The 55,884-nt window shown below is 41.5% G+C and carries 61 protein-coding genes and 15 tRNA genes (1 of these 76 only partly in view); 65 read left to right on the forward strand and 11 right to left on the reverse strand.

Features of this window, described 5'->3' with window-relative positions:
- The first annotated feature begins 13 nt into the window (after positions 1-13).
- The 8 genes from ACXAHI_RS19885 to rocF all read left to right on the forward strand — a co-directional run bounded on the left by ACXAHI_RS19885 (position 14) and on the right by rocF (position 1,783).
- Positions 14-89 (forward strand) — tRNA-Val (locus ACXAHI_RS19885).
- 79 nt (positions 90-168) lie between these two features.
- A tRNA-Thr gene (locus ACXAHI_RS19890) sits at positions 169-244 on the forward strand.
- A gap of 9 nt (positions 245-253) precedes the next feature.
- A tRNA-Tyr gene (locus ACXAHI_RS19895) sits at positions 254-338 on the forward strand.
- A gap of 4 nt (positions 339-342) precedes the next feature.
- Positions 343-418: transfer RNA gene (locus tag ACXAHI_RS19900), tRNA-Lys, on the forward strand.
- Between the two features lie 6 nt (positions 419-424).
- Positions 425-499, forward strand: a tRNA-Gly gene (locus ACXAHI_RS19905).
- Between the two features lie 9 nt (positions 500-508).
- Positions 509-582 (forward strand) — tRNA-Gly (locus tag ACXAHI_RS19910).
- Between the two features lie 4 nt (positions 583-586).
- Positions 587-662, forward strand: a tRNA-Ala gene (locus ACXAHI_RS19915).
- 218 nt (positions 663-880) lie between these two features.
- Positions 881-1,783: an arginase gene (gene rocF / locus ACXAHI_RS19920; RefSeq protein ID WP_474850762.1), complete on the forward strand. Its 903-nt coding sequence runs from the start codon at positions 881-883 to the stop codon at positions 1,781-1,783.
- Positions 1,784-1,807: 24 nt separating this feature from the next.
- On the opposite strand, the gene ACXAHI_RS19925 is transcribed toward rocF, so the two are convergent.
- Positions 1,808-1,996, reverse strand: a complete 189-nt coding sequence (locus ACXAHI_RS19925; RefSeq protein WP_270182876.1) for an aspartyl-phosphate phosphatase Spo0E family protein — start codon at positions 1,994-1,996, stop codon at positions 1,808-1,810.
- A 211-nt stretch (positions 1,997-2,207) separates the two neighbouring features.
- Between ACXAHI_RS19925 and sigW the strand changes: the two genes are divergently transcribed.
- The 6 genes from sigW (at position 2,208) to glmS (ending at position 9,161) form a co-directional block, all read left to right on the forward strand.
- The gene (gene sigW, locus ACXAHI_RS19930; RefSeq protein ID WP_270182875.1) at positions 2,208-2,768 is read left to right on the forward strand and encodes an RNA polymerase sigma factor SigW; all 561 of its coding nucleotides are present in this window, start codon (positions 2,208-2,210) and stop codon (positions 2,766-2,768) included.
- A gap of 19 nt (positions 2,769-2,787) precedes the next feature.
- Positions 2,788-3,411 carry a zf-HC2 domain-containing protein gene (locus tag ACXAHI_RS19935; RefSeq protein ID WP_474850764.1) on the forward strand — a complete coding sequence of 208 codons (624 nt, stop codon included), beginning with the start codon at positions 2,788-2,790 and terminating at the stop codon, positions 3,409-3,411.
- Between the two features lie 182 nt (positions 3,412-3,593).
- Complete coding sequence (gene cdaA / locus ACXAHI_RS19940; protein ID WP_270182880.1) at positions 3,594-4,412, forward strand: diadenylate cyclase CdaA; 819 nt, start codon at positions 3,594-3,596, stop codon at positions 4,410-4,412.
- Positions 4,412-5,371: a CdaR family protein gene (locus ACXAHI_RS19945; protein ID WP_474850766.1), complete on the forward strand. Its 960-nt coding sequence runs from the start codon at positions 4,412-4,414 to the stop codon at positions 5,369-5,371. Before cdaA ends, ACXAHI_RS19945 begins: the two co-directional genes overlap by 1 nt.
- Before the next feature lie 178 nt (positions 5,372-5,549).
- Positions 5,550-6,893, forward strand: coding sequence for a phosphoglucosamine mutase (glmM, locus tag ACXAHI_RS19950; protein ID WP_270182872.1), 1,344 nt, complete (start codon positions 5,550-5,552; stop codon positions 6,891-6,893).
- A 462-nt stretch (positions 6,894-7,355) separates the two neighbouring features.
- Positions 7,356-9,161, forward strand: coding sequence for a glutamine--fructose-6-phosphate transaminase (isomerizing) (glmS, locus tag ACXAHI_RS19955; protein ID WP_474850768.1), 1,806 nt, complete (start codon positions 7,356-7,358; stop codon positions 9,159-9,161).
- A 254-nt stretch (positions 9,162-9,415) separates the two neighbouring features.
- Here the strand turns inward: glmS and ACXAHI_RS19960 are convergent, their stop codons facing one another.
- Complete coding sequence (locus ACXAHI_RS19960; protein WP_474850770.1) at positions 9,416-10,495, reverse strand: metal ABC transporter solute-binding protein, Zn/Mn family; 1,080 nt, start codon at positions 10,493-10,495, stop codon at positions 9,416-9,418.
- 314 nt (positions 10,496-10,809) lie between these two features.
- On the opposite strand from ACXAHI_RS19960, the gene ACXAHI_RS19965 reads away from it, so the two are divergent.
- From ACXAHI_RS19965 to ACXAHI_RS19990, 6 genes are all read left to right on the forward strand, one after another.
- Positions 10,810-11,946, forward strand: a complete 1,137-nt coding sequence (locus ACXAHI_RS19965; protein ID WP_474850772.1) for an NAD(P)-binding domain-containing protein — start codon at positions 10,810-10,812, stop codon at positions 11,944-11,946.
- Positions 11,947-11,986: 40 nt separating this feature from the next.
- A complete protein-coding gene (locus ACXAHI_RS19970) occupies positions 11,987-13,159 on the forward strand; it encodes a GTP-binding protein (RefSeq protein ID WP_474850774.1) in 1,173 nt (390 codons plus the stop codon).
- 15 nt (positions 13,160-13,174) lie between these two features.
- Positions 13,175-13,444, forward strand: a complete 270-nt coding sequence (rpsN, locus tag ACXAHI_RS19975; RefSeq protein ID WP_474850776.1) for a 30S ribosomal protein S14 — start codon at positions 13,175-13,177, stop codon at positions 13,442-13,444.
- Positions 13,445-13,557: 113 nt separating this feature from the next.
- Positions 13,558-13,800: a hypothetical protein gene (locus ACXAHI_RS19980; RefSeq protein ID WP_474850778.1), complete on the forward strand. Its 243-nt coding sequence runs from the start codon at positions 13,558-13,560 to the stop codon at positions 13,798-13,800.
- Between the two features lie 270 nt (positions 13,801-14,070).
- Positions 14,071-14,697 (forward strand): LysE family translocator, encoded by a 627-nt coding sequence (locus tag ACXAHI_RS19985; RefSeq protein WP_474850780.1) that lies wholly within the window; start codon positions 14,071-14,073, stop codon positions 14,695-14,697.
- A gap of 56 nt (positions 14,698-14,753) precedes the next feature.
- Complete coding sequence (locus ACXAHI_RS19990; RefSeq protein ID WP_474850782.1) at positions 14,754-15,509, forward strand: YqcI/YcgG family protein; 756 nt, start codon at positions 14,754-14,756, stop codon at positions 15,507-15,509.
- Here the strand turns inward: ACXAHI_RS19990 and ACXAHI_RS19995 are convergent.
- Complete coding sequence (locus ACXAHI_RS19995) at positions 15,506-16,816, reverse strand: amino acid permease (protein ID WP_474850784.1); 1,311 nt, start codon at positions 16,814-16,816, stop codon at positions 15,506-15,508. The genes ACXAHI_RS19990 and ACXAHI_RS19995 overlap by 4 nt on opposite strands.
- Before the next feature lie 138 nt (positions 16,817-16,954).
- Between ACXAHI_RS19995 and ACXAHI_RS20000 the strand changes: the two genes are divergently transcribed.
- The 4 genes from ACXAHI_RS20000 to ACXAHI_RS20015 all read left to right on the forward strand — a co-directional run bounded on the left by ACXAHI_RS20000 (position 16,955) and on the right by ACXAHI_RS20015 (position 21,421).
- Positions 16,955-17,896 (forward strand): arginine deiminase family protein, encoded by a 942-nt coding sequence (locus ACXAHI_RS20000; protein WP_474850786.1) that lies wholly within the window; start codon positions 16,955-16,957, stop codon positions 17,894-17,896.
- Positions 17,897-17,989: 93 nt separating this feature from the next.
- Positions 17,990-18,706 carry a ZIP family metal transporter gene (locus tag ACXAHI_RS20005; protein ID WP_474850788.1) on the forward strand — a complete coding sequence of 239 codons (717 nt, stop codon included), beginning with the start codon at positions 17,990-17,992 and terminating at the stop codon, positions 18,704-18,706.
- Between the two features lie 104 nt (positions 18,707-18,810).
- Positions 18,811-20,913: a heavy metal translocating P-type ATPase gene (locus tag ACXAHI_RS20010; protein WP_474850790.1), complete on the forward strand. Its 2,103-nt coding sequence runs from the start codon at positions 18,811-18,813 to the stop codon at positions 20,911-20,913.
- A gap of 160 nt (positions 20,914-21,073) precedes the next feature.
- Complete coding sequence (locus tag ACXAHI_RS20015) at positions 21,074-21,421, forward strand: DUF1516 family protein (protein WP_270182859.1); 348 nt, start codon at positions 21,074-21,076, stop codon at positions 21,419-21,421.
- A gap of 282 nt (positions 21,422-21,703) precedes the next feature.
- Here the strand turns inward: ACXAHI_RS20015 and ACXAHI_RS20020 are convergent, their stop codons facing one another.
- Positions 21,704-22,216, reverse strand: coding sequence for an acyl-CoA thioesterase (locus tag ACXAHI_RS20020; RefSeq protein ID WP_474850792.1), 513 nt, complete (start codon positions 22,214-22,216; stop codon positions 21,704-21,706).
- A gap of 146 nt (positions 22,217-22,362) precedes the next feature.
- On the opposite strand from ACXAHI_RS20020, the gene ACXAHI_RS20025 reads away from it, so the two are divergent.
- Together ACXAHI_RS20025 and ACXAHI_RS20030 are read left to right on the forward strand one after the other, a co-directional pair.
- Complete coding sequence (locus tag ACXAHI_RS20025) at positions 22,363-23,133, forward strand: divergent polysaccharide deacetylase family protein (RefSeq protein ID WP_474850794.1); 771 nt, start codon at positions 22,363-22,365, stop codon at positions 23,131-23,133.
- 83 nt (positions 23,134-23,216) lie between these two features.
- Positions 23,217-23,603 carry a DoxX family protein gene (locus ACXAHI_RS20030; protein ID WP_474850797.1) on the forward strand — a complete coding sequence of 129 codons (387 nt, stop codon included), beginning with the start codon at positions 23,217-23,219 and terminating at the stop codon, positions 23,601-23,603.
- Positions 23,604-23,681: 78 nt separating this feature from the next.
- On the opposite strand, the gene ACXAHI_RS20035 is transcribed toward ACXAHI_RS20030, so the two are convergent.
- The gene (locus tag ACXAHI_RS20035) at positions 23,682-24,584 is read right to left on the reverse strand and encodes an aldo/keto reductase (protein WP_474850799.1); all 903 of its coding nucleotides are present in this window, start codon (positions 24,582-24,584) and stop codon (positions 23,682-23,684) included.
- Positions 24,585-25,241: 657 nt separating this feature from the next.
- On the opposite strand from ACXAHI_RS20035, the gene ACXAHI_RS20040 reads away from it, so the two are divergent.
- From ACXAHI_RS20040 to ACXAHI_RS20065, 6 genes are all read left to right on the forward strand, one after another.
- On the forward strand, positions 25,242-25,676 hold the full coding sequence (locus tag ACXAHI_RS20040) for a disulfide oxidoreductase (RefSeq protein WP_474833167.1): 435 nt from the start codon (positions 25,242-25,244) through the stop codon (positions 25,674-25,676).
- Positions 25,676-26,140 carry a thioredoxin family protein gene (locus ACXAHI_RS20045; RefSeq protein ID WP_474850801.1) on the forward strand — a complete coding sequence of 155 codons (465 nt, stop codon included), beginning with the start codon at positions 25,676-25,678 and terminating at the stop codon, positions 26,138-26,140. Before ACXAHI_RS20040 ends, ACXAHI_RS20045 begins: the two co-directional genes overlap by 1 nt.
- Before the next feature lie 118 nt (positions 26,141-26,258).
- Positions 26,259-26,747, forward strand: a complete 489-nt coding sequence (gene mscL, locus ACXAHI_RS20050; protein WP_474850803.1) for a large conductance mechanosensitive channel protein MscL — start codon at positions 26,259-26,261, stop codon at positions 26,745-26,747.
- A gap of 84 nt (positions 26,748-26,831) precedes the next feature.
- Positions 26,832-27,554 (forward strand): alpha/beta hydrolase, encoded by a 723-nt coding sequence (locus tag ACXAHI_RS20055; protein ID WP_474850805.1) that lies wholly within the window; start codon positions 26,832-26,834, stop codon positions 27,552-27,554.
- 29 nt (positions 27,555-27,583) lie between these two features.
- Positions 27,584-28,219, forward strand: a complete 636-nt coding sequence (locus tag ACXAHI_RS20060) for a nucleotidyltransferase domain-containing protein (RefSeq protein WP_474850807.1) — start codon at positions 27,584-27,586, stop codon at positions 28,217-28,219.
- Between the two features lie 67 nt (positions 28,220-28,286).
- Positions 28,287-28,616 carry a tRNA-binding protein gene (locus tag ACXAHI_RS20065; protein ID WP_474850809.1) on the forward strand — a complete coding sequence of 110 codons (330 nt, stop codon included), beginning with the start codon at positions 28,287-28,289 and terminating at the stop codon, positions 28,614-28,616.
- Positions 28,617-28,648: 32 nt separating this feature from the next.
- On the opposite strand, the gene ACXAHI_RS20070 is transcribed toward ACXAHI_RS20065, so the two are convergent.
- Together ACXAHI_RS20070 and ACXAHI_RS20075 are read right to left on the reverse strand one after the other, a co-directional pair.
- Positions 28,649-30,598 (reverse strand): 2,4-dienoyl-CoA reductase FMN-binding domain-containing protein, encoded by a 1,950-nt coding sequence (locus tag ACXAHI_RS20070; protein WP_474850811.1) that lies wholly within the window; start codon positions 30,596-30,598, stop codon positions 28,649-28,651.
- Between the two features lie 111 nt (positions 30,599-30,709).
- Positions 30,710-31,564 (reverse strand): DegV family protein, encoded by an 855-nt coding sequence (locus tag ACXAHI_RS20075; RefSeq protein WP_474850813.1) that lies wholly within the window; start codon positions 31,562-31,564, stop codon positions 30,710-30,712.
- A gap of 145 nt (positions 31,565-31,709) precedes the next feature.
- Here ACXAHI_RS20075 and uvsE point away from each other — a divergent pair, with 145 nt between their 5' ends.
- Complete coding sequence (gene uvsE / locus ACXAHI_RS20080; RefSeq protein WP_474850815.1) at positions 31,710-32,675, forward strand: UV DNA damage repair endonuclease UvsE; 966 nt, start codon at positions 31,710-31,712, stop codon at positions 32,673-32,675.
- 201 nt (positions 32,676-32,876) lie between these two features.
- On the opposite strand, the gene ACXAHI_RS20085 is transcribed toward uvsE, so the two are convergent.
- The gene (locus tag ACXAHI_RS20085; RefSeq protein WP_474850817.1) at positions 32,877-33,473 is read right to left on the reverse strand and encodes a TetR/AcrR family transcriptional regulator; all 597 of its coding nucleotides are present in this window, start codon (positions 33,471-33,473) and stop codon (positions 32,877-32,879) included.
- Between the two features lie 127 nt (positions 33,474-33,600).
- Here ACXAHI_RS20085 and ACXAHI_RS20090 point away from each other — a divergent pair, with 127 nt between their 5' ends.
- Positions 33,601-34,596, forward strand: coding sequence for an NADPH:quinone oxidoreductase family protein (locus tag ACXAHI_RS20090; protein ID WP_474850819.1), 996 nt, complete (start codon positions 33,601-33,603; stop codon positions 34,594-34,596).
- A 56-nt stretch (positions 34,597-34,652) separates the two neighbouring features.
- On the opposite strand, the gene ACXAHI_RS20095 is transcribed toward ACXAHI_RS20090, so the two are convergent.
- Entirely contained in the window at positions 34,653-35,297 is a 645-nt protein-coding gene (locus ACXAHI_RS20095; protein ID WP_474850821.1) for an O-methyltransferase, read from the reverse strand.
- A gap of 168 nt (positions 35,298-35,465) precedes the next feature.
- On the opposite strand from ACXAHI_RS20095, the gene ACXAHI_RS20100 reads away from it, so the two are divergent.
- From ACXAHI_RS20100 to ACXAHI_RS20130, 7 genes are all read left to right on the forward strand, one after another.
- Positions 35,466-36,524 carry a hypothetical protein gene (locus tag ACXAHI_RS20100; RefSeq protein WP_474850824.1) on the forward strand — a complete coding sequence of 353 codons (1,059 nt, stop codon included), beginning with the start codon at positions 35,466-35,468 and terminating at the stop codon, positions 36,522-36,524.
- Positions 36,525-36,672: 148 nt separating this feature from the next.
- Complete coding sequence (locus ACXAHI_RS20105) at positions 36,673-37,155, forward strand: PH domain-containing protein (RefSeq protein ID WP_474850826.1); 483 nt, start codon at positions 36,673-36,675, stop codon at positions 37,153-37,155.
- Entirely contained in the window at positions 37,145-38,596 is a 1,452-nt protein-coding gene (locus ACXAHI_RS20110; protein WP_474850828.1) for a PH domain-containing protein, read from the forward strand. Before ACXAHI_RS20105 ends, ACXAHI_RS20110 begins: the two co-directional genes overlap by 11 nt.
- Positions 38,597-38,614: 18 nt before the next feature.
- A complete protein-coding gene (locus tag ACXAHI_RS20115; protein WP_474850830.1) occupies positions 38,615-38,920 on the forward strand; it encodes an antibiotic biosynthesis monooxygenase family protein in 306 nt (101 codons plus the stop codon).
- Positions 38,917-39,285, forward strand: coding sequence for a hypothetical protein (locus ACXAHI_RS20120; protein ID WP_474850832.1), 369 nt, complete (start codon positions 38,917-38,919; stop codon positions 39,283-39,285). The genes ACXAHI_RS20115 and ACXAHI_RS20120 overlap by 4 nt, the downstream gene beginning before the upstream one ends.
- A gap of 13 nt (positions 39,286-39,298) precedes the next feature.
- The gene (locus tag ACXAHI_RS20125; protein ID WP_474850834.1) at positions 39,299-39,952 is read left to right on the forward strand and encodes a cobalamin B12-binding domain-containing protein; all 654 of its coding nucleotides are present in this window, start codon (positions 39,299-39,301) and stop codon (positions 39,950-39,952) included.
- Positions 39,945-40,694: an STAS domain-containing protein gene (locus ACXAHI_RS20130; RefSeq protein ID WP_474850836.1), complete on the forward strand. Its 750-nt coding sequence runs from the start codon at positions 39,945-39,947 to the stop codon at positions 40,692-40,694. The genes ACXAHI_RS20125 and ACXAHI_RS20130 overlap by 8 nt, the downstream gene beginning before the upstream one ends.
- A 45-nt stretch (positions 40,695-40,739) precedes the next feature.
- On the opposite strand, the gene ACXAHI_RS20135 is transcribed toward ACXAHI_RS20130, so the two are convergent.
- The gene (locus tag ACXAHI_RS20135) at positions 40,740-41,501 is read right to left on the reverse strand and encodes a rhomboid family intramembrane serine protease (RefSeq protein WP_474850838.1); all 762 of its coding nucleotides are present in this window, start codon (positions 41,499-41,501) and stop codon (positions 40,740-40,742) included.
- A gap of 152 nt (positions 41,502-41,653) precedes the next feature.
- Here ACXAHI_RS20135 and acpS point away from each other — a divergent pair, with 152 nt between their 5' ends.
- The 15 genes from acpS to ACXAHI_RS20210 all read left to right on the forward strand — a co-directional run bounded on the left by acpS (position 41,654) and on the right by ACXAHI_RS20210 (position 54,309).
- Positions 41,654-42,010 (forward strand): holo-ACP synthase, encoded by a 357-nt coding sequence (gene acpS, locus ACXAHI_RS20140; RefSeq protein ID WP_474850839.1) that lies wholly within the window; start codon positions 41,654-41,656, stop codon positions 42,008-42,010.
- 57 nt (positions 42,011-42,067) lie between these two features.
- Entirely contained in the window at positions 42,068-43,594 is a 1,527-nt protein-coding gene (locus ACXAHI_RS20145) for an NAD(P)H-hydrate dehydratase (RefSeq protein ID WP_474850840.1), read from the forward strand.
- A gap of 60 nt (positions 43,595-43,654) precedes the next feature.
- The gene (locus tag ACXAHI_RS20150) at positions 43,655-44,659 is read left to right on the forward strand and encodes a LolA family protein (RefSeq protein ID WP_270182833.1); all 1,005 of its coding nucleotides are present in this window, start codon (positions 43,655-43,657) and stop codon (positions 44,657-44,659) included.
- Positions 44,660-44,973: 314 nt separating this feature from the next.
- Positions 44,974-46,140: an alanine racemase gene (gene alr, locus ACXAHI_RS20155; protein ID WP_474850841.1), complete on the forward strand. Its 1,167-nt coding sequence runs from the start codon at positions 44,974-44,976 to the stop codon at positions 46,138-46,140.
- Between the two features lie 129 nt (positions 46,141-46,269).
- Positions 46,270-46,554, forward strand: a complete 285-nt coding sequence (locus tag ACXAHI_RS20160) for a CopG family ribbon-helix-helix protein (protein WP_474850842.1) — start codon at positions 46,270-46,272, stop codon at positions 46,552-46,554.
- A gap of 4 nt (positions 46,555-46,558) precedes the next feature.
- Positions 46,559-46,909, forward strand: a complete 351-nt coding sequence (gene ndoA / locus ACXAHI_RS20165; protein ID WP_048312992.1) for a type II toxin-antitoxin system endoribonuclease NdoA — start codon at positions 46,559-46,561, stop codon at positions 46,907-46,909.
- A 237-nt stretch (positions 46,910-47,146) separates the two neighbouring features.
- Complete coding sequence (locus ACXAHI_RS20170) at positions 47,147-47,971, forward strand: STAS domain-containing protein (RefSeq protein ID WP_474850844.1); 825 nt, start codon at positions 47,147-47,149, stop codon at positions 47,969-47,971.
- A gap of 11 nt (positions 47,972-47,982) precedes the next feature.
- Entirely contained in the window at positions 47,983-48,339 is a 357-nt protein-coding gene (locus tag ACXAHI_RS20175; protein ID WP_224885320.1) for an STAS domain-containing protein, read from the forward strand.
- 3 nt (positions 48,340-48,342) lie between these two features.
- Positions 48,343-48,744: an anti-sigma regulatory factor gene (locus ACXAHI_RS20180; RefSeq protein ID WP_474850846.1), complete on the forward strand. Its 402-nt coding sequence runs from the start codon at positions 48,343-48,345 to the stop codon at positions 48,742-48,744.
- Positions 48,745-48,759: 15 nt separating this feature from the next.
- On the forward strand, positions 48,760-49,770 hold the full coding sequence (locus ACXAHI_RS20185; RefSeq protein ID WP_270182828.1) for a PP2C family protein-serine/threonine phosphatase: 1,011 nt from the start codon (positions 48,760-48,762) through the stop codon (positions 49,768-49,770).
- Positions 49,771-49,852: 82 nt separating this feature from the next.
- A complete protein-coding gene (locus tag ACXAHI_RS20190; protein ID WP_270182827.1) occupies positions 49,853-50,182 on the forward strand; it encodes an STAS domain-containing protein in 330 nt (109 codons plus the stop codon).
- A 23-nt stretch (positions 50,183-50,205) separates the two neighbouring features.
- Entirely contained in the window at positions 50,206-50,661 is a 456-nt protein-coding gene (gene rsbW, locus ACXAHI_RS20195) for an anti-sigma B factor RsbW (protein ID WP_442865232.1), read from the forward strand.
- Positions 50,630-51,424 carry an RNA polymerase sigma factor SigB gene (sigB, locus tag ACXAHI_RS20200; protein WP_270182826.1) on the forward strand — a complete coding sequence of 265 codons (795 nt, stop codon included), beginning with the start codon at positions 50,630-50,632 and terminating at the stop codon, positions 51,422-51,424. The genes rsbW and sigB overlap by 32 nt, the downstream gene beginning before the upstream one ends.
- A gap of 2 nt (positions 51,425-51,426) precedes the next feature.
- Positions 51,427-52,029 carry a SpoIIE family protein phosphatase gene (locus ACXAHI_RS20205; RefSeq protein ID WP_474850849.1) on the forward strand — a complete coding sequence of 201 codons (603 nt, stop codon included), beginning with the start codon at positions 51,427-51,429 and terminating at the stop codon, positions 52,027-52,029.
- Between the two features lie 111 nt (positions 52,030-52,140).
- On the forward strand, positions 52,141-54,309 hold the full coding sequence (locus ACXAHI_RS20210; protein ID WP_474850851.1) for a Tex family protein: 2,169 nt from the start codon (positions 52,141-52,143) through the stop codon (positions 54,307-54,309).
- 9 nt (positions 54,310-54,318) lie between these two features.
- On the opposite strand, the gene cmpA is transcribed toward ACXAHI_RS20210, so the two are convergent.
- Complete coding sequence (cmpA, locus tag ACXAHI_RS20215; RefSeq protein ID WP_270182823.1) at positions 54,319-54,432, reverse strand: cortex morphogenetic protein CmpA; 114 nt, start codon at positions 54,430-54,432, stop codon at positions 54,319-54,321.
- Between the two features lie 101 nt (positions 54,433-54,533).
- Between cmpA and ACXAHI_RS20220 the strand changes: the two genes are divergently transcribed.
- The 9 genes from ACXAHI_RS20220 to ACXAHI_RS20260 all read left to right on the forward strand — a co-directional run.
- Positions 54,534-54,992, forward strand: coding sequence for a SprT family protein (locus ACXAHI_RS20220; protein WP_474850853.1), 459 nt, complete (start codon positions 54,534-54,536; stop codon positions 54,990-54,992).
- A gap of 185 nt (positions 54,993-55,177) precedes the next feature.
- A tRNA-Asn gene (locus tag ACXAHI_RS20225) sits at positions 55,178-55,252 on the forward strand.
- Between the two features lie 3 nt (positions 55,253-55,255).
- Positions 55,256-55,346, forward strand: a tRNA-Ser gene (locus tag ACXAHI_RS20230).
- Positions 55,347-55,353: 7 nt separating this feature from the next.
- Positions 55,354-55,428: transfer RNA gene (locus tag ACXAHI_RS20235), tRNA-Glu, on the forward strand.
- A gap of 43 nt (positions 55,429-55,471) precedes the next feature.
- Positions 55,472-55,547: transfer RNA gene (locus ACXAHI_RS20240), tRNA-Asp, on the forward strand.
- Positions 55,548-55,566: 19 nt separating this feature from the next.
- Positions 55,567-55,641: transfer RNA gene (locus tag ACXAHI_RS20245), tRNA-Gln, on the forward strand.
- A gap of 5 nt (positions 55,642-55,646) precedes the next feature.
- A tRNA-Lys gene (locus tag ACXAHI_RS20250) sits at positions 55,647-55,722 on the forward strand.
- A 7-nt stretch (positions 55,723-55,729) separates the two neighbouring features.
- Positions 55,730-55,814, forward strand: a tRNA-Leu gene (locus tag ACXAHI_RS20255).
- Between the two features lie 24 nt (positions 55,815-55,838).
- Positions 55,839-55,884, forward strand: a tRNA-Leu gene (locus tag ACXAHI_RS20260) (it continues 40 nt past the right edge of the window).

Raw genomic sequence — 55,884 nt, forward strand, 5'->3', positions numbered from 1 at the left:
TGTTTTACTCTGTGGAGGATTAGCTCAGCTGGGAGAGCATCTGCCTTACAAGCAGAGGGTCGGCGGTTCGAGCCCGTCATCCTCCACCATTTTATATTGAAGATTACATTCTCAGGAGTACTCTAAACAGAGTGCACTGTTTTTTGTTTGTAAGTTCAGATATACTTCGCCGGTCTAGCTCAATTGGTAGAGCAACTGACTTGTAATCAGTAGGTTGGGGGTTCAAGTCCTCTGGCCGGCACCATCTATTTGTGGAGGGGTAGCGAAGTGGCTAAACGCGGCGGACTGTAAATCCGCTCCCTCAGGGTTCGGCGGTTCGAATCCGTCCCCCTCCACCATTTAGAGCCATTAGCTCAGTTGGTAGAGCATCTGACTTTTAATCAGAGGGTCGAAGGTTCGAGTCCTTCATGGCTCACCATTTTTTGCGGAAGTAGTTCAGTGGTAGAACACCACCTTGCCAAGGTGGGGGTCGCGGGTTCGAATCCCGTCTTCCGCTCCAATTTCATATGCGGGTGTAGTTTAGTGGTAAAACCTCAGCCTTCCAAGCTGATGTCGTGGGTTCGATTCCCATCACCCGCTCCATAATGGGGCCTTAGCTCAGCTGGGAGAGCGCCTGCCTTGCACGCAGGAGGTCAGCGGTTCGATCCCGCTAGGCTCCACCATTTATCCTTATATATCGGTATAAGGTTTTTTTTATGTCTAAATTTCCTCAACTATTAAACCTCTTCTCGGATTTACTTCTCCTCTTGTACTTATAAATATCCGAAAATTCGTAGAAAAGCTGTTATGACATGAATACTTATTCAAAAAACTGTCCAGTTGAGTCATTAAAAACGGAATGGTTACAATATAGGTAGACATAACTCTAGGAGGACGAGATATGAATAATCAACTATCGATAATTGGAGTACCTATGGATTTAGGACAGATGAGACGCGGGGTCGATATGGGGCCAAGCGCAATAAGGTACGCTGGAATTGTAGAACGATTAGAGAAACTGAATTATGATATAGAAGATCTTGGAGATATTGAAATTGGTAGACCTGAACAACGCCCAGAGAATCAGGACCATCAGCTAAAGAATCTAAAAGAAGTTGCAGATGCTAGTGAAAAGCTTGCTTCAAGAGTTAACGAAGTGATTGAACGTAAGCGCTTCCCGCTCGTATTTGGAGGAGATCATAGTATCGCAATTGGTACACTCGCAGGAGTATCGCAGAGCTATAATAACCTTGGTGTGATTTGGTACGATGCTCATGGAGATTTAAATACTGCTAATACATCACCATCCGGTAATATCCATGGTATGCCGCTTGCGGTGAGTCTAGGTATTGGCGATGAGTCGTTAACAGGAATCGCAGGTTACAGCCCAAAGATTAAACCTGAGAACATCGTCATTATCGGAGCTCGTTCACTTGATGAAGGTGAGCGAGTGTTGATAGAGGAAAAAGGAATTAAAGTGTTTACGATGCATGAAATCGATCGATTGGGAATGACAAAAGTGATGGAAGAAGCAATTGCCCATGTGTCCAATGGCACAGATGGTGTTCATCTAAGTCTTGATCTTGATGGACTAGATCCTCACGATGCACCAGGTGTTGGTACACCAGTTCTTGGAGGAATCAGCTATCGTGAGAGCCACCTTGCGATGGAGATGCTTGCGGAATCCAATATCCTTACTTCTGCTGAATTCGTTGAAGTGAATCCTATTTTGGATGAGAAGAATAAGACAGCAACTGTAGCTGTTGCACTGATGGGATCTTTATTCGGAGAAAAATTAAAATAACATGATTAACGGCTCTCTAAGATGTTAGAGAGCCGCTGTTTTATTATTTTTACATTCATCGTATTTATTCAGTAGGTTATCAAGATAAGTGCTGATTTCTACTATCTCTGAGGAACTTAATGGCTGCTTTCTTGCTAAGAGATTCATTTTCTTACGAGAGTCTTCAATTTCCTTCAGTAAAATTTCTTTTTCCCGCCCCTTTGCAAAATCCATTTGCAGACCATCCCTTTCATTCATTTTCCTCTATATACCCGATATGGATAAATTGAAAACCTCTTTTTTAGAAATATATGTATTTTGGTTATTTATAAAGTTTTCTCGTGCTAAAATAGGGGAGGATAAAAAAAATTATAAAAAAAACGAAACTTTATTTTTCCTGGAACGTATTGAATAATAGCCGCAGGGAATAGCGGGGGTTGGATATATGGATGCCATTGTAAAAAGAATAATAGTACAAGTAAGGAAAGGGGACCACAATGCTTTTGGTGAGCTTGTGGAGCTCTATAAGGATCGTGTTTTTGCACTTACTTACCGAATGCTTGGTAACCGTCAAGAAGCTGAAGACGTGGCGCAGGAGGCATTTATTCGAGCTTATACAAACATTGATCGCTATCAAATCGATCGGAAATTCTCAACATGGTTATATCGCATTGCAACAAATTTGGCGATCGATCGAATGAGAAAGAAGAAGCCGGATTATTACCTTGATGCTGAAGTCTCCGGTACTGATGGCCTAACGATGTACTCACAAGTAGCTGCTACAGATCAATTGCCTGATGATGAAGTTGTTTCTCTTGAGGCACAAGAGGGTATTCATCAAGCGATATTAAGTCTTCCTTTGAAGTATCGTTCTGCCATAACACTTAAGTATATTCAAGAGCTTTCACTAAAAGAGATTAGTGAAATTCTCGAATTACCAGTCGGTACTGTGAAGACCCGCATTCACCGTGGGAGAGAAGCACTTAGAAAGAAGTTACGTGAGTGATGTGAAAGGGGGAGAAACTATGAAATGCCCTGAAGAAATTGTACGAATGATGCATGACGTACTTGATGATGAAGCAACGAAAGAAGAACAATTTACGGTACAAAACCATCTAAAAACCTGTGCTGACTGTAAGCACCATTATGATGAACTTAAAAAAACGGAATCATTTCTCCTCAGCACGCCTTCTCTTAAGGCACCCGATGGTTTTACATCAAAGGTAATGCAGCAACTTCCTCAAGAAAAGAAGACCGTCTGGATTAAGAGATGGATGAAATCTCATCCTCTGATGGCAGCTGCAGTTCTCTTTCTAGTATTAATGGCAGGATCAGTATATTCTTCATGGACGAGTGAAGATCAAATGACAGCATTATCTGGTAATCTGACGTTTGATAAGGAAACAAATACGGTTACCGTTCCTGAAGGCGAAGTAATAAAAGGAGATTTAACTGTTAAGAACCGCAATCTTGAAATTGAGGGAAAAGTCGAAGGTGATGTTCTCGTCATTAATGGAGAGCAATATATGGCTTCTGCGGGTCAAGTAACAGGGGAGATCGAAGAAGTCGATCATATTCTTGATTGGACATGGTATCACTTAAGACAAGTATTTATAGATATTGGCGATGTGTTTTCATCTGATAAATAATCACACTTTAAAACCGCTCTTAACCGAGCGGTTTTTTGTCGATTATAAATCAATTTGAACAAATGCGGTTGACTTTGAACATACTAAAAATATGATATAATTAAAAAGTTACCAACGTTTTCTAGATGTGTAACGGTTAGGAACCACAGGCTAAATTCACTATGTTTGGAGGAAGAGCCGTGCTGCCTGTTGCTAATGTGAATGTACTTGACTACATAACAGAAATTATAGATATTTTGCTAGTTACTTATGTGATTTATAAAATTATCATGTTGATTCGAGGGACTAAGGCTGTTCAGCTTTTAAAAGGAATCACCGTTATTATTGCGGCATGGTTTTTGAGTAGCTTCTTTGAACTTAATACGCTGCATTGGATTCTGGAGCGGGTGGTGCTTTACGGATTACTCGCGATCATCATCATTTTTCAGCCAGAACTAAGACGGGCATTAGAACAGCTTGGTAGAGGTCGATTGTTCACTCGTTCTGCAGTAGAGGAAGAAGAAACGAACAAGATGATCGAAGCGATTATCAAATCTACCTCATATATGGGGAAGAGACGCATCGGTGCATTAATCTCGATCGAAAGAGAAACGGGATTAAACGATTATGTAGAAACTGGTATTCAGATGAATGCGAAGTTAACTTCAGAACTCCTCATCAACATCTTTATACCGAATACTCCGCTTCATGATGGAGCTGTTATTTTGAAGAAGGACGAAATTTTGGCAGCTGCCTGCTATCTCCCATTGTCTGAGAGCCCGTTCATTTCGAAAGAGCTCGGAACGAGACATAGGGCAGCTTTAGGAATAAGTGAAGTGACGGACAGCTTGACTCTTGTTGTTTCTGAAGAAACTGGTAGTATTTCACTCGCTAAAAATGGAGAGCTTCATCGAAATGTATCAGAGGAGGTACTTCGCGACCTACTCACTGGAGAACTCAATACGGCTGTTACGAAGAACGATACTTCCAATCGTTGGAGTAGTTGGAGGGGGAAAAAATAATGGACAAGTTGCTGACAAGTAATTGGTTTGTCAAAATCATCTCGTTTCTTCTTGCCCTCATGCTCTATACTATTGTCGCTATGCCAGACGCCTCAACTTCTGGAGGGGATGGATTGCTCAATCCTGAGGGAGACTCCTATCCTATATCTGATATGAAGCTAGAAGTGCTTTATGATGAAGAAGAAGTCGTCGTTTCCGAATTGCCAGAAACGGTAGACGTAATCGTAGAGGGTAGAACTGATGGAGTGATGATCTCTAGGATGACCAATAAAGAGGTATTCGTCGATCTCCGCAATCTGACTCCTGGGCAGCACCTTGTGACGGTTAAACATCGAGATTTCCCAGAGAACGTCGATGTAACGATCGATCCAGCGAGAGTCTCTGTAACGATTGAAGAGAAAAAATCGAATACGTATCAAGCTGGAATCAATCTGTTGAAAGCAGAAGAACTGCCTGAAGGCTACCAGGCTGAAAACCCTGTTGTCACTCCTGAAACAGTAACCGTAACAGGTGGATCTTCAAAGCTTGAACAAGTAGCGTTTGTAAGAGGATACGTCGATGTGAGTAATGCAAAGGAAGCGATTAACGCTCGGGTTACGCTCAACGTATACGATGGAAATATGGATGAAATACAAGGGCTTACGATCGAGCCAGCTATCGTGGATGTGGAAGTGCCAATAAGTAACCCATCTAAGAAGGTTCCTGTTGAAGTAGACCAAGAAGGTGAGCTTCCTGAGGGATTAAGCATTTCCTCAATTACGGTCGAACCAAAAGAGGTAGCTGTGTTCGGACCGCTAGAATCACTTGAGAAATTAGAAGCATTAAATGGGGCATCGATTAATCTTTCGGAGATTACAGAGGATACGACGGTAGAGCTTGATGTGCCTGTACCTGATGGAATGACGAAAGTAGAACCACAAAAGGTTAAAGTTAAAATTGCTTTGAGTGAAGATGGATAAAAAGCATTTCAGGATATACCCATAAAAGGTAGGGGGCCAACGGATGGTCTTACTGCAACCGTTGATCATATTTTTTGCGGCTTTATGAGGTACATCTTGCATCCAACAAAAGCTGCTTTTATGATATAAAATCGTTAACACATAACTGAACTGCGCGATACAAAGGAGAGAAATTACGATGGGTAAATATTTTGGAACCGATGGTGTTAGAGGTGTCGCAAATACTGAATTAACACCAGAGCTTGCATTTAAATTAGGACGTTTTGGTGGGCATGTACTAACGAAAGGCGCTGAAAAGCCAAAGATTTTAATTGGTCGAGATACACGAATTTCAGGGTACATGCTAGAAGGTGCGCTTGTAGCTGGGCTACTATCGATCGGAGCGGAAGTCATGCGATTAGGTGTGATTTCCACACCAGGTGTCGCCCACTTAACAAAAGCTCTTAGTGCTCAAGCAGGTGTCATGATTTCGGCATCTCACAACCCGGTAGGTGACAACGGTATTAAGTTCTTCGGACCAGATGGGTTTAAACTTTTAGATGTACAAGAAGAAGAGATTGAGGCACTTATCGACAGTGATGAAGATACGGTTCCTCGCCCTACAGGTGAAGATCTTGGAATTGTTAGTGATTATTTTGAAGGCTGTCAGAAGTACCTACAATACTTAAAACAAACAATCGATGAAGATTTCTCTGGCCTTCATATCGCGCTCGACTGTGCTCATGGTGCAACATCTTCCCTAGCACCTCACCTGTTTGCTGATTTAGAAGCGGATATCTCTACAATTGGTACGAACCCTACAGGGACAAACATTAATGCTGGCGTAGGCTCTACACATCCTGAGGCACTAGCAGAATTCATGAAGGATAAGAACGCAGATTTAGGATTAGCGTTTGATGGAGATGGTGATCGCCTTATTGCGATCGATGAAAATGGAGAGATCGTTGATGGCGATCAGATCATGTTTATTTGCGCGAAGTTCATGAAAGAGCAAAAGAATCTTCGTCATGATACGGTTGTTTCAACTGTCATGAGTAATCTTGGTTTTCACAAAGGGATGGAAGAAGCGGGGATCACTTCTCTCAAAACAAAAGTTGGCGATCGCTACGTGATGGAAGAAATGCGTAAGGAAGGATATAACCTTGGCGGAGAACAGTCCGGTCATATTATCTTCCTCGATTACATCACAACAGGAGATGGCATGTTATCTGCACTTCAGTTAGCGAATATCATGAAAGTGACTCAGAAGCCATTGTCTGAGCTTGCAGCTGAAATGAAGAAGTACCCTCAATCGCTTGTGAATGTTAGAGTGACTGACAAAACAAAGGTTGATTCGAACGAACGTATTCAGGAGACGATCCAACAAGTTGAGAGCGATATGAACGGTGAAGGACGAATCCTTGTACGCCCATCTGGAACAGAGCCTCTCGTACGTGTAATGGCTGAAGCACCTACAAAAGAACTTTGTGATGAGTATGTACAACGTGTCGTATCGATGGTTGAGGAAGAACTAGGAGCGTAATCGACACAAAAATGGATTTAGTACGAATGGTATGCGTGTGTAGCACACAACGAGCTATACATGCATACCTTTTATTATTTAAAAGAAAACTACTAGTAAATCGGACGGAACTAATTTTCGTTTTTTGAAAAAAAGGATTGACCATTATTTTACATCTAATGTATTATTGTAGTTATGTTTAATCCTATTCAAGAAGGGAAAGTGAGGGAAGCGGGTTTATTAATAATAAGCGCCTGGACTGCTCTCGATCGGTAGAGAACAGTTGACGAGGAAGAGGTTCATCGAACATCGGCGGATACCTCTCGATTGCTCACCACAATCGTACGGTTTTGCGTTAAAACAGGAAGGTGACTTTCTGTACAAAACCAAAACCTTGGTGAAGAAACGTACTTGATAATCGGAAAAGAAGGGGCAGGTCTGCCCCGAGGTACACCTGTTCCTTCAACTGAAGGAGGACTTTTTATGTGTGGTATTGTTGGATATATTGGAAATAAAGATGCTAGAGAAATCTTATTGCGTGGGCTAGAAAAACTTGAGTATCGTGGTTATGATTCAGCTGGTATCGCTCTTCTTAATAACGAAGGCTTGCACCTTACGAAAGAAAAAGGACGTATTGCAGATCTTCGTAAACAAGTTGATGAGAGTGTAGAAGCGACTACTGGAATTGGACATACACGTTGGGCAACACACGGTGAGCCAAGTCAAATAAACGCACACCCGCATCAAAGTGCATCAGAACGTTTTACGCTCGTGCATAATGGTGTAATTGAGAACTATCAACAAATCAAACGCAACTTCTTATCCGAAACTGAATTCGTTAGTGCTACTGACACTGAAGTCGTGGTACAACTGATTGAGACATTTGTAGTAAAGCACAACATGCAAGTAGAAGAGGCATTTCATCAAGTGCTTCAAGAACTTCACGGTTCTTACGCACTAGCACTGATCGATAATGAAAATCCTGAAACGTTATTTGTTGCAAAGAACAAAAGCCCGCTTTTAGTAGGAGTAGGTGATGAATTTAACGTGATCGCAAGTGATTCGATGGCGATGCTTCAAGTAACGAATGAATTCATCGAATTGATGGATGAAGAGGTCGTTCTTGTAACGCGTGATTCAATTACGATCAAAGATATGGATGGAAAAACGGTTGAGCGTGAGCCATTCACTGCTGAAATCGATGCGAGCGATATTGAAAAGGGTACGTACCCGCACTATATGCTTAAAGAAATCGATGAGCAGCCGTTTGCAATCCGTAATATCATCACGAAATATAAAGATGAGAATGACAACATCAAGCTAGATGAAGATATTCGAAACGCTGTTAAAGATTCGGATCGTATCTACATCATTGCTTGTGGAACAAGTTACAATGCTGGTCTTGTTGGAAAGCAGCTTATCGAGAACATCGCTCAAGTTCCTGTTGAAACTCATATTGCGAGTGAGTTCCTCTACAATATGCCGCTCGTTTCAAAAAATCCACTATTCATCTTTATTTCACAAAGTGGTGAAACGGCAGATAGTCGTGGCGTTCTTGTAAACGTAAAGAAAAAAGGCTACAAGTCACTCACGATTACAAACGTTCCTGGATCAACGCTTTCACGTGAAGCAGATTACACGCTTCACACACATGCGGGTCCTGAGATCGCTGTAGCATCGACAAAAGCTTATACTGCTCAGATGGCGGTATTAACCATTCTTGCGGTTGATACGGCACAAGCTAAAGGCATTAAGCTTGATTTCGATCCTCTTCAGGAGCTAGGAATTGTAGCGAATGCAATTGAATCGATCGTCGATCAGAAAGAAAAGATTGAAGCGGTAGCTCGTGAATTCCTTTCTGTAACGCGTAATGCATTCTTCATCGGTCGTGGCGTAGACTACTACGTATGTCTAGAAGCTGCACTTAAACTAAAAGAAATCTCTTACATCCAGGCTGAAGGGTTCGCTGGAGGAGAGCTTAAGCATGGTACGATTGCACTTATTGAAAAAGGTACGCCTGTTATTGCGATCGCAACTCAGAAGCACGTGAACGGAAGCATCCGCTCAAACGTTGAAGAAGTAGTTGCTCGTGGCGCGTCCCCTTGTATCGTAACGACGAAGAGTCTTGAAGAGGAAAACGACTCAATCGTAATCGATGAAGTGCATGAGCACTTAACACCACTTGTTTCTGTAGTACCACTACAACTGCTTGCTTATTATGCAGCACTTCACCGTGAATGTGATGTTGATAAGCCAAGAAACCTTGCTAAATCTGTAACTGTAGAATAAATAGAAGCGTCCGTTACCAGTAACAACAAGTTATTTGGTAAAGGTCAGCTGAATTAAAACGTTCCTAAGAGTAATTACTTTTAGGAACGTTTTTAATATTCATTGAACGTTTGTATGGAGAAGAGTTCTTTAACAGATTCAGTAATCAATGATTTAAGGGATTTCTTCCTATCTACTTGCTAATCTTGCAGTCTATAAGAAAAAGGCGTGATCCTTGTTTAGGGATTACGCCTTTTAATATGAATTTGAATAGGTTATTGAAGTGCTTTATCTAGCGTTTTTAGGTTGTTACGCATCAGGCTAAAGTAATCTTCTTCATTTGCAATATCCTCATCCGTCAAGACTGAGAGATTATGAAGACGTAGAGCCTTTGCGCCAATTTCTTTTTGCAGGCTCTTCGCAACCTTCGGCGTTACGTTTTGCTCAAATAGTACATATGATAAATTCTTTTCCTTTGCGGTATGAATAATTTCTTCTAATGCTTTTTGTGATGGTTCATTGGAAGGCGAAAGCCCAGCAATAGCAATCTGATGAATTCCGTATTGCTCTTCCCAATACCCATAAGCAGCATGTGAAACGATCATTTCAGGATGTTCTTTTGCATCAGTTAAACTTGCAAAATCTTTATCAAGTTGTTCTAAATCAGATTTTACTTTTTGAAAATTAGCTTCAAAATCCTCTTTGGCTTCAGGATTTAATTCAACTAATGCATTTTTAATATTTTCTGCAATCGTTATTGCTCTAACTGGATCCAGCCATACATGAGGATCCTTGTCTCCGTGGTGATGGTGTTCACCTTCTTCAGAAGTTCCGTGCTCATCGTGGTGTTCACCTTCTTCAGCATGCTCTCCTTCTTCAGAAGTTCCGTGCTCATCTTGGTGTTCACCTTCTTCAGCATGCTCCTCTTCCTCAGAGGTTCCATGCTCATCATGGTGTTCATCTTTGTGCTCAATTGCTTCGATTCCTGAAGCTGCTTCAAACATCTCTACATTATTTCCTTCAATTGAATCAGCTATGGCTTCTGCATAGCTTTCCATCCCAAGACCGTTGTAAATAAAGCCATCGGCTTCAGCAATGCTCACCATGGTTTTTGTAGTAGGTTCATAGGTGTGTGCGTCCGAACCAGGTGGAAGGATTGATTCCACGTCAACATGGTCACCACCAATTTTTCTTGTGAAATCCTCAATTGGAAACAGTGTGGTATAAACGATCAACTTTTCATTAGATTTGCTGTTTTCTGTAGCTGTAGAATTAGTCTCATTGCTGCCACATGCTGCTAGAAGCATTGCAACAATTAGCATTATCGTTGCCATACTGCGGCGCTTGTACGTCATAATATCTCCCCCTAGATATTCATATAAACAATATTATCGTAATGATTACGATTTGTAAAACGAAATTATTACGGTTTAAAATAATAATAGTCTCACATAAGACAGGATCTAGTAAATGATTTAAAAAAGACGGAATAGGTGGAGTAAACGATCATTCTGGCTGAAGATGAAATTAACAAGGAGGCATTGAACTAGAATCTTTAAAACTAACGCTTCTCATTTTAGGTAACACTAGCAGCATTCTTTTGTTGTATTTTGTTACTAATTCATATACACTATAAATCGTAATCGATACGATTTGTGGAGTGGTGGATATGTATAATTGGATTATTATAGGTGGAGGCATACATGGTTGTACGATTGCAGCAACACTTTTGAAAAGCGGGAAAGTCAAAAAGGAAGAGCTTCTTATGATTGATCCTCATTCAGTTCCGCTTGCAAGATGGAAAGAGAGAACAGGGCGTATTCAAATGCCTTTTCTTAGGTCTCCATCTGTACATCATATTGATGTTACTCCATTTAGTCTGGAGAAATATGCAAAGAAAGAATCGTATACGAATCCTTTTTATGGCTATTATGATCGCCCGGCACTTAACCTTTTTAATGAACATGCAGATTCAGTCTTACGTGAAGTCGGCCTTCAAGAGGTTTGGTGTAGCAGTAAGGTTGTAAATGTTGAGAAAGAAGGCCCATATTGGGAGATTGAAACAGAAGATGGACGCATTTATTTTGCAAAGAACTGCGTGATTGCAATAGGAAACAATGATCTTGCCTATCCGGACTGGGGAGAGAAATTGAAAAATGCCTGGCACCTTTTTGACACTCGTCTTGATATGGAGAAAATTACTCCTCCGATTGCCATCGTTGGGGGTGGCATAACAGCAGCACACGCAGCCATTTCAATGGCCCACCGGTTTTCAGGCAAAGTAAGTCTTATTACACGACATCCGTTCAGAGTGCATGATTTCGACAGTGATCCTGGCTGGATTGGTCCAAAATATCTAAACGGTTATGCGAAGGTAGCGTGCTATAGAAGAAGACGGAGAATGATCAAGGAAGCGCGGCATCGGGGATCCATCCCTTCCGAACTCCATCAGAAATTGAACTGTTTGGAGAAACAGGGGTCTCTTTCAATAATTCAAAGCAGTGTGACATCTGTTTGTAGGAAGTCCAATGCGTTTTTTATAACTGAAGGGAGCATGATGCCTGCAACAACGCTTTTTGCGACAGGATTTCAAGCAAAGATGCCTCAGCAGAAGTGGTTGCAAAACCTCATCAAAAAGGAAGTGCTTCCATGTGCAGCGTGTGGTTATCCAATCGTAGAAAAGACGCTGGAATGGAGCTCACGTTTGTTTGTTTCCGGACCTCTTGCTGAGCTTGAAATCGGTCCTGGCTCACGAAATATCATCGGGGCGAGGAAAGCAGCTGAACGCATTGTAAAAAGTATATGAATTAAATCGTAATTATTTTGATTTGAAGGAGTGAATATGGATGGGGAAAATCCCTGTTACTGTTCTGAGCGGATATTTAGGTGCAGGAAAAACAACGCTCCTAAACCACATTCTCGCAAACAGAGAGCAGAGAAGAATAGCAGTCATTGTAAACGATATGAGTGAAATCAACATAGATGCAGAATTAATCAAAAATGGCTTTTCTAGAACAGATGAAAAATTAGTCCAGCTACAAAATGGATGTATCTGTTGCACCCTAAGAGAAGACCTGATTCTTGAAGTGAAAAAGCTGATGGAAGCAGGGGAGATTGATTATCTTGTGATTGAGTCTACTGGTATTTCAGAGCCCATTCCAGTGGCACAGACATTTACATATATGGATGAGGAACTTGGTATCGACCTCAGTGAGACGTGCAGACTGGATACGATGGTGACGGTTGTTGATGGAAACCGGTTCTGGCATGATTTTCATTCCGGTGACTCGTTGCTAGACCGCAAAGAAGGTGCCGATCAGAGTGATGAACGTGATGTTGTTGATCTGCTTGTTGATCAAATTGAATTTGCGAATATACTCCTTCTTAATAAAACGGACTTAATGGAACAAGAAGAAATAGAAAAATTAACTTTGATTCTTAAAACACTGAATCCTGATGCTCTGATTAAGACCAGTACCTATGGAAAAGTGCATCCTCATCAAATAATCAACACTAACCTGTTCGATTTTGAACAGGCAAGTCAAAGTGCAGGCTGGATCAAGGAGTTGAATGAAGAACATACTCCTGAAACAGAAGAATACGGGATTTCATCATTTGTATACCGCAGAAAGCGGCCTTTTCATCCTGAAAGGTGGATGGCATGGCTCGAGCAATGGCCGAAAGATGTTGTTCGTGCAAAAGGCTTTTTCTGGCTCGCTACCCGGAATGATATTACCAGCTTGCTTTCCCAGGCAGGGCCATCACTTAGCATTGAATCTGCTGGTAAATGGGTGGCAGCCTCTCCAGCTAAAGAGCAAAAGGAAGCCATGAGAGATGACACGGAAATTCTTGAACGTTGGGATGACCTTTACGGGGATCGTCTTACCGAACTTGTGATGATTGGTCTTCACTTGGACCAGGAGCAAATAGAACAGTCACTTGACCAATGTCTTTTAACAGATGAAGAAATGAAGCAGGATTGGTCTTTACTTTTAGATCCATTACCAGAATATCAATAAGGAAGGAAGATGAATATGGCGAAGAAGTCAAAAGTCGCTAAAGAAAAGAAACGTCAGGAGCTTGTTCAGAAGTACTCTGAGCTCAGAAAGGAATTAAAAGCAAAGGGTGATTATGAGGCTTTGCGCAAGCTCCCGCGTGATTCCTCACCAACGCGTTTGACAAACCGCTGTGAAGTGACAGGAAGACCGAAAGCTTATCTTAGAAAATTCAAAATGTCCCGCATCGCATTTAGGGAGTATGCGCACAAAGGGCAGATTCCTGGAGTGACAAAATCCAGCTGGTAAAAGGCGGGTGAAGAAATGTGAGAGTAAACGAGCATCTGCTTAGGATTATTGTTAGGGATGCTATAGCTAAACTCCCGAGGCAAGAAAGAGAGCTGTATGAGTGGATAGATCATTTGGAAACATCCCTTATCTCCAGAAGTGATTCACCTGGTGCATATTTAAATCTGCTTCAAAAGCATAGTCCTTACCATGAAGCCGGGGCATTCTTCCATATGGACCCTTCAAAAGTAAGGAAAATCATGCAGCGGGTGGAAGCCTATCTCTCTGATCAGGTAGAGGAAAAAATCATCACTAGAAGATGGTTGGAAGCTCCTTCCTATCGATCTAATCGAAGGAAGTTTACGCTACACATATAATGTGTACTAGCGTATACCTGATAATAAGCACTTTTGCCGAGTGCCCAGTTGATGCTTGTGCTTAATAAAGTGGGTAAATAACCAATTTGCTATCGAACGTTTTTGCGCGTGTCATTATGATACGCGCGTTTTTAATAACTAAAATAACCATATTGAATTCCAACAAATGTTCGTTTAACAACGTTACTAACGAAGTCTTTTTAAAGTTCCTCTTTCTCTTTAATACTTCTGGACATGCTTGAATAGGATGTTACGAAGGAGGGGACGGAGATGAGTATTTATTTTAGTTATATCTTGTTAGGTTTATCATTATCTGCGCCTGTAGGCCCGATTAATGCTGCACAGATGGACAAAGGAATCCGATATGGTTTCTTGAATGCGTGGTTCGTTGGAATAGGTGCGATGGTTGCGGATGCAATCTTCATGCTGTTGATTTACATAGGGATTGGGCATATTGTGGATTCTCAATTTATGAAAACGTTCCTTTGGCTGTTTGGATTCTTCGTGTTAAGTTACACGGGCGTTGAAAGCATCGTGAAGTCGAGAGTTCAAAAGAATAGCAGTGGCACAAAGAGTGAAACGAAGGGGAGGTCTTTTCGAACAGGGTTCTTCATGGCCTTTTCAAACCCATTGAACATCTTATTCTGGCTAGGTATTTACGGATCCATTCTTGCTCAGAACGCGAATAACTTAGGCACTTATCATTTCTTGATCTATAGCACGGGTATATTTATCGGAATCACAATATGGGATTTAACAATGGCTAGTATTGCATCAGGGGCAAGAAGGCTCTTAAATCCTTCAATGCTCCAGGTGATTTCAGTTCTCTCGGGCATCGTGCTTATTGCATTTGGACTTTATTTTGGGAAGCAAGCGATGACCATGCTCCTTAGTTAGACAGACACCTAACGAACATTCTCTCAATAGGATACCGTGTGTAGCTATTGGGAGGGATGTTGATGTTATATACAAAGAGTATGATGGACGAAAATAGTGAAGAGTTGGAAGGTTGGCATGCGAAAGCCTACCAATATTTTTCAGATATGATTTGCAATGAATCTGAACCCTATCCATGTGTTCCAGGAAAGATGGGATTTATGGATGATTCTTTGAGGTTTGGATTTGCGGATCCTCCGTGGGAAGAGCATGCTTCTCGGCAACTTGCTGTCATTTTAAAGGAATATGGTGAGATTTCACGGGAAACAGGGAAGTACGCTTCTTTAGTCGTGTTTTTTGAGGCTGATCATCAAGATGGCAAGAGTATTGAGGACTATCAGGATACGTTTTGGACGTTATTAAACGACGTCCATCAACTAGACGAAAAACCATGGCCAGAAGACATACCGACAGACCCACATAACCAGGCATGGGAGTTTTGTTTTGACGGTGAACCCTATTTTGTATTTTGTGCGACACCAGCTCATCGCCTGCGGAAGAGTCGAAGCTTTCCTTATTTTATGCTTGCTTTTCAACCGAGGTGGGTCTTCGAAGAAATCAATGCCTCAACATCTCTCGGGCAAAAGTTAAAGAAGGTCATCAGAAATAGACTCGTTAAATATGATGGCCTCAAACCTCATTCTGCTTTAAAGTGGTATGGACAGCAAGATAACTATGAATGGAAGCAGTATTTTCTCGATGAGGAAGACACGACTCTTTCTAAGTGTCCCTTCATGGCAATGAAGAATAAAATAAAGAACTTCCATCCTTAATGCTTTCTCTTTAATTTAACGACAGTTGCTAGCGCAATGAGTGCAATAAATCCAATGCTTACAAAGAAGCCAGGTCTACTAACCTTATCAAACAACGTGCCGGTGATTGCGAATGCAATAAGTATAAAAGCAAGCCATATACCGATCGTGCTTTTAAACGATTGATCCATAAGCTTTCGGAAAGACAACAAAATAAACATCCAGTTGTATAAAAGCATAAGCCCTGCAGCAGTCGTAAAATATTCAAAAATCTTTCCTGGAACTAACAGCGCGATGATGATCGAGATCGCAACTACGATACACGTGAGAACGAAAGCGGGAAGGGGAACTTTCTCCTTCTCACTTTGCGCAAAAAGCTTCGGTGCGTCTCCTTCTTCTGCAAGTGTAAGTAGCATCGTCGTTACAGCATAAAGAGAAGCTACCATCGTTGAAAATCCTGCGATGATGAGGATGCTATTAAAGATGTGCGGGACGAAAACAGGAAGCTTATATGAGATTAGTACCGTTAGAAAAGGACTCTCGTCTGGTGTGATTGCAGAAGATGAGGTCAGTTTTAATACAAAATAAAATGATAACAGGTAGAGCGAAGTAAGTACGAGTAACATGATGTTTCCGGATTTCTGTGCATCTTTAGGGTCTTTTAAGTGTTCAGCCATGAGTCCCATTATTTCAATTCCACCAAAGGCATAAAACGCATAAAGAAGAGCGGTCCATAACCCAATCCCACTTTGTGGGAATAAATCAGTCAGCGGAGAAGAGGAAGGAGTAGCTCGCTCAAGGGGATTAATCAACCCACTTATGACGGCGATCGAAATGATGAGAAACATGGCGATCGCTGCTACTTTCATAATCCCAAATACATTTTCCAGTTGTTCGACCTTGTGAACGCCCATGAGAATGATCGAAAGCCCGGCGATGGCAAAGATCGTCGCGAAAATCCATAGAGGAGTTTTCGGGAACCAGTACTGTGCAAAAATTGAGAGAGCCGTTAATTGACTACCCATGATGAGCATTTCAGATGACCAGTATACCCATCCGTTACTAAAACCTGCCCAATCTCCAAATGCATGTTTTGCATAAGTACGGAATGAACCTTTTACAGGATGGTGAGCGGTTAATTTCGCAAGGGCCTGAAACACAAACCATGTCCCTAGCCCTGCGATTGCATATGCGATTAAGATGGCGTTATCCGCTTTCTGAATCGCAATACTAGAACCAAGGAAATATCCTGTTCCGATGATGCATCCGACGCCGATCAAAGAAAGCTGCCACCATTGAAGATTTTCAGACTTTGTAGTTTTTTTCATGACCCATTCTCCCCTTCATAATTAGTCTTAGTGTGAGAAGGAAAGCAATGGAATATGTGTTATTTGCCGTTATGGAATGCTTTTATATGGTGAGGAGATAGTAATAAGGTAAATCTTTTAAAAGGAGATTGCTTTATTATGAATTTATCCCCAAATTGTTGGAATGAATATAGCGAGTTAAAAAGTGTCATCGTTTGTTCCCCAACTTCTCTCGATGTGCCAGATAAGAAAATAGCTTCTTATGTTCAGTGGGAAGCTCCTGTTAACCATGAAAAGGCATGTGAACATCACGAAAACATGGTAAGTGGGTTGAGAGATTCTGGAGTCAATGTAGTGAAGTATGATGCATTTTTATCACCAGAAGATCTAGCTTTTCATAAGCAGTTGATCAATCGAGTCTTTGTGCGAGACCTTGCCTGCGTCTTTGGCAATCATATTGTACCAGGTGAGGCTGGTACGACGATGAGGAAGCCGGAATACGTGACATCACATCTACTTTTTCAACACTGGTTCGATGAAGATACATTTTCCGTCAAAGGAAACAACGATTGTAAAGCATTAGAATTTGGAGATGTGATGATTGTAAATAAAGATGCTGTATTCATTAATTCTGGAGTGCGGACAAGTATCGATAGCATTGAAGCGATCAAGGAGCAGATCTTCGCAGCGGGCTTTTCAGAAATTGGCGTAATCGATCTGCCAAGAAGAGCAGATACACTTCACTTGGATATGAGTTGCAACGCAGTGGGACAAGATGTATATCTTGCTAAGAGTTACATGAGATTTTTCCCTGTGAAAGTCTTGTTACAAGGCCCGTCCAAGTACATGATGATGGAAGCGTTTTTAAATCGTCACGGATGTGACGTTGTCTGGACGGATGAAATCACCCATACGTTAGCTGATATTAACTTCTTAAATCTAAATCCAGAAACACTCTTAATCAGTACAAAAGCTAACAAGAAGATCTTTAAAAGCCACCCCAAGTTAAAAAAGAAGAAATTAGTAGAAGTAAATGTAGGTGAACTCGAAAAAGGTGGGGGCGGTATTCGCTGTATGACGCTACCGATCGAAAGACGATAAGACAGAAGAAGGGTTATTCTTCTGTTTTTTTATTTTGCTCATATATTTTAGTGGACGTGGTATGAGCTTGCCCTATAAAAAGGAGGCAGATTGATGTTTTCCTTATTAACGAACCTTTTTCTTGTTGGCATCAGTGGTTTACTTGTTGGAGCAGCTGTAGGCAGAGGAGCGTATCGTCATTATTCACATAGAATGGAAGAGCTTTATTTACTGTGTGGTGGCATGCTGATCGGTGTCATTGTATTTGAATTGATTCCGGAAAGCATGCATTCATTTGAGCCGATGGGCATTCTTTTAGGGGCATTGTTGTCTTTTTTATTGTTCGTTTTGATCGATGCAAGCTTTCATAATCGGTTTGTACATAATAAATATGTGCCTGTTATTGCATTTGTATTTGCTCTCCTTTCACATAGTATTCCAGTTGGAGTTGCGATTGGTATCAATGGAGATGGAGCGGAATTCGGAGGGGTGTTACTGTTAGCGCTCTTCATTCATCATATCCCTGAAGGTGTCGCATTAGTTTTGTTCATGACTATTTCAGGATTAAAGAGTAGGTATTCGATCTTAGCAGCTGCATTGATTTCCTTCGCGTTGGTTTTATCTGCAGCTGTTGGTACACATGTTGCGCCTTCTTATACCATTAACGGATTTCTTACAGGTGTTGCGATCGGGTCACTTTCTTATGTGGCTTGGTACGAGATCATCTTGAAGGTAAAAGGACGTGTCTTCCTCAGAACTTTATTTTTATATATCTCAATGGGCATACTTATAATCGTTACATATATGAAAATCGTTCATAAACTTTTTTGACAAATCGCAAAAGAATCAGTAAAATTATAAACATCATATATGAACACATGCTCATATATAGAATATAATGACATAAGGTTCCTAATAGAGGAGTGGAAAGCGAGATGAAAGAGTATCGCTTAAAAGGCTTATCGTGCCCAAATTGTGCTTCAGATATGGAGCAGCAAATTCAAAAATTAGATTATGGAGAATCGGCTCAAATTCAGTACAACTCGGGAAAGATTCAACTTGATGAGAAGATCGATCTCAAAAAGGTGAAAAAGATTTTAGCAACCGATAATGCTTCGTTACTAACCGAAGAGGATGAGCATGGTCACAGCCATCCATCATCGATTAAAATCTATCTTGGAATTGCTACTGGTGTGTTTATTCTTGCACTTCTAGTGGATGGAATGACTAGTTTTACAGCAGTACCATTTTACATTACCGCAATTATACTAAGTGGTTATCAAACATTTATTAAAGGGTTAAAAAACCTTATTCGATTGAAATTTAATATAGAAACCTTGATGACGATTGCATTGGTCGGTGCGGTTGCGATTGGAGAATGGAGAGAAGGTACCCTTGTTGCCATTCTGTTTGGTTTAAACGAATACTTAGAAGGATTAGGCATGCAAAAAGCTAGAAAATCCATGGCTTCACTCCTTAAAATCGCACCAAAAGAGGCAGTTATCATTCATAACGGCGCAGAAGAAACAATTCCGATTTCTAATCTAAGTGTAGATGACTTGGTACTCGTGAGGTCAGGTGAGAAGATTCCCTCTGATGGTGTGATCGAAACTGGAAACAGCTCAGTCAATGAAGCAGCGATTACAGGAGAGGCCATGCCCGTTGAAAAAGTCGTGGGAGAAAGCGTATTTGGAGGAAGTATCAACAATGAAGGTGTTCTACGTATTAGAATTACAAAGGCGTACAAAGATTCCTCTCTTGCGAAGATTCTTCATCTTGTAGAAGAAGCACAGGAAACAAAGACGCCAACAGAACAATTTATTAATCGTTTTTCTAAATACTATACTCCGATGATCATGATCATTTCAGCGCTTGTCATGATTGTTCCACCCGTTTTCTTCAATGCAAGTTTTGGCGAGTGGTTCTATCAAGGATTAGCCGTATTAATTGTTGGGTGCCCGTGTGCATTGATCTTATCTTCTCCTATCGCAAACATATCTGGAATAACGAGAAATGCTCGAAATGGCATTCTTATAAAAGGGTCCGTTCATTTGGAGCAGCTTGGCATGATCGATACGTTAGCGTTTGATAAAACGGGGACGTTGACGAAGGGAACACCATATGTTGAAAGAGTTGAGACGTTTGATCACGCAAACTTCCTTACAGTTGCTGCAGCCATTGAAAAGCATTCTTCGCATCCTTTAGCAAAAGCAATCATGAATAAGGTGAGTGAGTTCCCTTATCAAGAAAAAGAAGCGGAAGAACTTGAATCAGTTGCAGGTCAAGGGATCGTGGCAAAGATCGATGGAAAACGTTATCGAATTGGAAATGAGAAGAGTGTGGATGGGGCAGCGATCGATGAGAGTGCTCAGTCTCTGATCACGTCTATGAAGGAAGACGGGTTAACCTTAGTGCTGGTTGCAGATGATACAACTATCTTAGGGATGTTCGGAATTTCAGATGAGGTTAGAGAAGAAAGCGAATCAGTGATGAGTGCGCTTCATGCAATAGGAATAAAAAATACAGTGATGCTGACTGGTGATCATCAAAAGACGGCAGAGAAGGTTACAAAACGAGTTGGCGTTCGCTCATACTATGCAGGTTTGATGCCTGAAGATAAAGTAGAGAAAGTAAAGGAGCTAACAAAGAACGGTAATGTTGCGATGGTTGGAGATGGTATTAACGATGCTCCTGCTCTAGCGACAGCTGATTTAGGCATTGCTATGGGGAAAGGGACAGATAGTGCGATTGAAACAGCAGACATCGTGCTGATGCAAGATCACCTCGGTAAGTTACCTGAAGCAATCGGAATTGCAAAGCGAGTCAATCGTACCATCCGGTTCAATATCGCTTTAGCTCTTGGCTTAAAGCTTGTTGCATTGCTCTTAACGATTCCTGGTCTCCTTACGCTTTGGATCGCTATCCTATCAGATATGGGTGCAACCATACTTGTCACATTGATTAGTTTAACCATTCTATGGAACAAGAAAGAAAAGAAATCTGATGGAAAGCCTTACCCAGAACTACAGCATTCATAAACGGAAACCCCTGGTCACGTGCTAGGGGTTTTTAAATTCGAAGAAATGAAAAATTTGTACCCTTTTCACATTAGGGGCTTGTGTCGTTGGTTATACAATTCTACTATTAGGATATGACACTTATGTCATGATCCATAAAGGATGGGAAGGGGAACACATCATGTACAATATTTTTTATCAGTCTCACGCAGGTTCATGGGCAATTCTTGTGCTTTTGCTATTCGTTAGCTTTTTTGCCTACAAGCAGAACATATCAATTATGATCCAAAGACTCTTTTATCTCATAATGATTATTTCTGGTGCAGGAATGATCGTTCTACAATTTACAATGGGGTCATTTCCAATTCTCTATATTTTCAAAGGAATCGTTGCGATCGCTCTAATCGGAGTGATGGAGATCATCGTAGGGAAACGAAAGCGGTCAGAATCCACCAAAACACAATGGATTTTATTCGTAGTATTGCTTCTTATCGTGCTCTTGATCGGATATGATGTAATAAGCTTCTAACCTAAAAACGACGTCCAATTAGGACGTCGTTAGGCTCTGCAAACGGAAAAGAGTGATTTGCGCTACAGGATGCTCGCTTTCCGCGGGGCGGGCGGTGAGCTTCCTCGTCGCACGCTCCTGCGGGATCTCACCTGTCCCGCATGTCCCGCAGGAGTCGAGCATCCTTCCGCTCCAATCCGCTTTATGATAAAGTCTTTTTTTTATAAAATATACCAATAAGAAATGACGAAAAGAACAATTTATTCAACAAGCTTGACGACGTCCAATAAGGACGTCGTTTTTTTATTCCCATGGTCGTTTTGTTGTTAATAGTCCAGCTAGTTCTTTACTTGCCTGACGGTGTTCTCGTCTTTTTTCTGCTCGAGCGGGAGCGGTGTTATGAAGATTTTTCTCTTCGTCCGTTTCAGGGATAATCTTAGGTACTTCTAAAGGACGCTTATTTTCATCAAGAGCAACAAATGTTAAAAACGCAGTAGCAGCAATTTTTCTTTCTCCTGACAAAAGGTGTTCCGCAATCACCTTAACAAAAACCTCCATCGAGGATTTTCCGGTATAAGAAACATAAGCCTCTAGACAGACGGAATCATCAGGTGTAATGGGATGTAGGAAATCAACAGAGTCTGTTGAGGCTGTTACCACTTCACTTCTGCAAAGTCTCATAGCTGCAATTGACGCAAGGTCATCGATATCACGCATCAACTGACCACCGAATAGTGTGTTGTGATTGTTTGTCGCTTCTGGGAACACGTGGCTCGTTTTTACCACAAGCGTTTCTCTGATGTATCTTTTTTCCATGTTGTCCTCTCCTTTTCGTGCAAAATAACTAGTCTAACTTTACTATGCCCTTCAATACTTTGAAGAAAACATATGATGAAAGATTAGGTTATATATTCATGAATTTCGAGTATGCTGGGAATTTTAATGGAAAGGAGGTTTGTTGAATGAAAATTTTATTCCTTACTGCAATCGCGCTAAATTTCCTGTGGTCTCCTACTTATGCAGAGAGTGAGGGGCGTTCTGAACTTGCGATCGTAATCGATGATTTTGGAAACAATATGGGTGGAACAGAGGAGATGCTTGAACTTCCTGTACCATTAACGGTAGCAATCATGCCTTTTCTTTCAACTACAAAAGAAGATGCCAAACTAGCCCACAAAAAGGGGCATGAAGTGATTGTACATATTCCTATGGAACCACTGAGAGGAAAGTCGAGCTGGCTTGGACCAGGCGCGATAACAACGGACCTCAGTAATAAAGAAATAAGAAAGAGAATTACGCGTGCGATCGACGATGTTCCACATGCGGTTGGGATGAATCATCATATGGGATCAAAAGCAACCGCAGATGAACGCGTAATGAGAATCGTGTTAGATGTTTGTAGGGAAAGAGGCTTGTATTATCTCGATAGTAAAACAACGGATAAAAGCGTTATTCCAAAGTTAGCGAACGAAATAGGAGTTCCTTATCTTGAAAATGAACTGTTCTTCGATGATATCTATACGATCAGTCACATGAGTAAGAAAGCAAGAGAGCTTGAGAAGCTTCTTAATGACGACGAAAACCATATCGCGATCGGACACGTAGGGATTGCTGGGAAGAAGATGGTGCAAGTGTTGAATGAATACATTCCTATCTACCAATCAGACGCAACGATCGTCCCTTTATCCGAATTAATTCCAAGCTTTGATATGATCGATAAGCAAGTTCCTTAATGTCCATATTTGTTTGGATATAAAACTGATCTAATTCCGTAACCGCATCGTTAGCTAGGAAAACATTAAATGAGGTGCATAATGTGAATCGTAGAGTAGAATGGGGTCTTTTGGCAGGGCGGTTAATATTAGGAGTAATCATGTTTGCTCATGGAATCCAGAAACTCGCTGGCATGGAGAATACGATTGCACTATTTGAAAAGATAGGACAACCTGCTTGGCTTGCTTATTTTACTGCTATCGTTGAAGCAGCAGGTGGGGCCGCACTTATCCTTGGTGTTTTCGTTGTTCCTTCTGCAATCATTCTAGGATTGACGATGTTTGGAGCAATCGTCCTTGCGAAGCTTCAGATGGGGTTGATTGGCGGGTTTGAGTTTCCATTATCATTACTAGGGCTGTCTATTATTTTAGCTGTAACAGGAAGTAGAAAATTTTCGTTAACTGAAATCATAACCAATCAGAAGTCATAATAGTCAATCAAACGTTTGTTTAACAGATTAGTGTTCATAAAAAAAGCGTCCGGAATGTGCCCGGACGCTTACGTTTTTTTAGGGAATATCGTAGCCCATTGAGCTAGTGAAGATGTCAAACCATTGATCACGCGTTAACGATAACGAGAGCGCATCAATCGCACTATCGATGCGATGCGTTTTACCTGATCCAACGATCGGCATTATGTCCGCTGGATGGTTAAGAAGCCAAGCATAAAGGACTTGATCGATCCCCTCTGCACCAATTTCTGAAGCAACCTTTTCTAATGTTTGGCGTAATCGAGCTGCCTTTTCGTCAGTTGCACTAAATACGTTTCCTCCAGCAAGAGGAGACCAAGCCATCGGTTTTACTCGCTTTTCCTGACATAGGTTAAGAGTGCCATCTTCAAAGTTTTCCAGGTTATATGCCGACAGTTCGATCTGATTCGTGATGAGTGGTTGATCGACATAAGATTGAAGCATGTTGAACTGATGTTGCTTAAAGTTCGATACACCGAAATGGCGTACCTTTCCGTCTCTTTGGAGAGTAGAAAAGGCTTCTGCTACTTGTTCAGGGTCCATAAACGGATCAGGACGATGAATAAGGAGCGCATCAATATAGTCAGTGCCAAGAGACTTCAGTGATTGTTCTGCTGAAGCAATGATATGTTCTTTGCTCGTGTTGTAAATATGAGATGTATGAGAAGGGCGGTTTGGAGATTCGAGAACGATGCCGCACTTTGTTACGATCTCCATTTCTTGTCTTAAAGACGGCTTAAGAGCTAACGCCTTACCGAATAGTTCTTCACACTCGTAACTGCCATATATGTCTGCATGGTCAAAAGTAGTGATCCCACGTTCAAGGTTGTGTTCAATTAGGGCTAACGTTTCTTCGCTCGACTGATCCCAGTCTGCAAGACGCCATAGTCCATGAATAATTCGTGAAAAAGAGAGATCTTCCCCTAGATTTACGCGCTGCATAAATAAACCTCCTGAATGAGCTATAGTTTGTACAACTACTATCATAGAAAAATACAAGCGTTTGCACAACTATAATGAACTAACACTTTCATTGAAAATGCTTCTCATTATCAACTATCGATGATATAATGAGTTAAAATTTAAACGAGAGGTGAGATGATGGTAGAAACTATACAGTTGTTATTGTTTTTCATGATTCTAATTGCATCGTTTGCTACATTTGCATTCATTCTGAGATCGGAAGCCAAAAAGAGTGGATATATACGAAATAGAAGCACGCGTGTTATAGAAAAAGTACCTCACCTAACAATTAAAAAAGGCTATTGACAATTTAATTGATAAAGATTATCATTATCATATAAGGAAATGAAAATGAATTGTGTTCCCCGACATTGTTCATTTCAAAGAAGAAGAGAAGTTCCCCCTTCAAATAGCTGCCTGCACCGGTAGCTATTTTACTTAGTTGCGATATATTCACCTTTTATTTCATGACGCTGCTTCTGCAGGGTCTTTTTTCTTTTGGGTTGTGACAACTTATCAAACGTTAGATAGGAAAAGTTGTGCAAAGGAATACATATCACGTATGCTATAGGTGGGCTTTATTCATATGTTGCCATATAGATTAGACCATTCTATCGTTTAAGAGAGGTTACACGAATGAGTTACGAAAATAAGAAAGAGTACTTATTGTTTGGTGCCTGGGCCACTGCGGTAATGGCTATGGCTGGAAGCTTGTACTTCTCAGAAATTCTGGGGTATGAACCATGTGTGTTATGTTGGTATCAACGCATCTTGATGTATCCGCTAGTGATTGTACTTGGAATAGCAGCTGTAAAAAAAGATGCAGGACAATGGCTGTATGTTCTTCCTATTTCGCTTATCGGGGCTTGCGTTTCGTTTTATCATTACTTGATTCAGAAAACAACCTTCTTCGCTGAGTCCTCTCCGGCATGTGGAAGAGTTCCGTGTACTGGTGAATATATCAACGCATTCGGATTTATTACAATCCCGTTCTTAGCTTTAACTGGGTTTACTATTATTAGTGTTATTATGGTCGTATTGGCTATGCAGAAGAAGGAGGAAGGAAAATAATGAAAAAAATCATCATATTCCTTGGAATCATCATCGTATTATTCGGTGCCTTAGCTTTCATTACAAGCTATTCCAATAGTGAGAAGAGTGAAGACAACCCTTATGGAAAAGATTCATTGGAGCAAGGAACGATTGATCAGCTAGATGATCCTTTGTATCAAAATCAAATCCTACCTGAAGAATTAGATGAAAAGCTTTCGAATGAAGAAGACGTATTTGTTTATTTCTATAGTCCTGATTGTGTGCATTGTCAAAATACATCACCTGTATTAGTACCTCTTGCAGAAGACATGGGCATCGACCTTAAGAAATATAACATCCTAGAATTCGAACAAGGTTGGAACAACTACAGAATCGAAAGCACACCTACAGTGGTTAAATTCGAAAATGGTGAGGAAGTCGATCGCATTGTAGGCTCACAGCCTGAGGAAAACTTTAAGACATGGATCGAATCAAATAAATAAAGTGTTAGACTGTCGATACGTTCGGCGGTCTTTTTTTATGTTTCGCTTTAACTATGGATCGTCATCATAGCTTGTTTACTTTTTGCATAGAAATGAGGTAGTAAGGGAGTGGTTTTCGATGGGTCTTTTACATGAGTTCCGACAGTTTGCAATTAGAGGCAGTGCAGCTGATATGGGAATAGGAATGGTCCTTGGTGCGGCTTTTAGCAGCTTTATAGACTCGCTCGTGACTGATATCATCCTTCCGCCAATAGGTCTCTTACTAGCGAGAATCAATTTCTCTGAGTTATATATAAGCTTGAACGGGCATACCTACTCTTCCTTAGCGGATGCTAGAGATGCTGGCGCCGCAACGATCAACTATGGGTTGTTTTTATCTACTGGTCTTCGTTTCCTCATTATTTTCTTCGCTGTGTTTCTTGTTGTACGGCAGCTTAATCGCTGGCGAAAACCAGGACAAGATCCAATGAACGCGATGACACGCAAAGAGTGTCCTCTTTGTTGTACTGCGATCCCCTCGAAAGCTATTATTTGTCCAAACTGTTCAAGCTCATTGCGGGAAGAGCAACACGAACGCTTTACACCGAAAGTTTCATTCAGAAAATAGGGAAATCTCAATCGTTCACAGGTGAATCACTGCTAGTGATATACTAGTAGTACACGATAACTTGTGAAAGATGAGGTTTTGATCATGGTAGGATGTATGTTGATTCATGGATTTACTGGTGCTCCATATGAGGTAGGACCTCTTGCAGATTATCTTAGGGAACACACCGATTGGAAAATTTCTGTTCCTACGTTACCAGGCCATGGAGATTACGAAACATTACATGGCGTCTCCTTTCAGGAATGGATCGATACAGCGGAAGAAAAGCTTAAAGAGCTCCTAGAAACATGTGACACCGTTTACCTCGTAGGGTTCTCGATGGGCGGAGTGTTAGCAGGATATCTTGCTGCAGCATACAACGTTGAGAAGCTTGTATTGTTGAGTGCAGCCTATCGCTACATTCACCCCGTTCAGATGGTAAAAGATATCGGCAGAATGGTGTTAGATACGAGCAGAGGGCAAATTAGCCAAAATGAACTTTACATTCGTTATAAAGAGAAACTTAAAGTAACGCCTTTCCAAGCATCCCTTCAATTCAGAAAGCTCGTTCAGAAATTAAGACCCTCATTTCGCGATGTAAAGGTACCTACCTTGATTCTGCAAGGGAAGCTCGATAGTATGGTTCCTTATAAAACAGCACATACCATTTACCAGACAATCGGTTCAAAACAAAAGCAATTTCACGTGATGGATTGTTCACGCCACCTAATCTGTCATGGTGATGATCGCGATGATGTTATTCAAAAAGTGTATCAGTTCTTAACAAATGGAACGGACCAGTCTCATCATACGCTTGCTCCTTCTTAGGGTCTCGTTATAAAAAGGAGAAGGAACTTATGTTAAATTCCGAGATAACGCCTATAAGGTTTGCTACATATGCAAAAAGGTTAGTGAATTGCTTGAAGACTCCTGCACTACGAGGGGTTATCCTAACAGGCAGTTTTGCAAGGGGAGAAGCGGGTCCGAAATCAGACTTAGATATATGGTGCTTCTATCATAAAGAAGTGATGAAACCACTTTATCTACCTCAGCTTCCTGGAGTTCCAGTCCATCTCAGAAGCTTGACGATTGAAGAATACGAGCTAACGACGAGTGGAGAAAAAGATGTGGTAGCTCCATATTTTGAGCAGCTTGTTTTATATGGAGATACGCCTTTTCAATTACCAAAGAAAGAGTCCATTCAATCAGGTAAGATCAATTTGTTACATTCGATTGAATCCGGGCTGAATACGTGTACTACAAATGAGGAGATGTATGATCTTCTCAACGGTGTTATGTATGTGATGCGAATCGAACGATATCTATCCATGTTGGAATATCCGCTGACGATTTCAGACTTGTATTCAACTGAACAGGATAAAGCGAATCGCAAGTTGATCGAATGCTTCTCTACTTGTTTGTTAGGTGACGAGATTCAAGATTCAGCTTACATACTCTCGTTGCTTAAGGAATTTGTTATGAAAAGAAAGTGAATGAGCAGGACTAATAGAGAAAGAGGTCGAAGGCATTACTTATCTTTTTATAAAGGCAGGTTGAGAGATGGCAACGTTTGAAGATTTTATGATGCTAGATATTCGAGTTGGAGAGATCGTTGACGTAGAAGTGTTTGAAAAAGCAAGAAAGCCGGCTTACAAACTTAAGGTCGATCTTGGTGACGAGGTCGGTGTGAAGAAGTCTAGTGCTCAGATTACAGATCTGTATGAAAAGACAGACTTAATCGGAAAGCAGGTGCTAGCTGTCATTAACTTTCCGCCTCGTCAAATTGCAGATTTCATGTCTGAAGTATTGGTGTTAGGGGTTTACGGAGAAAGTGGAGTGGTCTTAATCCAGCCGGATATGAAGGTGAAGAACGGGGACAAGCTAGGTTAACAGGAAAAGACGGGGCGATATGCCCCGTCTTCTTAACGTTGTGTTGTTGGAATGGATTGCGGTTCGAACGCAATCTTTGCTCCTTCATAGATGGCTCGTTTGGCATCTAATTCTCCAGCAAGCCTCGCGCCACCAATAACAGCTACTTGAATGCCCTTTTCGGTCAATCGATCGTATTCTTGTGGAAGATTAGACTCTTGACCTGCTGCTAGAATAACAGCATCTGCTTTTAGAAATTCTTTGTTATTCGTCTCACCATCCGTAATCACGAGCCCCTCCTCGGTAATTTCTTCATAGTGGAGGTTTGTACGGAACTTAACTCCATGCTTTTTAAGATCCTGAAGCATCGCCCATTTTGTTGTTTTACCGAGACCTTCTCCCATCTTTCCGTTACGACGAAGCATCAATATATCGTGATCTCCTCGTTCGATCAAATAGTGAGAGAGGTCGCATCCGATGCCCCCTGCACCGATAATGATGACTTTCTTTCCTACGGGTGCCCTGCCTGAGAGTACATCTGGGTAAGGTATAGCAAACTCGACGCCTGGGATATGAGGCTTTCTTGGTACAACACCAGTTGCAATGACGACAAGGTCAGGAGATTGATTCAACAGGTCTTCGGTAGAAGGTTTGTGATTGAGGCTGATCGATACGCCTAGTCGTTTTAATTCAGTCGTATAATACCTAACCGTTTCATCGAATTCTTTCTTGATCGGGATTTGTCGAGCTAGATTGAATTGTCCCCCGATCGAGTCACTCGCTTCATAAAGGACGACGGCATGGCCGAGTTCGGCGTGTGCTCTTGCTGACTCAAGACCAGCAACACCGCCACCGACTACAAGCACTTTCTTCTGTTCGCTCGCTTTCTTATAAACCCACTTGTATTCTCTTCCCGCTCTTGGATTTACGAGACATGAGACGGCTTTTCCTTCGAACGCATGATCCAGGCAAGCCTGGTTACAAGCGATACATGTATTGATTTGATCAAGAGATTGAGCTTGAGACTTATGCAATAAGTTAGGATCTGCAAGAAACGGTCTTGCCATCGAGACCATATCTAACTGCTGTAAAAGATCATCAGCTAGAACAGGATCATTGATTCGGTTGCTACCGATAACAGGTATCGATACTTTTTCCTTAATATCGAAGGCGATTTGAATAAATCCTGCCCTTGGTACCATCATCGATATTGTAGGAGTAGTGGATTCGTGCCAACCGATCCCTATGTTTAATACGTCTGCGTCGTTCTCTTCAACTAACTTTGCAAAAGCAAGGGTTTCTTCATGTGTAGTAGAGTTTGGTACAAGGTCCATTCCTGAAAGGCGATAGATAATGGGATAATCATCTCCAACAGCTTTTCTTACAGCGTTCAGCACCGCTAGCGGAAAGCGCGTTCTCTTCTCAAAGCTCCCTCCCCAATAATCTGTACGTTTGTTTGTAGCGGGTGACATGAACTGGTTAATAAGATAACCTTCTGACCCCATAATTTCGACAGCGTCAAATCCAACTTCCTTCGCTTTTCTACCTGCTTCAGCGTAAGATTCAAGCAGGTTGAGAATATCAAGTTCAGTTAGCTCAGTTGGAGTTTCCCTATGAATCGGAGATCTTATCGGCGATGGAGCAACTGCAGGAATGCCGGTCAATTCAGAATAAGCGTAACGACCCGCGTGAAAAAGCTGAGCAGCGATGCGTCCACCTGCTTGGTGCACGCGAGTTGTTAACCGTTTCATCGTTGATAGGTCTTTTTCTCGATAAAAGCCCAAAAAATGATGTCCCCCGTCTCCTTCAGGAGATACCGAGATACCACCGGTAACCATCAGTCCTGGCCCATACTCCCCAGCACGCTCAGTATAGAAGGAAATCATCGCTTCTTCTTTTTCTGGAACGCCTTCAATGCCTAGGTGCATCGAGCCCATCATCACTCTGTTAGGCAAGGTAAGCTCACGAATTTTGATCGGTTCAAACAAACTTTTCCATTTCATATACAAATCACCACACCTTTTTGTTTATGACTGGATTCGCTGAATGACCATTCATTTCCTTTAAAAGTACTAAAAAAAAGAGCGCGATGGGCGCTCTTCACTTTAGTCGATCTAATTTTTTTTGAAAGCAACAAGAAGGCCGCCTTCACCAGCATAAGTGCCGATCAAAGGTCCCATAGTCGAGAGGACTACGCGCTTAAACTTGTACCTTTCTTGAATTTGTTCCATCAGAGCTCTTGCTTTGTCTTCACAATTACTGTGTGCGATCGCCACCACTTTGTCTTCAAGATTATGCCCGTATTCACCAACTTTTTGGATGAATTGACGAATGGCCCGTTTGTTTCCACGCACTTTATCGAGCACCTCTAGTGAACCATCATCGCCCGCTCTCATGAGCAGCTTAATATTAAGCGCAGAAGCAATCGTACCTTTCACTCGATCAAGTCTTCCACCTTTGATGACGTTCTCTAGCGTATCGAGTAGAAACATCGTTAGGGTTTCATCTGTATACATTTCGGTTTCCCTAACAATGTCTTCAAAGCTTTCACCGTTCTGAGCCATCTCTGCAGCATGACAAACGATAATACCAAGCCCTGATGACGCTGTTTTTGAATTGATCACTTCAACATCTCGATCAGGATGTTCCTCATGAAACATCTGCTTTGCCAATACGGCATTCTCGTAAGTGGTGCTTAATGCCTTGGACAACGAAATAACAAGTATTTTATCTTCTGGTTCGGTTTGTTCAAATTTTGTTAGGAAGTCCTGTGGTGACGGGGCAGAAGACTTCGGTAGTTCTTTCGCTTGCTTTAATTTCTGATAAAACGTCGGTGTATCGATATCAACCCCAGCTTTGTATTCTTTTTCTCCGAAAAGCAAGTTGAGTGGGACAACCGTTACGTTTAGGTCAGCTAGCATGTCTTCAGGAAAGTCGATGCTGCTGTCCGTAATAATTCGAATCGCCATGGATATTACCCCTTTATACAAATTACCTTTACCAGGTATTACGTTTATTGTACCACGCTTCGACAGAAAATTGATTGTAACATACAGTTATGAAACAAGAAGGTTTGGAAAGTCTAAGAAAACGACCAGTTATTGGAGGACCAACATGACAATTATAAGACTTGGATACGTAGCAATGAGTATGGAGCTAAAGAATAGTTCTCCTTCTCAGACGATGACGTATACACAATTCCAGAAGCTCACGAACCGCGAAGCCGGTATTCGTAAGCTTGAACGAATTGCTAAATCAAACTTGGAGAACTGTCTGCGTCTTTTGAAACACAACAAAGGGAACGAAATTTCCTTCTTTCGCTTTAGTTCTAGATTAATTCCACTCGCTAACCACGAAGCATTAGAGGACTGGAATTACATGGAAGCATTAGAAGATGAACTTAAAGCATTGGGAGACTTTGCAAAGAAAGAGAAAATGAGAGTCGACTTTCACCCTGATCACTTTGTATTACTTAATACCCCAAAAAAAGAAACGTTAACAACATCTACGACTACACTTGCAATGCACGTCAGGTTGCTAGAAAAAATGGGGATCGATTCGAAACATCGGTGTGTGCTACACGTTGGTGGGGGATACAACGACAAAGAAAAAGCGTTAGAACGTTTTATTCATAACTGGATGTATATCCCCCCCAAAATTCAAGAGACCGTCATGCTAGAGAACGATGATACGACGTTCACAATGCTTGATACCCTTTATTTATGCGAGAAACTAGGAATTCCGCTCGTATTTGATTACCACCATCACCTGGCCTGTCACAGTGAGGAAGAATGGGAGAAGGACTGGTCTAGAGTTGTTTCTACATGGAACTCATCACCCTTACCAGTGAAAATGCATATTTCTTCTCCAAAGAGCGAAAAGGAGTTTCGGAGTCATGCTGATTATGTAGATTGTGATATGTTTTTTGAGTTCTTGAACGCTGTTAAAGGGAGCACGCCGCAAATCGATTGCATGATTGAAGCAAAGCAAAAGGATCAAGCGTTGTTTCAACTTATGGAAGAGGTAAAGAGAAGGGATGATATCGAAGTAATCGATCAATCTACGTTTAAACTAAAATAGAAACCGGGGGACTCCCGGTTTCTATTCAGTGATCTTTTTATCTTTTTGTTTTGTAGATGGATTTGTTTCGTTAGCATGTTCAACAGCTTGAGCAAGCTCTTTTTTCATTCCGCGTTTCTTCTTCTTTGACATGATAACCCCTCCTTACCAAGTATCGTTTCCATGAAGAAGCGGTTTATGCGGACATAGAAAAACGGCGCATCAAGACGCCGTTTTAGTTATATAAGCTTTGATTGCATGTAAGCATAGGTCTTTGTATGTTGCATGTTGATCGTGATCACCAGTCATCAACCATTGAACCATAAATCCATCGATTAAGCTTCTGATCGTTTTTGAAGCATCATTGATATCACCCGCGGTAAAACGACCTTCTTCTTGTCCATGATGGAGGATTATTTTACAGATCGAAGCACAATTTTGATAAAAGCGTGCATTGATTTCTCTATAACGCTCGTTCCGAGTCGCTTGAGCTAGAAAATCTAAATAAACTTTGTAAAAGCGTTCATTCTCAAGAGGACCAACGAACACGGAGTTCACATATGCTTTTAACATGGCTTCTGCCGATGTTTCTGTTTCGACAGCCATTTTTTCTTTTTCATAGATTCGTTCAGTAATTTGTATTAATAAATGAGCTAGAACATCTTCTTTATTTTTGAAGTAATAGTTCGATACCCCTTTACTGACGTCCGCATATTCAGCGATGTCTTGTAGAGTAACGGCTTCATACCCTTTATCAGCGACAGCCTCAAAGGCTGCTTTAATGATTTGTTGTCTTCTCATTTCAGCTTTTTGTTTCATTCATCACAACTCCTTGCACTAATCATTATACATAATTGGGCAGTAAGGATAAACAATTCAATTTATTTGACCGGTCAGAATAATTTTTGTTACTGTTAGTGCATAACGAGTTTAAAGGAGGATTATTTTGGCACCGTTTAAAGCACTCGTAGTAGATAAAGTAAATGAAGATACAAATATATCAGTGAAGGATGTAGAGAAAGAGGATCTTTCGACTGGTGACGTTCTTGTTAGGGTGCACTATTCAAGTGTGAACTATAAAGATGGGTTAGCAACACACCCAAAAGGTAAGATCGTAAAGGAATACCCTCATGTTCCTGGTATTGACCTTGCAGGTGAGGTCGTTGAGTCCGACAGCCCGGAATGGAAAGAAGGAGACAAGGTCATCGTAACAAGCTACGATTTAGGCGTTTCCCATTCAGGTGGCTTTAGTGAGTACGCACGTGTGAAATCAGAGTGGATGGTTCCACTTCCAGAAAACTTAACTCTAAAAGAAGCGATGGTATTCGGAACAGCCGGATTTACAGCTGCTCTTTCCGTACATCGATTAGAGCAAGCTGGTATCACTCCTGAGAATGGACCGATTCTTGTAACAGGAGCAACTGGCGGAGTAGGGAGTATGGCTGTATCGATCCTAGCGAAAAAAGGATATGACGTAACTGCAAGTACAGGAAAAGAATCAGAGCATGGCTACCTAAAAGAGCTAGGTGCTTCCTCCATTATCAGTAGAGATGAAGCAGCACCTGAAGACTTCAAACCACTCGGCAAGCAAAAGTGGGCGGGTGCCGTTGATCCTGTTGGAGGCTCAACACTTGCGGCAGTCCTTAGTAACCTAAAGTATGGTGGAGCGGTAGCTGTAAGCGGGTTAACTGGCGGCACGAAAGTCCCTACATCCGTATTTCCTTTTATTCTTAGAGGTGCAAACGTGTTAGGAATCGATTCTGTCTATTGTCCGATGGATGTGCGTAAAGAGGTTTGGGGCAAGATCGCGAGCGAGTACAAACCATCTCAACAATTAGAGGCAATGACCAACGAAGTTACGATTAATGAACTACCGGACGTATTGAATACAATTCTAAAAGGACAGGTAAGAGGAAGAACAATCGTTTCTTTCAACGCTTAAAAGTCATTTAACTAAAAAGCCTTCTAGCCATTTTACAGGCTAGAAGGCTTTTTTTATTATTCTGCTTCCTTTACTCTTCCAACTGTAAGACCGTCGCATAATGGAAGAATGATCGATTCGAGTCGTTCGTCGTTTGCCATCTTCAGGTTAAATTCTCTGATTGCTTCAACATTATCATCCTTGATCGTTTCATCAAAAACTCTGTCACCTTGGAGTGTATTATCAGCAGCGATGATAGCCCCTGGCGATGCAAGCTTGATGGCCATTTCAAGATAAGCAGGGTAATTCACCTTATCAGCATCGATAAAGAAGAAGTCATACCTTTGTCCTGCATTATAAAGAGATTCCATGTTTTGAAGAGCGGGACCAATGACATACTTTACTTTCTCTTTTAGTCCAGCTTTTTCTAAATTACTATGAGCAACAGTTGCATAGGATTGTTCAAGCTCTAATGATGTTAATGAGCCTTCCTTACCAAGTGCTCCGGCAAGAATGATTCCGCTATACCCACCTAACGCTCCAATTTCCAGAACATGCCGAGGGTTTCTCATCTTTACGAGTATGGAGAGTAAGCGGCCTACCTCTGGTTTAACTGAGATGGCTGGCATTCCGTTTGCTTTGATTCGTTCGTTGACCTCTTGAAGAAGGGGATCTTCAGAGCCAAATAATAAGTGAATATAGTCATCGTGATTTGTTGCCATGCGGATCTCATCCTTTCAACGATCTATTCGCTATTATTGTTGTCTAGTTAGTAGCAACTGTCAAGAAACTTTCCTAAACCAAGGAATTTTAGAAATAAACCCCTGGGAAAATAATGGTTAAAGGGACTTTAGTCCCTTTCTTTTTAACGAGAGTTGGGAAACTAAGAAATGAAAGTCGCAAATAATGAGTCAAAAGTTATTGCTATTTCCCAATACCCGCTTATATCATTCAATGTTACACTAGTACTAACAGCAAGGATCGGTCTTAAATATCCAACCTTTTTCCTGTTATCGTTGAAAAAGGCGGCTGACTATGGAGGGGGAATTAAGAAAATGGCATACGGTAACAAAGCGTTATACGAAGAAAAGGACCCTTTAACCGTTGCGCAACCTATCGATCGGGTCAATGTACCTAAACTACCGATTACTAGTGATGAAGGTTATTCAAATGTTGTCAAAGATGCAAATCATAACTATTGGTTCTCAAAACAATTAGCCCCTAACCATTTTGAGGTGTATGTTTTCATTCATCGTCTCGCTCAGCTGCGCACGTTTCAGGTTAATGGTAGTCCAAGTTTCTATGAGTATCACAATAGCATCTGCATCGCATGCGAAGGTGAAGAGTGGAATGGTTGGATTTATGAGTTTTCGAAAGACGACCCCCGCATCACTCATCAGTGGCATGTGAAGGGAATATTCTGTGATTTGAAGCGAAAAGGAAATAAGCTGATTGTTTCCTCTTATTGCGTGGAAGAAGATAAAGCTCTACTTACGGTGTTTGGTGAGAATGGGAAGAATGTCATTGAGTTAGAGAAAGGATATTCTCCAGTGAACATGCTTGTTGAAGATCAAGGTATCTATATCGCGGCTCTTTCCATATCCGCAGCTCAACAAGATAAGATTCTACTACTTGATGGAGAGTTCCGTGTTCAACAATCTTTCCTTCTAGACTTCTCCCCACGTACGATCTATTCATGGAACGGCTGCTTGATCGTACATGGTCTGAACGGAAGAACGGGTAAGAGCGATCAGCTCGTCTATATTTGCGCGAAAACAGGCGTCCAAGAAAAATGTTCGATTCCAAGCGTTGAATTGATCGACTGTACGGAGAAGCACCTTACGTTTTATGATGCAGACGATAAAGTTCTATCACTTTGGGACCATCGACTAAAAGAAATAACGAGTATGAGGGAGTCTGAACGACCACATGTTTCAACCCTCTTTTAGACGTAAAAGCCTGAGCATTTATATGCTCAGGCTTTTATTTTTTCAAGTAAGAAAGACTCTAGTGGTCATTTATAGATAGCATAAAATAACAGTGATATACTAATTGAAGATATGATGTACTAGATAATGCAAGAAAGCGAGGTAAGAGATGCGACCTGATCCTTCAAAAAAAATAGATCGAAGAGGATTAAAAGTATGGCAGATAACAGGCGTCATTCTTTCAATTCTTCTACTCGGAATTGTAGCTGCGATGTTCAGCTTGCACTACTTAGTGGTTAATCTTCCAATTTGGAGTTTGGTTTCAACTTGTGTTGTTGTTGCCGTGTTAATCATCCTACAAATTTGGATACTACCCCTTCTTCGCTACAAAAAATGGCGGTATGAAGTAAGTGAACATGAAATTGAACTAAAACATGGCGTTATCATCGTCAAGCGTACGTTAATACCGATGGTACGGGTCCAGCATGTTGATACAAGGCAAGGGCCACTACTGCGCGCTTACAAGCTTTCTTCCGTAACCATTTCAACAGCAGCCACGACACATGAAATACCTGCTCTCTCTAATGAAGTTGCTGATGAGTTAAGAGATAAAATATCTGTACTTGCAAGGGTGACCGAAGATGATGTCTGAGAAAAAACGACTGCATCCTGTTGCCATGCTGCTTGCTTTCTTAGCTTCATTGAAGGAAGTAGCACTTCCACTCATTATTTTCGTCTTTATTGGTAGAGGTGGAGAAGGATATTCATGGTGGCACTTTCTGATCATGGGTGCCTTCTTGTTATTTACGTTAGGAAACGGTGTTTTATCATGGTGGTTTTATACGTATCAAATAAAAAACAACGAACTGCAAATTCATCAGGGCTTTATTTTTCGAAAGAAGCGATTTATTCCACGTGAACGAGTCCAATCGATCGATACATCTCAAGGAGTGATTCAACGGATCTTCGGACTAGTAAAGGTTCAAATCGAAACGGCTGGCGGTGGTGGAGAACCAGAGGTGGTCATGTCAGCTCTAAGTCGTTTTGATGCTGAACAATTGAGATCAGAACTATACAAATCCAGAAGGCCGGAAGAAGCTGAGGAAACGTTCGTAAATGAACACCCCGTAAAGGAATATCGGTTATTGAAGAAAGACTTAATCATCGCTGCATCCACGTCTGGAGGTATAGGGGTATTCTTATCCTTCATCGCTGCGATCGGTTCCCAGGTGGATAATATCCTGCCTGATGAATTCTACTCGATCATTACTGAACGAGTCATGGATGCGACACTCACATTTATCTTAGTGATCGCTTTAATTGTTTTACTACTATCGTGGGTTTTTTCTGTATTAGGAACAGTACTGAAATACGGAGGGTTTGTCCTTTCTCGAACAGAGGACGACCTTATTATAAAAAGAGGGATATTAGAGCGTCGCCAATTGACGATTCCAGTGCAACGTGTACAGGCAATAAGGGTCGTTGAAGGCTTATTAAGGCAACCTTTTGGCTATGCTACGATCTATGTTGAAAGTGGAGGCGGTGGTGGAAAGGATGAACAGTTTTCAACCATCTTATTTCCACTCCTGAAACGTAAGAGAATCCAAGCATTTTTAGAAGAGTTAATTCCTGAAGTACCTGTCCATCAGGAGCTCACGCCGCTTCCTCGGAAGGCAAGAATTCGTTATATGATACGGTTCATGCTACCGTCACTCATTCCTGCTTTGTTGATCACTTATTTCGTCCCATTTGGTTATCTTTCATTTAGTATCCTTCCGGTCGCTTGTTTTCTTGGCTATCTTCACCATAAAGACGCCGGCTGGAGTATAAAAGACACGACATCGCTTCTGCAGTTCAGACAGATCGGCAGGGTTCGTGTTTATGTACCACGTAAGAGGATTCAGGCTATGGAGCTAAATTCAACGCTGTTTCAAAAGCGTAAATCGTTGACGACAATACAGGTTTCAATTCTTTCTAGTCTTGCAGGTAAACAATTTAGGGTTAGAGATATTGAGCTTTTGAATGGACATGACCTGTTGAACTGGTATTCTTACAATAATAGTACGAAAACGAATCATCATTCGGATGAATAAAAAGTAAGGAGGAAATCAATGTACATTGTGAACTCTGTCATCAACGTACCTAAAGAAAAAGTGGATGAGGTCATCGGAATTTACCAGAAACGTTCTAGAAGAGTGGATGAATTCGATGGTTTTCAATCCTTTACTTTATTACAAAGTGAACACCGTCCAGAAGAGTTGACCGTACAGATGAAGTGGGAGACGAAGGATCACTTTTTCAATTGGATGAGAAGTCCAGCTTATAAAGAAATACACGAGTTAGAAAAGAAGTATCCAGATGCAGAACTTGCTGCTGTTAAGCCGAAAGTATATCGCTACAAGGTGGTTGCAGAATGAGAAGCACCATCGATCATATCGTTGAACGAGTTGTAGAAGGAATATACAAAGATATGCCAGAACTTCTTGAGAAATTCGGTGAACGAGGCAGATCCAAATGCATTGAAGATAACTACCATCATATGAAACACCTAGAGTCTGCTCGTAATTTAGAAGCAGATGAGTTCTTTATTGACTACGCGCTTTGGCTTAATAACCTCTTAACAACAAGAGGAATGGAAACGAAGCATGTCGTAGATAACTTTGAGCGGCTAGAACGAGAAATATCAAAAACGACTTTCGAAAATAAAGAGGACTATCTAAGAATTCTTTCAAAAGGTAAAGCTGAATTAGAAGAATTGAACGTAGACAGTCCTTCATTGTAAAAGAGGTGATCATTTGCCTATAGATATCGAGAAACTAACCAATACCCTTCTAGAAGGGGAAGAAGATCGTGCATGGGAACTGATCGAAGCTGAAGCAGAGCTAATCGAAAATAGTCACCTCACTTTCGAAGTGTTAACAAGCGCCATGCAACTAGTAGGGAAGCTGTGGGAGGAGAACAAAATCACCGTTGCTGATGAGCACCTAGCGACGACAACGTGTGACTACGTTCTTTCTCGATACGCATATACAAAAAAGAAATCGAAACAGTCTCCTAACGGGAAGCGTGCACTTTTCTTATGCATCGACCAAGAGCAGCACTATCTAGGTTTGAAAATGATCTCGCTATTATTTGAAGAATATGGTTGGGAAACAAGATTGTTAGGGGCAAGTCTCCCTCTTGAATATGCGATTCATACCGTCGAAAAGTGGCAGCCGTCGGTAGTGGGGATATCCGTCGCAATTCTGTATCATGCTGAACAATTAAAGAAATATGTTGCCGAGCTCGGAACCCTGCAGCCTCAACCAGAAATCTTAGTAGGTGGAAGGCTTGCGTCGAATTACGATCTAACCAAGTATTGTTCAGAAAATACGGTGTTAGTTCCTGGTCTTAAAGAAATTAAATTGTGGCTTGAAGAACAGAAAGGTGATGTCTCTAATCATGGTTGACTTTACTCATCATCCTTTACCTGCATTTCTTGTTGATCACGATTTAAATATAAAAAGGCAATCACGACTTGCAACAGAATTGTTCTCTAAACCTGATTCTTTCATTGATATCGTTGACTCCGGAAGCAAGCAGAAAGCGCTTGAACTAATGAAGGATCAAGAGGAATTCGAGCTTGTACTCAACACCTTGGAGTCACCTTACATGCTATTTAAAGTTTTTGCACGTTGGCATGACGGCGAAGGACAACTCCTATGTGTTAGACAAGATTCTCAAATTATGGAACTTTCTTCAATGCTCCAAATGCAGCGTGATCGGTTAGCAGAAACCAATTTTGATTTACTTGATAAAAAAGAAGAGCTGGAAGAAGCGATGAGTAAAATTAAGAGGTTGTCGAGTCCTTTTCTTCCGATTTCCTCGTCCTTAAGTGTTATTCCACTATTTGGTTCTCTTGATGAGGAATTATTTTTAATCAATGAACAGCAATTACTTTCGACCCTTCAAAATGGAAATTATGAATATGTCATTTTAGACTTTAATGGCATAGGTGAAATAGAGGAGAGAGGCGTTTTTGCATTTCAATCTTTTTATCGAATGATTCAGTTGATCGGCGTTTCTCCAATTCTAAGTGGATTAAAGCCTCAGCATGTTTTTCAATTGATGGAAAATGACTTTAATGTCGACCAAACGTTCCACATCACTGGGAGCTTAAAAGACGCGATCTCACAATATATTTTATCTTGAAAGCCAAAAAACCGGGAACCCACTGGGTCCCCGGTTTTTATGCCTTTATAGATATCTCCCGATAAAACCAAGTAATACAAGAACGATGAAAATACCCCATAGTACTTTTGAAACAGAGCTTTGCCCGCCTCTTGGCGTCCTTCTTTTCCATCTGTTCGGTTTGAAGCGAATGGATCCGGGATCATCTGAATAACGAACCCTCACCATACCACGATCAACGAAACGACGAGCATTTATGAGTAGCATAGGTGCTAATGCAGCACCGCCTAGGAATCCAAAGATATGTCCAAGAATATTGATGTTCGGACTGATGAAAGTCATCAATAGACCGATACCGAGAATCATAAGGATTAACTGTGAGTTAGCCTGATCGATCAGTTCTTTTCTGTAGAACGCCATGTAAAAGTAAATCCCAAATAGCCCAAATATTGCTCCAGAGGCGCCAACATGACTGAAATAGCTGTCCTGGAGGTAAAATGTAGCGATATTCGCAATGATTCCAGCACCAAAGTATCCGATCAAAAACTTTGCCTTGCCTAGCATTTGTTCAAGAGCTGGACCGAACAAATAGAGTGAAAAGGAATTGAAGAGTACATGAGCAAATCCTGCATGAAGAAAGATCGGTGTAACGAGTCTCCAGTATTCACCCGCTTCAATATATCCGTTAACTCCCGCTCCCAGGTTAAAGATGGACCGCATACCCAAAAGGTTTATGAGAAGAAAGAGGAGGATATGTATACCAATAAGTGTGGAGATGATAGGATAATAACGAATAAATGAGCGAAAGTCTTCATTTCTCAAGAACATGAAGTCGACCACCTTTAATAAGAAGTATTGAAAGATGCCTGCTAAAGGCTTATCTACTATATAAGTAATTCTAGTTTAGCATAGCTGCTAGAAGAGCACTATTATTATAACTATGGTGCATTACATAGGGTTAGAACAATTGGAGGAGTAAGATGATACAAGGTATAGGCATTGATATGATCGAGCTAGATCGAATTGAAAAAGCGGTTGAACGAAATGTGAACTTTCCTAAGCGAATTTTAACAGATGAAGAACTTGCTCAGTTTAACAATCTTAAGGGACATAGAAGAATCGAGTTTCTAGGGGGACGGTTCGCTGCGAAAGAAGCATATGCGAAAGCAGTGGGGACTGGTATTGGGAAACTAAGCTTTCAGGATATATCTGTTCAAAAATCGAAAGAAGGAGCGCCAGTTATTCGAGGAGCGGCTGGAAAGGTCGTTCATGTCTCGATCTCACATACGAAATATCATGCGATCGCTCAGATAATTATTGAAAGCTCGTCAAGCTAGTCTGCATATCATCGAGAGTTGTCTCATATATTTTATCACGGTCAGGAGGGACCTGTTGTGAGAATCGTATCCGGGAAGGAAATGTATGAAGCAGACCGGTTTGCCATGGAGGAGATCGGCTTAAGTGGTGCTACGCTTATGGAAAATGCGGGGAAAGCGTTGTTCGAAGCGATGAAGGAAAAGTTGAAAGGTCAAAGAATAGCAGTTGTCATAGGGACCGGAAATAACGGTGGAGATGGTTTTGTTCTTTCTAGATATTTAAAAGAACATGGCTATGACGTAGATGTCTGGGTCGTCCCCTCTATAGAGAAGCTAAGGGGAGACGCAAAGACTCACTTTACCATCTTCCAACGTTCAGGGTATGAATGGAAAGCCTTGAATCAAGGTAATGAATGGCTCAGTCATCTTGATCGTTATACCGTTCTTATCGACTGCCTACTTGGCCTTGGACTATCAGGCCCGATTCGTACTCCTTATAAGGAGTTGATTCATCGTATGAATGAATCGGGTATCTCTATCTATTCAGTGGATTTACCAAGCGGATTACGATCCGATGGTGGGTATGAAGGAGAAGTAGAGCCTATACGAGCTGATCGAACCTATACACTTGAAGCTCCTAAAACAGGTGCTTTCCTCCATCCAGATGCTGACTATTATGGAGAGCTTGAAGTTCTACACATTGGCCTTCCTCGAAAAGCATTTGAGAAAGCGCAATCCAAAAAGATTTGGAGCGATCGGGATGTAGCAAGCACCCTTAGTGATCGAGCGGCGTCCTCTCATAAAGGTAGCCATGGAAAAGGGCTGGTTATTGGTGGTTCAAGCGGGATGGCTGGGGCTCCTATCATGACGGCAAAAGCAGCCTATCGAAGTGGGGCAGGATTAATTCAGGCTGCGGTGCCAGAAGAGATTCTTTCGGTTACAGCTGGTGCGCTGATTGAAGCGATGTTTCAAGGTTGGCCTTCTGAGGGTGGACATTTCAACGGAACTATTCCGGAAGCGCTTTCGTTTGATGGAATAGCAGCTGGACCAGGTCTAGGACGAGAAAAGGGCGGGAGAAAGCTCGTTCAGGCCTTGATGGAAGAAGACTGTCTGCTTGTCCTCGATGCTGATGCCCTGTTTCACTTGAGTGGATTAAAAGATCAGCTTTTACAAAGGCAAGCTCCGACCATATTAACGCCTCATCCAGGGGAAATGGCAAGGTTAGCAGATTGTTCAATTGCAGATGTGCAACGCAATCGTTTTGAGTTATCATACCAATTTGCCAGGGAGTATGGCGTGTATCTCGTGTTGAAGGGGCCTTATACTCTTGTAACTGATCCTAATGGGTACCAGTTCGTGAACCCGACTGGAAATCCAGCTCTAGCAAAAGGTGGATCAGGAGATGTACTAACGGGTATGGTGCTTGCCTTTGTCATGCATAGTAATTCCATTCAAGAGGGAATCAGTAATGCAGTTTATTTACACGGAAAAGCAGCAGATATGCTCGTCCAGTCTGCGCATTCTACGCTTGATGTACTGGCAACCGACGTCATTGAACAGATTCCGGCTGTTCTGCATTCATTTCTGAAACATCATTACGGATAAGTTTTTCATTACGCAGGAACCTTCTTTGTCGTTTTAAATGAGGCAAAGGAGTTGAATACAGTGAAAAGGTTCAGTTCCGTTTTACTTCTTGGTGTATTGATGATGGTCGTGCTTATAGGGTGTGGACAAAAAAGTCAGCAAGATGTGGTGGATTCACTCGATCGAAAGCTAAATGAGATGGATAGCTATAAAGTCAACGCCAAGATGACACTCGAGACAGGTGAGGAGCCGCAGCGTTACGATGTTGAAGTATGGTATCAGAAGCCATCTTATTATCGCGTTGAACTAAAGAATGCGTCAAAAGAACAAAGTCAAATCATCCTAAGAAATGATGAAGGGGTTTTTGTTCTTACCCCGGCTCTGAATAAGAGCTTCCGCTTCCAAAGCGACTGGCCAGAGAATGGAAGTCAAGCGTATCTATACAACACGCTTGTACAGGATATTCTAAATGATTCTACGGCTAAGTTTGAAGCGAGGGATAAAGACTATGTGTTTACAACAAATACGAACTATCAAAACAAAAACTTATCGAAGCAGTCGATTACCCTCAACAAAAAGGATCTTGCTCCTGAAAAAGTTTCAATCATGAATCAAGACATGAAGCCGCTCGTAACGATTGAGTTTTCTGATATGAAGTTCAACGCTTCATTCGATAAAGGCTCGTTCGACATGGAACGTAACATGACGGCTGCTCAGTTAGAAGTGCCCGTGATCGCAGCTACGAATGAACCATTCGAAGTCGTGTATCCAATGTATGAGCCACAGGGTACAGGGCTAACTGATGAAAAAGAAGTGTCTCAGAACAAAGTCATCCTAAGCTTCACAGGTGAAAAATCATTTACGCTTATCGAAGAAAAAAGTGAAGCGGCGCTAGAAACGAGTACGCCAGTTACGATGAGTAATGGTGAGCCGATCGATCTTGGATTTACGATGGGTGTAATGACAGATACAACGATATCCTGGCATTATGACGGTGTCGACTTCTTCCTCGCATCGACCGACCTATCGATGGAAGAAATGGCGGCAGTCGCACGGTCAGTATATGGTAAGACGGTAATTAAATAAGACTTCATGAGGGTTCAGCTGTGAGTACATGGCTGAGCCTTTTTTCAGAAAAACAAGTTTTGTGTTAGCAGTTGGGCTCAAGCGGTTCTAATATTGTTGTTTCGCGGATAAATTCTCAGATTAGCGGATAATTGCCCTCATTTCGCGGATATAAATTGAAAAGCGCGGATAAATCTAATTTATCGCGGATAAAAAGAAAATTTCGCGGATATCATGCAGGATCCTGCCCTCTTAAGATTTTAAAAGTAGCATCTTTTATCAAAAACTCCTAAAATAGAAGCCAGAGTGATTCGCTTCTGATGGAGGAAATAATTATGGAAAATCAATCGTTCTATCGAGAGACATGGGCAGAAATTGACCTCGATGCAATAACCCAAAACATTTTATCATTTAAGAAACACGTACCTGACCATGTTTCGATCATGGCAGTTGTGAAAGCAGACGGATACGGTCATGGAGCAGTGGAAACTGCTAGAACGGCGCTCCGAGCGGGAGCGAAATATCTTGCTGTCGCTATTTTAGACGAGGCGCTTAGCTTAAGAAAATCTGGTATCGATGCTCCGATTCTCGTATTAGGCTACGTACCAGCAGCATACGCCGATCTTGCATCTGAACACAATATTACACTTACAGCCTTTCAAAGCGAATGGATTGATGAAGTTTCGGACGTGCTTGATGGAAAAACCCTTCGTGTTCATCTGAAAGTGGATACAGGGATGGGAAGATTAGGTATAAAGGGTGAAGAAGAAGCAAAACATATAGGAGAATGTCTGAAGCGTAATCCTTCTATTATTCCTGAAGGTCTTTATACGCATTTTGCAACTGCAGATGAGCCTGAAAATCCATTCATCGAAACACAGCTCAAGCGGTTTGAAAGGTTCGTTACGATTCTAAAAGAGTTCGGAATTGATCCTAGCTGGATTCATCTTGGAAATAGTGCGGGTTCTATGCGAATTCCAGATCGCATCGGTAATCTTGTTCGAATCGGTATTTCGATGTACGGTCTTATCCCTTCACCAGATATGGAAGAGGGAAAGCCATTTGAGCTAGAGCGAGCGTTTAGTCTTCATAGTCGCCTTGTTCACGTGAAGCAGATGAATGAAGGTGATCCGATCAGCTATGGGTCTACCTATACAACGTCAGCAGGAGAGTGGATCGGGACAGTTCCAGTTGGTTATGCTGATGGGTGGATTAGAAAGCTTAACAAAATGAGCGTGTTAGTAAACGGCATTAAGGCACCTATTGTGGGAAGAATCTGTATGGATCAATTCATGGTGAGCCTTCCACATGAACTACCTATTGGAACACAAGTTACATTAATAGGATCACAGGGGTCTCAAGAAATTACAATAGACGACATTGCGGAACAGCTAGAGACGATAAACTATGAAATTCCTTGTATCATCAGTCATCGTGTCCCCAGAGTATTCATTGAAAATGGAGAAAAAAAAGGCGTAATGAATACAATTTTAAAAAAATAATAAAATATAAACAGGAATTTGCAAGAATTTGTTGAAATAGTTTTGTGGAAAGTTGTTTTGCAATGAGACGCTTACAATGGTAGTATTAATAGTGGAATTATATTATGAGTAGCAGTGCTTCGGAGGTGTATGTTTGTGACAGAGGCAAACAAAAAATCGATTGTTGTAACTCTCCCACAACATATTTTGAATGAGGTGGATGGTATTATTCAACAGGAACAGTTCGATCGTAACGAGTTCATTTCACAGGCCACGTCAATGTATATTCGCGAACGAAAGAAGCGGCAGATTCGTGACGCCATGCGCCAGGGGTACATGGAGATGGCAAAGATTAATTTGAACCTTGCAGCAGAAGCCTTTCTTGTTGAGGAGGAAGCAGAGCACACCGTGGACCGCTTAGTAAGCGGGGTGTAACGGCTTGATTGTCAAACGAGGTGACGTGTATTTTGCTGACCTTTCTCCTGTTGTTGGTTCTGAACAGGGAGGAGTACGTCCTGTCCTAATTATTCAGAACGACATCGGGAATCGTTTTAGTCCAACTGTCATCGTTGCCGCAATTACTGCACAAATTCAAAAGGCAAAGCTCCCTACACATGTAGAGATCGATGCCAAACGGTACGGATTTGAACGTGATTCGGTTATTTTATTAGAACAAATACGCACGATTGATAAACAGCGTTTAACTGATAAAATCACTCACCTTGATGAGGGTATGATGCAGCGGGTGCAAGAAGCCCTGCAAATCAGCCTTGGGCTTATTGATTTTTAACAATTTGATATTCGCAAACGAAGCTGCTCTAAGAGCAGTTTTTTTGTTTATCTTCCCTATTATTAAGATGTAAAACTTTTCATGTTTATTAAAGAAGGGAATTTTCTAGCGCTGTCGAAAAGTGTGTTAAGATAAAAGTGATGAAATAGGTGCATATTCGGTAAGTATATTTATTGCGAGTCGTTACTCGTAATGAGAAGATAGAAGGTAAGCACGTTGATTGTAGGGAGGAGCACCATGGACAAGCTAATCATTCAGATTTTGAACGAAAGTCGCCAGCGCATCTATACCAAATGGATGGATGAGATGGACCGAGTACGTGAAGATCATAGGTTGCAGTCGATTACAGATGCAACGTATGAAGATACAAATAAGGAACTTTTTGAGATTATTTATACACACATCGAACAAAACGTTCACAAACCGACTGAACGGATGACAGAGTTTGCTGAGAGGCTACTAAAGGTTGGTTGGAGACTGAGCTACATCACACAAGGTCTTCAAACATTCCGCAGAATTATCTTAGCAGTCCTACTCGATGCAGACCATTCGAACGAAAAAGTCTTCAATATGTATGACGAAATCGACCGATGGATCGATCCAATTATCAATCAATTGATAAACGAGAGCTCGAAAAACTGGGAAAACACGGTTTCAATTCAGAAGGTAGCCCTTCAGGAATTGTCAGCTCCGTTGATCCCTGTTTTTGAGAATATTAGTGTGATGCCATTGATTGGTACGATCGATACAGAGCGAGCGAAGTTAATCATGGAAAACCTCTTGACTGGTGTGATCAAGCATCGCTCTCAAGTGGTGTTGATCGACATCACGGGAGTACCAGTTGTCGATACGATGGTCGCTCATCATATTATTCAGGCTGCAGAAGCAGTGCGACTGGTCGGTGCTCAATGTATCCTCGTTGGTATCAGACCAGAGATTGCACAAACAATTGTTAACTTAGGTATTGATCTAGGACAGTTTCCGACAAAGAGTACCTTATTCAAAGGTATGAAAACGGCTTTAGAAATGACAAAACGACAAATGATCGACCTTGATGAATAGGGGGAAATACAGTGCGAATTCCTATTTTAAAACTCAATGAGTATCTATTAATAACAATTCAAGTTGATTTGGATGATAAGACCGCCCTGCAATTTCAGGAAGATTTGCTCGAAAAGATTCATGAAACAGGTGCAAAGGGGGTTGTCATTGATCTGACATCTGTTGATATGATTGACTCCTTCATCGCAAAAGTACTTGGCGATGTCGTCCGCATGTCAAATTTAATGGGGGCTAGAGTGGTATTAACGGGTATCCAACCCGCTGTTGCAATCACTCTGATCGACTTAGGTATCATGATGAAAAATGTCCCTACAGCATTAGATTTAGAACAGGGGTTAGAGAAATTACAACAGGAATTGGGGGGATAAGCAATGAATATCCAATCCTGTGTGGAAGTCCGAAACGAGTGGGATATCGTTAAAGCGAGACAATCGGGTAGAAACATTGCTAAAGAACTGGGGTTTGGTACAGTGGATCAAGCTAGAATCACTACTGCAATCTCAGAACTCGCCCGTAACATTTATCTCTATGCCGGTAAAGGCGAAGTGTCTATTGAACGGACAGAGGCTGGAAGTAAAGTAGGATTGAAGATCATAGCTGCTGATTCTGGTCCTGGTATTAAAGATATTAGAAGAGTAATGGAAGATGGTTTTACAACTTCTGGAGGTCTCGGAGCAGGTCTTCCAGGTGTGAAGCGATTAATGGATGAGTTTACAATCGATTCAAAAGAAAATGAAGGTACAACTATTACAGCGATTAAATGGCTCCGGTAAGGAGGGTAGGCAAGAATGGACGACCGAGATCTTCAGTATGAAAAATACAAATCAATATTAGAAAATTATTTGGAAGAACAATCAGAACAGACGCTCTATAAAGGACAACAGTTCAGTAGAAAGATGATTGAACAGCAAATTTCCCCTGAAGAAGCGGTAAGTCTGCATGTAAGCGTCCTAGAAGAGCTGTTTCCTGATTTACCAGAGCCCTTAAAGAACTCGTATGATTTTCTTCTGGAAATGATGATTGGCTATGGGTTTGCATACCGCGAACATCAAAGTCTCCGGAATAGACAGCAGCAACTTGAATCAGAGATAGAAGTTGCTGCTAACATGCAGCAAACCCTTCTGGCTGGAAAAAAACCAGAAGTCGATAGCCTAGATATCGGAGCGATCAGCAAGCCTGCCAAAAAGATGAACGGTGATTATTATCATTTTGTGCAGGATGAGAACGATTGCGTGAGTGTTGCGATCGCGGACATCATAGGTAAAGGAATTCCAGCTGCACTTTGTATGAGTATGATTAAGTACGCGATGGACAGTGCCCCTGAGCAACGGATGCAGCCTGGTGCCGTGCTAGAGAATTTAAACCGAGTTGTCGAACAAAATGTTGATCCCAATATGTTCATCACTATGTTTTATGGTTTGTATGATTCGAGGGTTCATTCATTTTATTATGCAGGCGCCGGTCATGAACCGGGCTTTTTTTACGACTCGGAAAAAGATCAATTCGAGGAACTCTTTACAAAGGGTCTTGTACTTGGAGTCTCGAAGAAAACTTCTTATCGAGAATATCAGCGAGTACTTAATGGGAACGATATGGTTATCATGCTCTCGGATGGTGTAACAGAATGTCGATCAAGTCGAGGGTTCATCGAACGCGATGAAATCGTTGCAATGATACGTAAATACATTCACCTCTCTGCGCAAGAAATCGTGGATTCTGTTTATAAAGAACTTGAGCGACTGCAAGAATTTGAACTACGAGATGATTTTACATTGTTAATTTTGAGAAGAAAGGTTTAGATTTCTCTCAGACGTGGAATAAGACATTAGTATTCATTTCGTGAAAATATCATTATGTAACGACCTATAAGGGGGAAATGTTATGAATTTGCAGATCAAACAAGAAGATCAAGGAAATACACATCATTTATATATTGCAGGAGAAGTTGATGCATATACTGCACCCCAACTGCGAGAAGCTTTGCTTCCGTTAACAGGCAAGGAAAGTCATGAAACACTCGTTCACCTTGGTGATGTTAATTATATGGATAGTACAGGACTTGGCGTTTTCGTCGGTGCACTTAAATCCTCCAAAGAACACGGTAGTACTCTGAAACTTAGAGGTATGACATCTAGAGTTCAGCGTCTTTTTGAAATCACTGGGCTTGATGAAGTGATTGATATCGAAGACGTAAAGGGGGGATCAAAGTGATCAATATTTCTGACTTTGTTGAAATGAAAATACCAGCTCAAGCTGAGTTCGTAGGTGTAGCTCGATTAACAGTATCGGGTATCGCGAACCGAATGGGCTATTCTTATGATGAAATCGAAGATATCAAAATTGCATTATCAGAAGCATGTACAAATGCTGTTAATCACGCTTATAAAGAAGACGAAAAAGGACAGATTACGATCGGTTATGGAATTTATGAAGATCGACTTGAAATGATGGTTCTTGATCGTGGACAAAGTTTTGATTACTCTAAGGTCTCAGAGAAGCTCGGACCTGTTGATAGTGAGAAATCCATTGACCAACTCAGTGAAGGAGGATTAGGGCTCTTTCTAATAGAATCGCTGATGGACAAAGTGGAAATCAGTGGAGAGGATGGGGTTGTTGTCATGATGACGAAGTTCCTCCACAGAGATGGGGTGGAAGTAGATGCCAGCACAATCTCATCAACCCCAAAATAAAGACAACAAAAATGAAGTATATGAATGGATTGAACAATATCAAAATGACCCGACGAATGAAGAGGTTCAGCTTAAATTAGTCGAACGGTATGAAGATTTAGTTCAATCACTAGCACGAAAGTTCTCAAAAGGGAAAAGCATTCATGACGATCTATCTCAAGTGGGCATGATCGGATTGCTAGCAGCACTTCGACGTTTTGATCCTTCTTTTGGAAGAAGTTTTGAGTCGTTCGCAGTCCCAACAATCGTTGGGGAGATTAAGCGATTCATCCGTGATAAAACTTGGAGTGTTCATGTTCCGAGAAGAATTAAAGAGCTTGGCCCGCGCATCAAGAAAGCTGTAGAGGACCTTACAAACGAATTGCAACGTTCGCCAAAAGTAGACGAGTTGGCTGAATACCTAAACGTTTCTGAAGAAGAAGTACTTGAAACGATGGAAATGGGTAAGAGCTATCAAGCACTGTCTGTTGACAGTTCGATTGAGGCGGATCAAGAAGGTAGTACAGTTACACTCCTCGATTTGGTTGGAGACCAAGAGCAAGGCTTTGATCTTGTCGACCAGCAAATGGTCCTAAAAAAGGCGTTTGCTGTATTGAGCGAGCGAGAGCAAGAAATATTAAACTGTACGTATTTCGAAAACATGAGTCAAAAAGAAACAGGCGAAAAATTAGGTATCTCCCAAATGCATGTCTCTCGATTACAGCGTAGGGCTTTAGAAAAGCTCAGACAGGCAATTCGTATTGAACCTACGGAGGCCTTTTAGATATGTTTGAACAACATGAATTTGACCAGTTGACTGTTGCAGCGTATCAAAAGCCGAAAGATGGCAATCAGATGTGTGGAGATAGCTACTTCGTGGAAGAAACGGAAGAGCACTTCATCTGTGCAGTAGCTGACGGACTCGGAAGCGGCGATCTAGCAAGAGATTCGTCGCTCGCCGCTATTAACGTAGTTAAAGATCATCAGGATAAAGATGTAGACACATTGATGAAGCTCGCGAATGAAGAGATGAGAGGAAAAAGAGGATGTGTGTTATCGGTATTTAAGTTGAACCTTCAAACACGACAAATGGAGTTCAGCGGGATCGGTAACATCAATTTGATTGTTTTCCACCCAGATGGTCGCGTTATTCGTCCCATATCCTATTCAGGCTATCTTTCAGGAAAGCTTCAAAAAGTGAAAGTCCAAACAATCGAATATCCTAAAGGTTCTTCGTTCGTTACGTTTTCTGATGGCGTTCAGATCAGTTCAAGAAACCATGCGATGATTGCGAAGTTTGACACAGTGGAAGAGTCCTTCCGCCACCTAACGAATGCATTACCCCCTACGAATGATGACGTGACATTACTCGTAGGCAAACCTGTCTAAATAAAAGTTCTTCCGAAACGATGGAAGGCTTTTTTATTTTGGATAGACTTTTATCAAAGGGTCTATTCCTGTAAACTTATACTACTATGTTTTTGATAAGGAGGAATGGATTTGGGAATTACCGCAGAAAAACAACCGGAACTTTTTAATAAAGTAGGACAAAAGCTGAAGATATCAGAGGACCGTGTACGTCAGGTCATCACACTTTTAGATGATGGAAACACTGTTCCGTTCATTGCGAGATACAGAAAAGAACTCACAGGTGGTCTTGATGAGGTTGAGTTAAGAGAGATTCAAGAGTCTTGGACATATCTTCAAAACCTCGAAAACCGAAAAGAAGAAGTCATTCGTCTTATTGAAGAACAAGGCAAGCTAACAGATGAGTTGAAAGGTAAGTTAGTAAAAGCAGCAAAACTTCAGGAAGTCGAAGACCTTTATCGTCCTTACAAACAAAAGAAGCGTACGCGAGCTACTGTTGCAAAAGAAAAAGGATTAGAGCCTTTAGCGGAATGGTTACTGAATGATGGGAAAGGTAACCCTGAAGAAAAAGCTGCAACGTATATTTCTGACGAAAATGAAGTGACGACAATAGAAGATGCGCTCCAGGGTGCAAAAGACATCATCGCCGAATGGATTTCTGATGATGCGGAAGCGAGAAAGTGGATCAGAGCGAAAACGTTCCAAAACGGGACACTCCAAACAAAGTTGAAATCTGAAGAAGATGACCCGAAGAAAATCTTCGAAATGTATTACGAGTACCAGGAAGGAATCGCAAAGATTGTTCCTCACCGTGTACTCGCCATCAACCGAGGAGAAAAAGAAGGTGTCATAAAGGCTTCGGTCGCTGCACCTACTGACACAATCTTTGAATACCTACGTAAAAAACTAATTCGTCAAGAAAGCGAAAGTGTTTCTATATTAGAAGAAACGATTGAAGATGCTTATAAACGTTTGATTCAGCCTTCCGTGGAAAGAGAAATTCGTAAGGAACTTACAGAAGTGGCAGAAGACCAAGCGATACATATCTTCTCAGAAAACTTAAAGCATCTATTGCTTCAGCCGCCTCTAAAAGGAAAGCGAGTACTTGGGTTAGACCCAGCTTATCGAACGGGGTGTAAACTCGCAGTTGTTGATGATACAGGGAAGATGCTACACGTTTCTGTTATTTATCCAACTCCGCCTCGATCAGAGGTTGAAAAATCGAAAGAAATCGTCAAAAAGCTGATTAAAGAATTCGATATTGAGATGATCGCAATAGGAAATGGTACGGCATCAAGAGAGTCGGAGCAGTTCGTTGCAGAGGTTATTAAAGAAGTAGATGATGAAGTCGTGTACTTAATTGCCAATGAAGCTGGAGCGAGTGTGTACTCTGCATCAGATCTTGCAAGAGAGGAGTTTCCTTCACTTCAAGTAGAAGAGCGCTCAGCTGTTTCGATCGCAAGGCGCGTTCAAGATCCACTAGCGGAACTAGTGAAAATTGATCCGAAGTCAGTAGGTGTTGGCCAATACCAACACGATGTTTCACAAAAGAAGCTGAATGATCAACTGACGTTCGTAGTAGAAACAGCAGTAAACCAGGTAGGCGTGAACGTGAACACTGCTTCTGTGTCTCTCCTCCAATATGTTGCCGGACTTTCTAAATCGGTCGCAAGTAATATTGTGAAAAGAAGAGAAGAAGAAGGGAAGTTCACAAGCCGCGTTCAGTTGAAGAAAGTTCCGAGGCTTGGAGCGAAAACCTATGAGCAGTGTATTGGTTTCCTACGAATAATGGAAGGAAAGCAACCACTTGATCAAACAGAGATTCATCCTGAAAGCTATGATGTGACGAAAGCATTGCTTGTCCAAATCGGGTGTGACCCAAATGACATTGGTTCAGATAAACTTGTTCAAGCACTTTCCACCCTTTCGATTAAAGAAACGGCACAGGCTCTTGAAATTGGTGAGCCTACTTTAAAAGACATCATTAAATCACTTCAAAAGCCTGGAAGAGATCCTCGTGATGAACTTGCAAAACCACTGTTGAAAACGGACGTCTTAAAAATGGAAGACCTTGAAAAAGGAATGGAGTTAGAAGGTACGGTACGGAATGTCGTTGATTTTGGCGCGTTCGTCGACATCGGTGTCAAACAAGATGGACTCGTGCACATCTCAAAGTTATCAAACCGCTACGTTAAAAATCCGATGGATATCGTGCACGTCGGTCAGGTTGTGACTGTCTGGGTAGACAGTGTCGATCTTCAAAAGGAAAGAATCGCTCTCACAATGTTACAACCATCATAAGCACTGCCCTTAGGGGCGGTGTTTTCTTTTGTAGAAAAACCAGCACTGATTTAATAATTTGATTTGGTAGCGGTCTTTCTGTAAATAAGCCTGTTGAAGCTGTCTCTTAAACCAGACAGGCATCAGGATCTCCTCCTTTTAATCTCGTGACACATTTGATAAGATGCTGTAAATTAGTTTATGAAATACTGCTTGTAAGTGTTCGAATCACAGGAGGGGCGTTTATGGATAACAAAAGCCTGCAGCTAATGGTAGAAAAGATATCAATGGAATCATTCGGATTGCCTTTCCTTCACGAAGCAACGTTTAATCCACGTTTACGAACAACGGGCGGTCGGTATTTATTAAGATCTCATAATCTCGAATTCAACCCTAAGCATTATGAGGAGTACGGTTTTGATGAGCTGATCGGTATCATCAAGCATGAGCTCTGTCATTACCACCTTCATATTCAAGGGAAAGGATACAAACACAAGGATCGAGATTTTAAAGAACTCCTGAATCGTGTAGGCGGCTCGAGATACTGTCAGGCTGTTCCTGGTAAAAGACGTACGGAGAAAATCAAACACATCTATCAATGTTCGAATTGCAAGACCTCCTACAAACGAAAAAGAAGGATAGATACGGCGAGGTTTGTCTGTGGGAAATGCAGGGGGAAACTCTTATTAACTTCTTCTAATTAATTATTGACGGTGTAAAAGCTATGTGTTAAATTAATATAGTCTCTTTGAGAGACTTGTCCGAAACGCATCATTAGCTTCTCAAAAACAGCCAAAAAAACTTTCGAGAATGTGTTGACTTTGCTTTCTGGATGGGTTATTATATTAAATGTCGCCGATAACGACGGCAACAACAAACAACATATTATTCCACAGTAGCTCAGTGGTAGAGCTATCGGCTGTTAACCGATCGGTCGTAGGTTCGAATCCTACCTGTGGAGCCAAACGGAGAAGTACCCAAGTGGCTGAAGGGGCGCCCCTGCTAAGGGTGTAGGTCGCGTGAGCGGCGCGAGGGTTCAAATCCCTCCTTCTCCGCCATTTTTATGGCCCGTTGGTCAAGCGGTTAAGACACCGCCCTTTCACGGCGGTAACACGGGTTCGAATCCCGTACGGGTCACCATTTTTATTCGAACAACGAAAAAACAAAAACAATAGCATTATAAGGTCCCGTGGTGTAGCGGTTAACATGCCTGCCTGTCACGCAGGAGATCGCGGGTTCGATTCCCGTCGGGACCGCCATTTATTTTCACATCGATATTGGGCTATAGCCAAGCGGTAAGGCAACGGATTTTGATTCCGTCATGCGCTGGTTCGAATCCAGCTAGCCCAGCCATTATCGAGCCATTAGCTCAGTTGGTAGAGCATCTGACTTTTAATCAGAGGGTCGAAGGTTCGAGTCCTTCATGGCTCACCATTTTCATGCGGGTGTGGCGGAATTGGCAGACGCGCTAGACTTAGGATCTAGTGTCTTACGACGTGGGGGTTCGAGTCCCTTCACCCGCACCAATTCAAACAAAGAAATACGTTTTCGCGGTTGTGGCGGAATGGCAGACGCGCTAGCTTGAGGGGCTAGTGG

Source organism: Anaerobacillus sp. ABD4_527 (assembly GCF_056160805.1).

Excerpts from the sequence above, each read along its gene's own strand:
- rocF (WP_474850762.1), top strand. The coding sequence starts at position 881 with ATGAATAATCAACTATCGATAATTGGAGTACCTATGGATTTAGGACAG.
- ACXAHI_RS19925 (WP_270182876.1), bottom strand. The coding sequence starts at position 1,996 with ATGGATTTTGCAAAGGGGCGGGAAAAAGAAATTTTACTGAAGGAAATT.
- sigW (WP_270182875.1), top strand. The coding sequence starts at position 2,208 with ATGGATGCCATTGTAAAAAGAATAATAGTACAAGTAAGGAAAGGGGAC.
- ACXAHI_RS19935 (WP_474850764.1), top strand. The coding sequence starts at position 2,788 with ATGAAATGCCCTGAAGAAATTGTACGAATGATGCATGACGTACTTGAT.
- ACXAHI_RS19945 (WP_474850766.1), top strand. The coding sequence starts at position 4,412 with ATGGACAAGTTGCTGACAAGTAATTGGTTTGTCAAAATCATCTCGTTT.
- glmM (WP_270182872.1), top strand. The coding sequence starts at position 5,550 with ATGGGTAAATATTTTGGAACCGATGGTGTTAGAGGTGTCGCAAATACT.
- glmS (WP_474850768.1), top strand. The coding sequence starts at position 7,356 with ATGTGTGGTATTGTTGGATATATTGGAAATAAAGATGCTAGAGAAATC.
- ACXAHI_RS19960 (WP_474850770.1), bottom strand. The coding sequence starts at position 10,495 with ATGACGTACAAGCGCCGCAGTATGGCAACGATAATGCTAATTGTTGCA.
- ACXAHI_RS19965 (WP_474850772.1), top strand. The coding sequence starts at position 10,810 with ATGTATAATTGGATTATTATAGGTGGAGGCATACATGGTTGTACGATT.
- ACXAHI_RS19970 (WP_474850774.1), top strand. The coding sequence starts at position 11,987 with ATGGGGAAAATCCCTGTTACTGTTCTGAGCGGATATTTAGGTGCAGGA.
- rpsN (WP_474850776.1), top strand. The coding sequence starts at position 13,175 with ATGGCGAAGAAGTCAAAAGTCGCTAAAGAAAAGAAACGTCAGGAGCTT.
- ACXAHI_RS19985 (WP_474850780.1), top strand. The coding sequence starts at position 14,071 with ATGAGTATTTATTTTAGTTATATCTTGTTAGGTTTATCATTATCTGCG.
- ACXAHI_RS19990 (WP_474850782.1), top strand. The coding sequence starts at position 14,754 with ATGTTGATGTTATATACAAAGAGTATGATGGACGAAAATAGTGAAGAG.
- ACXAHI_RS19995 (WP_474850784.1), bottom strand. The coding sequence starts at position 16,816 with ATGAAAAAAACTACAAAGTCTGAAAATCTTCAATGGTGGCAGCTTTCT.
- ACXAHI_RS20000 (WP_474850786.1), top strand. The coding sequence starts at position 16,955 with ATGAATTTATCCCCAAATTGTTGGAATGAATATAGCGAGTTAAAAAGT.
- ACXAHI_RS20005 (WP_474850788.1), top strand. The coding sequence starts at position 17,990 with ATGTTTTCCTTATTAACGAACCTTTTTCTTGTTGGCATCAGTGGTTTA.
- ACXAHI_RS20010 (WP_474850790.1), top strand. The coding sequence starts at position 18,811 with ATGAAAGAGTATCGCTTAAAAGGCTTATCGTGCCCAAATTGTGCTTCA.
- ACXAHI_RS20015 (WP_270182859.1), top strand. The coding sequence starts at position 21,074 with ATGTACAATATTTTTTATCAGTCTCACGCAGGTTCATGGGCAATTCTT.
- ACXAHI_RS20020 (WP_474850792.1), bottom strand. The coding sequence starts at position 22,216 with ATGGAAAAAAGATACATCAGAGAAACGCTTGTGGTAAAAACGAGCCAC.
- ACXAHI_RS20025 (WP_474850794.1), top strand. The coding sequence starts at position 22,363 with ATGAAAATTTTATTCCTTACTGCAATCGCGCTAAATTTCCTGTGGTCT.
- ACXAHI_RS20035 (WP_474850799.1), bottom strand. The coding sequence starts at position 24,584 with ATGCAGCGCGTAAATCTAGGGGAAGATCTCTCTTTTTCACGAATTATT.
- ACXAHI_RS20040 (WP_474833167.1), top strand. The coding sequence starts at position 25,242 with ATGAGTTACGAAAATAAGAAAGAGTACTTATTGTTTGGTGCCTGGGCC.
- ACXAHI_RS20045 (WP_474850801.1), top strand. The coding sequence starts at position 25,676 with ATGAAAAAAATCATCATATTCCTTGGAATCATCATCGTATTATTCGGT.
- mscL (WP_474850803.1), top strand. The coding sequence starts at position 26,259 with ATGGGTCTTTTACATGAGTTCCGACAGTTTGCAATTAGAGGCAGTGCA.
- ACXAHI_RS20055 (WP_474850805.1), top strand. The coding sequence starts at position 26,832 with ATGGTAGGATGTATGTTGATTCATGGATTTACTGGTGCTCCATATGAG.
- ACXAHI_RS20060 (WP_474850807.1), top strand. The coding sequence starts at position 27,584 with ATGTTAAATTCCGAGATAACGCCTATAAGGTTTGCTACATATGCAAAA.
- ACXAHI_RS20065 (WP_474850809.1), top strand. The coding sequence starts at position 28,287 with ATGGCAACGTTTGAAGATTTTATGATGCTAGATATTCGAGTTGGAGAG.
- ACXAHI_RS20070 (WP_474850811.1), bottom strand. The coding sequence starts at position 30,598 with ATGAAATGGAAAAGTTTGTTTGAACCGATCAAAATTCGTGAGCTTACC.
- ACXAHI_RS20075 (WP_474850813.1), bottom strand. The coding sequence starts at position 31,564 with ATGGCGATTCGAATTATTACGGACAGCAGCATCGACTTTCCTGAAGAC.
- uvsE (WP_474850815.1), top strand. The coding sequence starts at position 31,710 with ATGACAATTATAAGACTTGGATACGTAGCAATGAGTATGGAGCTAAAG.
- ACXAHI_RS20085 (WP_474850817.1), bottom strand. The coding sequence starts at position 33,473 with ATGAAACAAAAAGCTGAAATGAGAAGACAACAAATCATTAAAGCAGCC.
- ACXAHI_RS20095 (WP_474850821.1), bottom strand. The coding sequence starts at position 35,297 with ATGGCAACAAATCACGATGACTATATTCACTTATTATTTGGCTCTGAA.
- ACXAHI_RS20100 (WP_474850824.1), top strand. The coding sequence starts at position 35,466 with ATGAAAGTCGCAAATAATGAGTCAAAAGTTATTGCTATTTCCCAATAC.
- ACXAHI_RS20105 (WP_474850826.1), top strand. The coding sequence starts at position 36,673 with ATGCGACCTGATCCTTCAAAAAAAATAGATCGAAGAGGATTAAAAGTA.
- ACXAHI_RS20110 (WP_474850828.1), top strand. The coding sequence starts at position 37,145 with ATGATGTCTGAGAAAAAACGACTGCATCCTGTTGCCATGCTGCTTGCT.
- ACXAHI_RS20115 (WP_474850830.1), top strand. The coding sequence starts at position 38,615 with ATGTACATTGTGAACTCTGTCATCAACGTACCTAAAGAAAAAGTGGAT.
- ACXAHI_RS20120 (WP_474850832.1), top strand. The coding sequence starts at position 38,917 with ATGAGAAGCACCATCGATCATATCGTTGAACGAGTTGTAGAAGGAATA.
- ACXAHI_RS20130 (WP_474850836.1), top strand. The coding sequence starts at position 39,945 with ATGGTTGACTTTACTCATCATCCTTTACCTGCATTTCTTGTTGATCAC.
- ACXAHI_RS20135 (WP_474850838.1), bottom strand. The coding sequence starts at position 41,501 with ATGTTCTTGAGAAATGAAGACTTTCGCTCATTTATTCGTTATTATCCT.
- acpS (WP_474850839.1), top strand. The coding sequence starts at position 41,654 with ATGATACAAGGTATAGGCATTGATATGATCGAGCTAGATCGAATTGAA.
- alr (WP_474850841.1), top strand. The coding sequence starts at position 44,974 with ATGGAAAATCAATCGTTCTATCGAGAGACATGGGCAGAAATTGACCTC.
- ACXAHI_RS20160 (WP_474850842.1), top strand. The coding sequence starts at position 46,270 with ATGTTTGTGACAGAGGCAAACAAAAAATCGATTGTTGTAACTCTCCCA.
- ACXAHI_RS20170 (WP_474850844.1), top strand. The coding sequence starts at position 47,147 with ATGGACAAGCTAATCATTCAGATTTTGAACGAAAGTCGCCAGCGCATC.
- ACXAHI_RS20180 (WP_474850846.1), top strand. The coding sequence starts at position 48,343 with ATGAATATCCAATCCTGTGTGGAAGTCCGAAACGAGTGGGATATCGTT.
- ACXAHI_RS20185 (WP_270182828.1), top strand. The coding sequence starts at position 48,760 with ATGGACGACCGAGATCTTCAGTATGAAAAATACAAATCAATATTAGAA.
- ACXAHI_RS20190 (WP_270182827.1), top strand. The coding sequence starts at position 49,853 with ATGAATTTGCAGATCAAACAAGAAGATCAAGGAAATACACATCATTTA.
- rsbW (WP_442865232.1), top strand. The coding sequence starts at position 50,206 with ATGAAAATACCAGCTCAAGCTGAGTTCGTAGGTGTAGCTCGATTAACA.
- sigB (WP_270182826.1), top strand. The coding sequence starts at position 50,630 with ATGCCAGCACAATCTCATCAACCCCAAAATAAAGACAACAAAAATGAA.
- ACXAHI_RS20205 (WP_474850849.1), top strand. The coding sequence starts at position 51,427 with ATGTTTGAACAACATGAATTTGACCAGTTGACTGTTGCAGCGTATCAA.
- cmpA (WP_270182823.1), bottom strand. The coding sequence starts at position 54,432 with ATGCCTGTCTGGTTTAAGAGACAGCTTCAACAGGCTTATTTACAGAAA.
- ACXAHI_RS20220 (WP_474850853.1), top strand. The coding sequence starts at position 54,534 with ATGGATAACAAAAGCCTGCAGCTAATGGTAGAAAAGATATCAATGGAA.